Genomic DNA, 46780 nt, shown 5'->3' on the forward strand with positions numbered 1-46780 from the left:
CCGCTCGTTGTTCATATCCCGCGTATTCTCCCGGCGCTCTGTGGTGCCCCGGCGAGTTCAGCTCAGGGCTTGTTCGAGGTCGGCCAGCAGATCGCTGATGTCCTCGATTCCTACTGACAGCCTTACCAGATCGGCCGGAACCTCGAGATCCGACCCCTCCGTCGAGGCATGGGTCATGGCGGCCGGATGTTCGATCAGCGACTCCACCCCACCCAGCGATTCGGCGAGGGTGAACACCTTCGTCCGCGAGCACAGATCCCGGGCCGCCTCGACGCCGCCGGCCAGCCGCACCGAGATCATCCCGCCGAAGCGGCGCATCTGCTTGTCGGCGACGGCGTGACCGGGATGCTCGGGCAGACCCGGATAGATCACATGACTGATGGCGGGGCTGCGGGACAGGAATTCGGCCAGGGTCTCGGCATTGTCGCAGTGCCGATCCATCCGCAGCGCCAGCGTTTTGGTGCCGCGCAGGGTGAGGAACGCGTCGAAGGGCCCCGGCACCGCGCCGGCGCCGTTCTGCAGGAAGGCGAAGGCGGCATCGAGTTCGGCATCGTCGGTGATGAGCGCGCCGCCGATGACATCGGAGTGCCCACCGAGATATTTCGTCGTCGAATGCAGCACGACATCGGCGCCGAGCAGCAGCGGCTGCTGGAGGTACGGGGTGGCGAAGGTGTTGTCGACGACCAGTTTGGCGCCCGAAGTGTGCGCGATATCGGCCAGTGCCGGAATATCACCGATATTGAGCAGCGGATTGGTGGGCGATTCCACCCAGATGAGTTTGGTGTTCGGCCGGAGCGCGGCGCGCATCGCGTCGATATCGGTGACCGCGGCCGGGGAATGTTCGATACCCCACTGGGTGAACACCTTGTCGATCAACCGGAAAGTGCCGCCGTAGGCGTCATCGGGAATGACGATATGGTCGCCGGGCCGCAGCATGGCGCGCAGCGCACAGTCGGTGGCGGCCATCCCGGAGGCGAATGCCCGGCCGTAGCGGCCGACCTCGAGGGCCGCCAGATTGGCCTCCAGCGCCGTGCGGGTGGGGTTGCCGGTGCGGGCGTATTCGTAGCCGTCCCGCAGTCCACCCACCCCGTCCTGGGCGAAGGTGGAACTGGCATAGATGGGCACGTTCACCGCGCCGGTCCGGGGATCGGGATCGTAACCGGCGTGCACAGCCCTGGTGGTGAATCCCAGTTCGCTCATAGCACCACCCTAAACGGCCGGTGCCGTACGGGCGCACGCCGGTGGGCCTTCGCGTGAAGCATTTCACGCACTGATCCGAGCCGTATGCGCGGCGGCCGATCCGACTACCCTGGGCCCATGTCGACCGTCGCCGAACTGTTCGCCACAGATTCACTGCTGACCGGGGAGGAGCGGGAGATCCGCGATACCGTCGCGGCCTTCACCGAGCGCCATATCCGGCCGAATATCGCCCAGTGGTTCGAGGCGGGAGAATTCCCGGTTCGCGAGATCGCACCGGAACTCGGAAAACTGGGCGTACTCGGGATGCATCTCGAAGGTTACGGTTGCGCCGGTCTTCCGGCCACCAGTTACGGACTGGCCTGCCAGGAATTGGAGGCGGCCGATTCGGGGCTCCGCTCGCTGGTTTCGGTACAGGGTTCGCTGGCGATGACGGCGGTGCACAGATTCGGTTCCGAGGAACAGAAGCAGCAGTGGCTACCGGAGCTGGCGACGGGTCGGAAGCTGGGTTGTTTCGGTCTCACCGAACCGGATTTCGGTTCCGATCCCGGCGGTATGCGTACCCGCGCCCGGCGTGACGGCGGCGATTGGGTGCTCAATGGATCGAAGATGTGGATCACCAACGGGTCGGTGGCCGATATCGCCGTGGTGTGGGCCCGGGCCGAGACCGACGGGAAGAACGTGGTGCGCGGTTTCCTGGTACCCACGGATACTCCCGGGTTCACGGCCCGGGAAATGAAGGGAAAGCTCTCACTACGCGCCTCGATCACGGCCGAACTGGATATCGACGAGGTACGGCTCCCCGCCGATGCGGTCCTGCCCGGCGCGTCCGGCCTGTCGGGTCCGCTGTCCTGCCTAACCGAGGCCCGGTTCGGCATAATCTTCGGCGCTCTCGGCGCCGCCCGTGACTGCCTGAGCACAACCATCGAGTATTCGCGCAGCCGTGCGGTTTTCGAGAAGCCACTGGCCGCCTATCAACTCACCCAGGCCAAATTGGCCGATATGGCACTGGAATTGGGTAAGGGTCAGCTGCTGGCACTGCATCTGGGCAGGCTCAAGGATCGCGGCGAACTGACCCCGGAACAGGTGAGCGCCGGCAAACTCAACAGCTCCCGCGAAGCCATCGCGATCGCCCGGGAATGCCGCACCATATTGGGCGCCAACGGAATCACGCTCGACTATCCGGTGCTGCGGCACGCGAACAACCTCGAATCGGTCCTCACCTACGAGGGCACCGCGGAGGTCCACCAACTGGTGCTGGGTAAGGCGCTCACCGACGTGTCCGCTTTCCGCTGAGTTCGCGAGACCTGCGGAGCCACCGGCCATTTCGCGGGCATCCATATTCCGTTCGCGGCGAATACACTGCCTCACAACATCTCCCGCGCCCGGCGGAGGACATTGTTACCAACCGTCATCGCCGAGCCATCTCCGTGTCACCCATGAGCCGGACCGGCGGCGCACCCTGGTATTCGCACCCGGAGCGGATCCGAATACGCCCGGTGTGAAGTACACGGAGGTGCGTTATGAACTCGCAGCCGCCCGGACCGGGCAATCGGCGACCGTCCACCACGACCAAATCCGCTCTCGGCGTCAAAGCCGTCCGGAATTCGCGCGACCGCCCTCCCGCCGGCCGATTACCCGATCAGCGCGAGCTGGTGGCCGCGTTCGCCGGGGGCAGCGAGCGCGAACCCGGGCGACCACTGCTCACCTGGGCGCACACCCTCGCCGATCTGCATCGGCGCCGCCACGGAGACCCGTTGGCGACTGCCGGGATAGATTGCCGACGTGCCGAGCTCGTCGCGCTGATCGACCGCTGGATCGAGGCCGAACCGACCGGGCGCCGGGCCCGGCGTCCACGAGCCGATTCCCTCGGCGCCACTATCGATCGGATGGCCGCCGCGCACGTACACGCCGATCACCTGCTGCACAGCGCCGAATGCGTCTCCGACGATCGGGTGCACGCGGCGTGGTACCGGCTCGCGCTGCTGGCCGACGAATGGACCGATCTGGTGACCGGCGCCGAGCAGGTCCGGCGCCGGGCGTAATTCGATCACCCACCGTACCTGCGATAATGCGCGAAATATCACAATATGATAAATGACTGCGCGTTGTTACCATCGAGTTATGTTCGCCCTGGGTCCCCGTTTGTTCGAAGTCTCCGCCCGCCGTTACCTGGAGGGCATCCACCGGACCCACGGGGCACCGGCGTTCGCCGCGGCCGCCGCACTACCGGGGCTGTCCGCGGAGCTCGATCAGCACGCGGCCGCCGTACGCGACATTCTCGATCTCGGTGTGGACACGGCGGGCCGGGTCTCTCCGACGGTGCTGGTGGCCGGCTACATGCGCGGCCTACTCGAGGACCGGACCACGCCGATCACCGAACCCGCGGAATGGGCCACCGCCGAATGGCTGCATCTGCGGCTTGCCGGGGCCTGCCTGCAGGCCGGCCTTCCGGCCCACTGAACGACTTCCGCTGTGGACCGGATCCCGGTCCACAGCGGAAGTGGGTCGATGAAGGACGCTCAGCGCAGGTGGCGTGGTTCGCCGCCGCCGTAGGGCGGCCGCCCGCCGTCTCCGTAGGGAGGCTGCTGCCCGCCATCGCCATAAGGCGGCTGTCCGCCGTCCCCATAGGGAGAATGCCCACCACCGTACGGTGACTGCGGACCACCGTAGGGCGACTGGCCGCCACGGTAGGGGTTTCCGAACTGGCGGTACTCACCGATGGACATCTGCTGTCCGTAACCACCGGTCTCACCGGGCTCGTCCCGGTAACCGCCTCCGCGAGCGGGCTGCGGCTGATCCCACTGCTCCGGATCACGACCGCCCGGCACCTGTCCGTGCTCCGCCTGCTGCGCGCCCGTCCGCTCCCGCGATGCGTCCTCGCGGCCGCGCTGATAGGCCTCGGCGTGACCACGCATCGCCGGCATCTCCTCCTCGAACCCGGTCAGCCAGGACTCCCAGCGCTGCTGCATCGGCCGCACCAGACCGCCGCCGACACCGACGACCAGGATGCCGCCCAGCGTCGCCAGGACCGCGATGAGGACAGGTGTGGTGACCGTGGTGGCCACCCCGATCTGGTTCAGCGCGGCGACGATGCCGATACCCCAGATGAAGACAGCCGCGATCCGGCCGATCATCGGGCCGTAGCTCAGTCCGCCGAGCGCATTGCGCACCAGATCACTGACCGCGTGCGCGATGGCACCCGCGACCACGATGATCAGAATGGCCACGGCCGCCCGCGGCAGCCAGGCGACGATCCCGTTGATCAGGTTGCTGACCGGATTGGGCCCGAAGACCCCGAAGCCCATCTGCAGCGCGATCAGCAGAATCGCGTAGAAGGCCAGCTTCCCCAGGAGATCGGACGCGTCGTATTTACTGCGCGACAGCATCCGCTGGATTCCGCCCCGCTCGACGAGCCGATCGAAACCTACTCGCTCGAGGATCTTGTCGACGATCTTCTCGACCACTTTGGCGATGACCCAGCCGATGAGCAGGATGACCAGGAAGCCGAGGAGCTTGGGTACGAATGTCGCGATCGAACTCCACGCATCAGAGAAACCCTGCTGGAAATCGATTGCCAAACTTGAGGTTTGCACAAGCCCTTCCCTTCGCTCTCCGATCGGACGCAGCGTTTGCCACGAACGGCACTACGCCACGTTATACCCCGGTGGAGCTGGTTGAACCTGTGATTGCGGAATAATTGCTAATGCGCCGTGCGACCGGTGCTCACAAATCCCAGCAAATCGTGCCGAGTGATCACCCCGACCGGCTTGCCGTCCTCGACGACCATCAGCGCGTCGGTATCCGACAGCGCCTTGGTGGCCGCGGAGATCGGTTCGCCCGATCCGATCAGCGGAAACGATTCGCTCATATGCTGAGCCACCGAATCGGTGAGATTCGCGCGGCCGGAGAACACCGCCGAGAGCAGATCCCGCTCCGAGACGCTGCCGGCGACCTCACCGGCCATCACGGGGGGTTCGGCGCCGACGACCGGCATCTGCGATACGCCGTATTCGCGCAGGATCTCGATGGCGTCGCGCAGTGTCTCCGAGGGGTGGGTGTGCACCAGATCGGGCAGTTCACCGGATTTACCGCGCAGCACATCGCCGACCAGAGTTTCCGCGGTCGAGCCGTCGAGCGGAGTGCGCAGGAATCCGTAGGAGCTCATCCAGCGGTCGTTGAAGATCTTGGACAGATACCCGCGCCCGCCGTCCGGCAGCAGCACCACCACCACGGCCTCCGGGTCGCGCCGGGCCACCTCGAGCGCCGCCACCACGGCCATTCCGCACGAACCGCCGACCAGCAGGCCCTCCTCGCGGGCCAGGCGGCGGGTCATATCGAAGGAATCCGCGTCGGAGACGGCGATGATCTCGTCGGGGATCGCCGGGTCGTAGGCCGAGGGCCAGAAGTCCTCGCCGACCCCCTCGACCAGATACGGCCGGCCGGTCCCGCCCGAATACACCGAACCCTCGGGATCGGCGCCGATGATCTTCACCTTTCCGCCGGAGACCTCCTTGAGGTAGCGACCGACACCGGTGATGGTGCCGCCGGTGCCGACACCGCCGACGAAATGGGTCACTGTGCCGTCGGTATCGCGCCAGATCTCGGGGCCGGTGGTCTCGTAGTGACTGTCCGGACCACCGGGATTGGAGTACTGGTCCGGTTTCCAGGCGCCGTCGATCTCCTCGACCAGGCGGTCGGAGACGCTGTAATAGCTGTCGGGGTGCTCCGGGGGCACCGCGGTGGGGCAGACCACCACTTCGGCGCCGTAGGCACGCAGCACATTGCGCTTGTCCTCGCTGACCTTGTCCGGGCAGACGAAGACACAGTGGTAGCCACGCTGCTGCGCCACCAGTGCCAGGCCGACACCGGTATTACCCGAGGTCGGCTCCACGATCGTCCCACCGGGACGCAACTGCCCGGACTTCTCCGCGGCCTCGATCATCTTCACCGCGATCCGGTCCTTGGAGCTGCCACCCGGGTTCAGGTATTCGATCTTGGCGGCCACCAGCCCGGCGCCCGAGGGGACCACCGAGTTCAACCGGACCAGCGGGGTGTTGCCGATGAGGTCCACGACGTGATCCGCGATGCGCATACCCCCATCGTTGCAGAAGCGTTGCCGGAGGCTTCGGTGTGGTCCGCCACGAGTACCGCACCACACCGCCGAATCCGGCGAAGTCGTTAGCGAGCCTTTAGTATCTGGGACCTATGAGGCTGCCGAAGCTCGCACGCGCCACCGTGCTCCTGGCCGGATCCGCCTTCGCGCTGGTCGCCGGACCGGCAGCAACGGCCGGTGCCGCCACCGCCACATTCCCGGATGTACCGACACTCGCCTACGGCGGTTTGTGCGGGACCAGTATCCGCACCTGGGCCGATACGAGTCCGCAATGGCCGGGCCGTGCGGTACTCAATGTCCGCGCCAACCCGGTTACCGGGATCGGGCCCGGTGAATACCCGTTGGCACCGCTGTGCGAGGTGCTCACCACGGTGGCCTGGCGCAATCTCGACACCGGAGCCACCGGCACCTACGTCAACAATGTGGTGACCGGTATCTACGGCAGCATCCAGTACTCGCTGTTCCAGGACACCGGACCCGGCCGGGTGGACGTCGTCGTCACCACCAACCACGCGAGTATCCCCGCGTACGGCAGTTTCGTCGTCCCGGCCTGACCCCGGAGCAAGACACCGCGCGCGGTCGCACGAGATCACTCCCGCTCGTAAACTCGCTGCACATGGGCGAAACTCGAATCGGATGGCGCACGGCCACGATGGCCGGCGCCGCCACGGTTCTGGTCGGTTCCGGGGCGGGAACCGCGTCATGGGCGGCCTATCGGCTGCTCACCACCCAGGCGGGAACCGCGCGCGGAATGATCGGCCGCGATACCTCCAAACCCCCGGAAGCCGACGGTATCTACACACCCCACGGATTCGAACGCTGGCGCACCGGTGAACACGCCGACCTGCACCTGATGATCTTCGGGGACTCCACTGCCGCCGGTCTCGGCTGCCGCCGCGCGGCCGAAGTACCCGGTGTGCGGATCGCGCACGGCCTGGCCGATGCCACCGGGCAGCGGATCCGATTGAGCACCAAAGCCATCTCCGGTGCCACCTCCAAGGGGCTGGCCGGGCAGGTGGACGCGATGTTCGTAGCGGGCGGACCGCCGGACGCGGCCGTCGTATTGGTCGGCGCCAACGATGTCACCAAGAAACATTCGATCGCGCGATCCGCCGAGCGCCTCGGCTCGGCGGTCAGCCGGTTGCACGGGGCGGGCAGCATCGTTGTAGTCGGCACCTGCCCGGATCTGGGCAGCGTCACCGCCATCCCGGAACCCTTGCGCTCGGTGGTGCACCGGTGGAGTATCCGGCTGGCTCGGGCACAGACGGCGGCCACCAGGGCAGCCGGTGGCCGCACCGTCGCGATGGGCGACCTGATGAGCAAGGATTTCCGGGCGTCCCCGGAGCAGCTGTTCTCGGCCGACGGTTTCCATCCCTCGGCCGAGGGCTACGCCTTGGCCGCCACCCATCTGCTGCCCGAACTGACCAGAGCGCTCGCTGAACGGGATATGGCCGCGGTGGATATTTCCTCGTAGCCGGGCGCGACGTAGATTCGAAGGGATCGTACCCGTGAGTAGTGTTCGGCCCGGCCGTTTCGGCCGAGCACGCTCCCCCGACAAAGGAGTCCTCATGCCAGAGGCCGTCATCGTTTCCGTTGCTCGCTCCCCCATCGGCCGGGCCAACAAGGGGTCGCTGGTGAGCATGCGGCCCGACGACCTCGCCGCGCAGATGGTGCGCGCCGCACTGGACAAGGTCCCCGCCCTGTCGCCCGCCGATATCGACGATCTGATGCTCGGCTGCGGCCAGCCCGCCGGCGAATCCGGTTTCAACATGGCCAAGGTCGTCGCCACCCAGCTGGGTTACGACTACATGCCCGGCACCACCGTGAACCGCTACTGTTCCTCCTCGCTACAGACCACCCGGATGGCGTTCCACGCCATCAAGGCCGGCGAGGGTCACGCCTTCATCTCCGCCGGTGTGGAAACCGTCTCCAGGTTCCCGAAGGGCACCGCCGACGGCTGGCCCGACACCCACAACCCGCTGTTCGGCACCGCCGAGGAACGCACCGCCACCTCCGCGCAGGGCGGGGTGAGCTGGCGCGACCCGCGCGAAAACGACACCATCCCCGACGTCTACATCGCCATGGGCCAGACCGCGGAGAACGTCGCCTCGTTCACCGGGATCTCCCGTGAGGACCAGGACCACTGGGGCGTGCGGTCGCAGAACCGTGCCGAAGAAGCCATCAAGGCCGGCTTCTTCGAACGCGAGATCACCCCGGTCACCCTGCCCGACGGCACCGTCGTCTCCACCGACGACGGCCCCCGCCCCGGCACCAGCTACGAGAAGATCTCCCAGCTCAAGCCGGTCTTCCGCCCCGACGGCACGGTTACCGCCGGTAACGCCTGCCCGCTCAACGACGGCGCCGCGGCACTGGTGGTCATGAGTGACACCAAGGCCAAGGAACTGGGCCTGACCCCGCTGGCCCGGATCGTATCCACCGGTGTCTCCGGTCTCTCCCCCGAGATCATGGGCCTGGGCCCGATCGAAGCGGTGCGCAAAGCGCTGAAGCTGGCCGATAAGACCATCGGCGATATCGACCTCTACGAGATCAACGAGGCTTTCGCGGTGCAGGTGCTGGGCTCGGCCCGGGAACTGGGTATGGACGAGGACAAGCTGAACGTCTCCGGTGGCGCCATCGCCCTCGGTCACCCGTTCGGTATGACCGGCGCCCGCATCACCGCCACGCTCATCAACAACCTGCAAACCCACGACAAGCAGTTCGGTCTGGAGACCATGTGCGTCGGTGGTGGCCAGGGCATGGCGATGATCATCGAGCGCTTGAGCTGATCGCGTCACCAGCGGCGGAAACGACCCCTGCGCAGGCATCCGATGCCCGCGCAGGGGTCGTTTTCTCGGGTGCGGCAGGCTTCGGGGTTCGCCGCACATCGCACCCGGCTCGGTCCACTTCGAACGAGACTCGCTCAGCCCGCAGTTCCGCGAGGCACAATCCATTCCATCGGCTGTCCGGTGAGATCGCCGATGAGGTCGAAATCGCGGTCGTAGTGCAACACTATGAGCTCGGCGAGTTCGGCGGTCGCGGCGATGATGAGGTCCGGCAGCGGTCGACGGTGTTGCCCGCGCTGAGCGAGACGGCGTTGAACATCGAGGGCTCGTTTCATGGCGGCGCCATCGGTCGCAGCCCAAGGCAACGCTCGAAGTGCCGTGTCGAGACGTGAGTAGTCGCTGCTGTTACGCGCCGAGTAGAGCAGTTCGAGGGCGACCATTTCGCAGACTGCCAGGCGCCCCGCAGCCATTTCACGGTCCAAGCGCTGAGCTGCCTCTTCTGAGTTGTACCGCTGGGCATGGGCGGATTTATCGGCCAAGTAGACCGGTGTGCTCACTCCCAGGCTCCGCGCATGGTCTCCGGATCGAGATCGAGCTGCAGGGTCCGGAACGTTTCGACGGCCTGAGCACGCCGACGCTCGTCGAGCACGTGTGCCAAGGCACGGTTCACCGTCTCCGTCTTGCCGTGGGTGCCCAGGATCCGCGCGACCTCTTCCCAGTTTTCATCTAGATCAATAGTGGTGCGCATCTACCCGACCTCCGATGTGATGCGAAATATGCCACCATATGATATCAACCGGCTAGCCTTCTCTGCATCGCCGAGCATTCGACATAGACAGCCACACAACGGACAACAGCCCCGTAGGAAGCGTCTTCGACCGGAACTCGCTGTCTATTTCTCGTTCTGCCGACGAACCATCTCGGTGATCCAGATGGGCGCGAACGGGGATGTGCAGCCCGGGGAGGTCGGGTAGTCCTCGAGCACCCTCAGCCGTTCACCGATATCGATCGCCCGGGCGCGGTACTCGGGATGCTCGATCCCGATCTGGGCCAGGCAGGTGTTCATCGACCACTGCAGGCGATCCGGCGCGCCCTTCATCTCCGTTTCGACGGTGTCGAGCAGTCCGGCGAGGTCGAGACCGTCGGGCTTCTTGGTCACACGTTCGGCGGTCAACCCCCAGCCTGCACTCGCCACCACAGGATCCGGATCGCCGAACCAGGCCAGGCGCAGTTCTTCGGCGTGCGGGTTCTTCTTCACCACGTAGTTCACGAGCCAGTCGTGCACCTTCGGTGTCCGCGCCTCGCGCAGCATGGCGTCCAGCTCGTCGCGCTCGAAGGCTTTCGGACGGCAGATCAGGAGCGCCAGTAGCCGCGCCGCCGTGTCTCCGGTCGCCCATAGCCCGCGCGCGAGTTCCTGCTGCGTCTTCAGCCGTTTCGCGACCGCCCGCAATTTCGTGAGGTTCACACCGTGATCGTCGCCGTGCCGCTCGTTCACCGCGCGGATCTTCGGGTCCTCGAGATCGGCCAATTCGGCCATCACCTCGGCCACGGTCGCGCCTGTCGTCGTCTCGGTCACCACAGCCTCCTGCCCGTCACGTGCGAACTTCAGCGTAGGACAGGACGGCATGCGCGGCCCGGACAACGCACCGAGCCGCACGGCCCGGCCGGCGCGTCCGCAGCTGCGATAGCCGGGCAGTCCCAGGACCAACCCCGGACGAGATCGGACAACGAGACGCGCCCGGTGCGTCAGAGCCCGCATCCGAGGACCCCGGTCGCGGTCACCAGATCGGCGAATCGGGTAACCATCCGCCACGCCCTTGCTTCCCGCGCCTCCCGGGCGCTCAGGTACGGGATCACGATCGCCGCCGCGTCGAAGTCCAACACGTGTTGTACGGCGATCCGCGCCGCGAGCTCCGGCCCGGTGTCGGTGTACACCGTGTACACCACCCGAAGGCCGTGGGCCCGGGACAACCGCTCGATCTGCCCGCTGTCGCAGTCCGGCCGGCAGAGCACGATCGCCCGCCTGCCGACGGTCACCGGCGCGCCTCGGCGGCATACTCCGCCGCCGCCGCGTAGCGCGGGCAGCGATGCGCGGCGTGGACGTCCATCACCTGATGTGCGTGCGCGTACCCGCGGATCGGCTCCCGCGAGCGGCAATGGACGGTGGAATGTTCGGCGGGTAACGCTCGAAGCCTGTCGGCGAGCCTGCGCAGCACCGCCGGATCGTCGGTGACCCAATTCTTGCCCGCCTGCCACAGCCGGACCGTGGCGGCCATGGCGAGATTGTGCGGGGGCGCGGGTGGGCAGGGACGGTGACTCCTCACGCATGGGCACCTCTTCGGTGTTGTTGTAAGTGGGCTTGATTCGCCATAAAGGCTCGTAGCGCCCAATCCCCCGAAGGGACAAAACCTTTGGCACCATGGGAACGAGGGCCGATGCAGGATGTGATAGCTATGAGCACCGAGCAGAAGAACGACGGCGTGGGAGCTCGCGTAGCCGAGGAACGCAAACTCGCCGGCTGGACTCAGGCCCGCCTGGCTTCCACGGCGAACGTCTCGACATCACTGGTCAAAGCCGTGGAACAGGGGCGAGCACCCGCCTCGCCCGCCTTCATCTCCGCCTGCGGGCGCGCGCTGAAGGTCGGCGTCACCGCGCTGCTCGAGCAGCCCTACCCGCGAACTACTCGCGACGAACAGCTGGTCCACGCCGGAATACCGGACATTCGCCGGGAACTCGCGGTGTACCGCATCCCTCCCGAAGATATTCCGCCTCGGACACTGCACGAACTGACCGGGGACGTAGCTCGCGCGTCCAAGATGCGGCATATGGTGAACCTGGGGGAGCTGGGCGAACTCCTCCCGTCCCTGTTACACGATCTGCGGGTGGCCTGGTATTCCAGCAGCGGCACGGACCAGGAGCGGATATTCGGTCTGCTGGCAGAGACCTACGCGGCGACATCGCAGGCGGTGTACAAACTCGGCTACATCGACCTGGCCTCACTGGCGGTGGACCGCTACGAATGGGCGGCGGCCCGGTCCGGCGACAAACTCGCGGTGCTGGCGGGCGACTATCAGCGAGCCGGCGAAATGATCGGCGTGGCCGATTGGGCGGGCGCCGAGCGGTTTTTGGAAGAGAGCCGCAAGACAATCGAGCCGAAAATCGGCAAGGGCGATCCCGCCACGCTGGCGATGTGGGGCAACCTGCATCTGAAGTCGGGTCTCGCCGCCGCGCGGGCCGGGCGGCGCGACACCGCGGATGCGCATCTCGCCGAGGCGACGGAAACCGCCGCGCGGATCGGTGCGGATCGAGACGACTACCGGCTGTGCTTCGGCCCGACCAACGTGCAGATCTGGTCGGTGGGTCTGGCGGTCGAGATGCTGGACGGTACCGAAGCTGTGAAGCGGTCGGTAAGAGTGAAACTTTCTGCGGGTACCCCGCGGGAGCGAGCCGGCCATCACTACATCGACCTGGCGCGGGGGTTCCTACTACACGGAGATCGGGACGGGGCGCTCTCGGCCTTGCAGTCCGCACGGCGAATCGCACCGACACAGACCCGATATCACCCGATGGTGCACGAGACGGTGCGCGCCCTGGCGCGGCAGGATGCCCGCTCGACGGAGACGGTGCGCGGATTCGCGGCATGGTGCGGAATGGGCCGGAGGTAGGCCGATAATGGCTTTTCGATACCGGCTCGCGAGCCGGTCGCCGACGACCTGCCGGAAAGTGTTCTGCGGCCATCCTGCACGAACACGAGTGAGCTGAGTCCGATGTCGACCGATGAACTATCGATAGGAACCCGCATCCGAAGAGCTCGCGAGTCGGCTCGTATCTCCCGCGCCGATCTGGCTCGTCTACTGGGCCGCTCCGCCGAATGGCTCGGGGCTGTCGAAACCGAACGACTGGAACCGCCCAGGCTATCGATCCTGCTACGGATTGCCCGTGCTCTCGAGCTGAATGACCTCGCCGAACTGACCGGCGACGGACATGCTGTACCAGTGGCGGTGTTCGCCGGCGAACAGCACAGTGCCCTGTCCGATGTCCAGGCAGCGCTGACCGAGTACCGCCTGACCCCTCCTACATCTCCCGCGAACATCCGCCACTTGGAGGAACGACTGAGGCAGGCGTGGGTCGTTCGGCATTCCAGTTCCGACCATCGAACCCGGCTCGGCGCACTGCTGCCCGGTCTGATCAAAGATGCCCAGGGCGCCGCGCGGGCCGGCGGGGACAGCCACCGACAGGCCCGTCGCGTACTGGCCGGGGTGTATCAGCTGGCGGATTTCTATGTGGCGTATCAACCCGCTACGGAACTGGTTTGGATGGTGGCCGACCGCGCTCTGTCCGAGGGCTACGCGGCGGACGACCCCTACGTGATCGCTTGTGGAGCATGGGCGATGACCCAGGCATTGCGAGACTCGGGGCGCTGGGAAGAGGCCATTGCGCTGGCTCGGGATGCCGCCGAGCAGTTGGCACCGTACCTGGATCGCAACGGAACGCCCGACGATTGGCGTGGAATTCACGGCGCGCTGTACGCGGAGGTCGCCTACGTGCACGCTCGTCGCGGTCGCCACGGTGATGCCTGGGCGAACTGGGAGAAGGCCGACCGGACGGCGCAGTCGCTCGGCCCGAGGTATCGCCATGTGCAGACGTCCTTCTCGGTGCCGGTGATGGCCGCACACGCGACAACCCTGGGCGTGGAGTTGCGCAGGGCGGGCGAGGCGGTGCAGGCCGCGCGTTCGTTCGACGCCGATCTGATCGCCTCCGTGCCCCGTAGAAGCAGGCATTTCATCGAGGTGGCGCGAGCTCATCACCAGCGTGACGAGTCGGTCGCCGCGCTGGCTCTCCTGGACAAATCGGCACGCACTGCGATCGAAACGATCCGCTACAACGGGTACGCGCGCCAGATTCTGCATTCGCTGATGGAGAAGCCACCGTCGGGCATGCGCGCCGACGTGAACGATCTGTGCGAGAGGGTGGGGCTGATCGCTGCGGCATGAGTCGTGCAGACGACCATCGGCCACAACTGACCACCCGTAGAGCCCGTTGGGCGGACCAGACCCTTCCACGGCAGGCCGGGCAATATCGTTGATCGCCCGTACCGGTTCGCACACGACAGCTACTCGCCGTGTCGCACCCGGACGACACACGTAGCCAGGACCGGGATGCGTAGCCGAGTCGCGGTTAGCGTGGGACGTCGGCCGGGCGTAGCCGAACACCCCTTCGGTCGGGAGGTCAGTGGTGTCTGTCGTGGTCCGGGGAATCGGATGGATCGTGCTGTATATCGCGGTGGCGGTGGTGCCGCTGGTGTTCGCCGTGATCGGACCCGTCGAGGGCGGGCGGGGGTTCTGGGTGGAATTCTCGGTCGCTCTGGGCTTCGTGGGGATGTCGATGCTCGGCGCCCAGTTCGCGCTGGTCGCCCGATTCCGGGCCGTCGCGGCGCCTTTCGGCGAGGATGCCCTGGTGCAGTTCCATCGCCAGGTCTCCTATGTGGCGCTGGCGTTCGTTCTCGCCCACCCGATCCTGCTCCAGATCGGTGGCGTCGACATCGTGGCACTGATGAATCTCGCCGAGGCCCCGTGGCGGGCCCGTTGCGCGGTCGCGTCCACGGTGCTGCTGCTGATCGTGGTGACGACCTCGGTATGGCGGCGACGGCTGCGGATCCGGTACGAGGTGTGGCAGGTGGTCCACGGTGTGCTGTCGGTGGCCGTGGTGGGGCTGGCGTTGGCGCATATGCTGCTGGTCGGCTACTACCTCGACACGACCTGGAAGGTCTGGTTGTGGACGGTGATGACGCTGGCGTTGGTCGGGCTGCTGGTGTGGGTGCGGGTCGTCGCACCGATCCGCCGGCTGCGGCGGCCGTGGCGCGTCGAACAGAACACCGCCGAACACGGCGATGCCCGAACCCTCACGCTCATCCCGGCCGGACACGACGGTCTGCGTTTCGCGCCGGGACAGTTCGGGTGGCTGACCGTCGACCGGTCCCCTTTCGCGATCACCGCGCACCCGTTCTCGTTCTCCTCCAGCGCCGAGAACCACGACCGAGTCCAGATCACCATCAAAGCGCTCGGTGATTTCACCTCCACCATCGGCGATATCACCCCCGGCACCCGCGCTTTCCTCGACGGCCCGAGCGGAGTGTTCACCCCCGACCGCCACGAAGGCCCGGGGTTCGTCCTGATAGCCGGCGGCGTCGGAATCACCCCCATGATCTCGATCCTGCGCACCATGGCCGACCGTGGTGATCGTCGCCCGTTCCTGCTGTTCTACGCGTTCCGCACCGTGGGCGAGCAAACCTTCGACGACGAGATCGCCGGGGCGGCCCGGCGCCTGGACCTGACCGTGGTGCCGGTGCCGCAGTACCCGCCGCCGGAGTGGGACGGTGAAAGCGGGTTCGTCGACCGCGCACTGCTCGAGCGCCACCTTCCCGAGCGCTACCTGCACCGGCAGTACTTCGTCTGCGGACCCGCGCCCATGGTCACCGCGGTGGAGGATGCGCTCGCCGCAGTGAACGTACCGGCCGACCGCGTCCACACCGAACGCTTCGACTTCGTCTGACCCGGAGGCCCGGATATGCGACATACCTACACCACCCGCGCGGTATGGGCGATCACCTTCATCCTGCTCGCCGCCTGCACCTGGTTCGCGCTGGCCCTGGCCTGAGTCGCACAGCCGGACCAGAGTGACCGTGCGGCCGAGGGCACAACCCCAGGCCGCCTTCGTCCGAAGTCGGCTCCCGCCGCCGCGCGGGCCGGGCGGCGCGACACTGCGGATGCGCAGCTGCGGGCACCCGCGAGAGCGAGCCGGCCATCGCTACAAGGGTTGGGCTCGTCGCGACGGCATGCGGCTGTTCGTCGGCGACCAGCGGCGGACAGCCGAGTTGACAGTCGGTGAATTCAGCACATCGGGACCGGCGAAACAGCAGGTCACATAGACGCGAAAACGCATATCGCTAGCGTGATCCGGGCGGATCGAGGACCATTGAACAGGTGATCTGCCCGCACTGCGCGAAGAGCCTGCTGCGCCGCGAGCGCACCGGCCGGCGGTGTACGAAGTGCCGGCGGGAGTTCGCGCTCGAGCCGAAGGAGAGTCCGGCGCGGATGCACGATCTGCGGATGCGCCGGCTGGCCGAAAAGCTCGGCGACGGCCGCGGTCTGCACTACACCCCGACCCAGCTGTGGTATGCGGCCGCGCGCCGGGATGTGCCGAGTGTGGACCGCAACCACAGTGCCGCGCTGGGCGCGGCGTGCGGGATCATCGTGCTGGGCGGGTTCATCTGTGTGGTCAGTGGTTTCGTCCCGGTACTGCCGGGGATCGGCACGGGGGTGCTTCTCCTGATCGTGGTCCCCTTGCTGCTGTCCTTCGCGAAACCGTGGTTCCGGCGGCGGACGACGGTGCGGATGCCGGTGACGTCCAGAGAATTCCGTAGCGGGGTGCTCGACCGCTGGGCGCAGGTCTACGGTGGGCCACCATCCGGGATGGTGGCCGAGGACATCCCGCTCCCACCGGTGCGGCAGCCACGGCTGGCCCTGCTGTGCGGGGACCGCGCGGTGCTCGCCTGCCTCGCCGCCAACAACGCCGTCGGCGTATGGGATATGGCACTGGGTGATCGAGCGGACCGGCTACCACCGGATGTGCCGGTGCTCGTCTTGCACGATGCGGGTCTGCGTGGCGTGGGTTTCGGAGCGCGGGCCCGGGAGACGCTGGGGCCCCGCGCCGTCCTGATCGGATTATCCGCGAAAGCGGCACTCGCTGCCCGCTCGGCGGTGCGGTTACGGGAACGTCCGGACCCCGGGGCACCGCCGCTGCCCGGGTGGGCCGCGGGGTCCGCCGCCGAACTGGACTGGCTGGCCGACGGCTGGTGGGCACCGGTCGCGGCGCTGCCGCCCGCGGCACTGCTGGGCGTGGTACAGCGCGGTGTCGAACGGGTGTGGGAGGCAGTCGACCCGGATCGGCTGCGCGCCCAGGAGATAGGTTTCCTGACATGGCCGAACAGTTGATACCGGCCCGGTGGACACAGCGGGTGCTCGATCGGCTGATCCCGGTCGCGGCGGGCCGGGCCGCCGCGCCGGGCGGGATCCGATTCACCGAACGCCAGCTGTACTACGAACTCTGCCGAGTGCTCGCACCGGCGCCACGTCTCCCGCGCCGGGTCGCGTTCACCGTCCCCGCGCCGTTGCCCTTCGCTGCCTTCCGAGCAGCCCTCGCCCGGTACGGCGAGGTCCCCGGCCTGCTCGCACCGGAGCCGCCGCGGAGGGCGCCACCGGGAACGCACACTCCCGAACCCGACCTGTTCGATTACGGCCTGCCACGATTGCTCGTCTGCGAATCACACACGGTCGCGCAGATGCTGCGCGCCAACGGTTTACCGCTGGAGTCGGCGACACCGGTGGTCAGCATCGCCGAACTGCCGTTGCGGCCGGCCGTGGTGGCGATGCTCACGCGCGGCGCGGGATCGGTCTACGTGCTGCACGAAACGAGCGCCGCGGGCCTCGCTCTTCCCAACCGGTTACCGGAGCTCGCCGAGATCCCCGACGGTCTGCGGGTAGTGCCGCTCGGCTTACGGCCCCGGCAGGCCATGGGACTGCATCTGTTCCACACCGCCCCCACGGTTCCCGGCCAACCGGAGCTGCTGTCCGGGATGCTCTCGGCTTCGGATCCGGCCGCACCCGATGGGACCACCTCGCCCGCGGCTCCGGCATCGGCCGTCCGGGAGCAACCCGAGCGCACCGCCGGCCCGGCGCTCGGTGACCGAGGGCCTGCGCATCCGCACCGGTATCCACCGGAAAGCGAACCGTACTCTCGCCCCGGGTTTCTCGACGACCGGGAACGCACCTGGCTGCGCCGCGGCCGGATCGTCGAACTGGACGCCGTCGCTCCCGCTGTCCTGTTGCGATCCGCGCATCGCCTGGTCCGCGGTGTCCGTACTCCGCCACCGCCGCTGGCGGAATTGCGCCGGGCCCGCGGCAGCGGGTTCCTGACCTGGCCCGCCGCCTGAGTACCCACCGCACGAGAGGAGAACGCAGTGTCCCGATACCAGCAGCTCGCCTACACCGATGAGCTGCTCGCCGACGACACCGTGCACCGGCGTTATGCCGACGGCAGGCTGGAATGGCGGCGGCGCGGGCCGGGCGCGACGGTCACCTGGCGCGACAATCGCGGGAATTCGGGGGTCGACGAGCCGCTGGGCCGAGAAATCGTCAAGCGTACGGACCGCGACGGCTCTGTCCGCTACGGCCGCGAATCCGGATACGGACGCACCCTGTGGAGCGACGGTGTATTGACGGTCAACCGTTCGTCCTTCGGCGGCAGGGTGGGTGGGATCCTCGCCGCCGTCGCCGGTGGCGCAGTGCTCGGCGCGCTGGTGATGCCACCACTGTCGATGACGTTCGAAAAGGAAGAGGAGCTGCGCGAGCAGTCGGCGCAGTCCAATAGCGGTGGCGTGGAAGCCGGCGGCGATTACGACGACTGGGACGACGGATACGGTGACGACGACGATTTCGGGTGAGCGCTGAATGTCCAGATGGTGTGCGTTCCTCACCGGCGACGATCCGTCCACCCATCTGCGGGCCGTCGGCGGTGAGCCGGTCGCGACCCGCGGCGGGCACGCCCTCGGCCTGCTCGACGGGCCGGGCACCGCGCACGGTCCCTTCCGCGCCGGTACGTTGAGCGCTGTCGGCGAGGTCACGCTGTTCAACCGCGACCGGCTCCGCGCTCGCCTCGGCACGGACGCCCCGCCCCCGGGCCGGACCGACGGTGAACTGCTCCTGCGCTGCTACGCCCGTTTCGGGACAGCCGGCCTCGCCGCCGCCGAGGGCATGTTCGCCCTCGCCATCGCCGACGGGCCCGATCTGGTACTCGTGCGTGACCATCTGGGAGCTCGCACCCTCTTCCACGCCCGCTCGGCGGCCGGCTGGGCCGCCGCGACCTCGTTGCGCGCCCTGAGCCGCTGGCCCGCACTGCGCACCGGCCTGCACCTGCCCGCGGTGCGCTCCTTCCTCACCTTCGCCTATCTGCCCGGTCGCGAAACTCTGCTGCGCGATATCCACGAGGTGCTGCCGGGCCGCTGTCTGCGGCTCCGCCCGGACGGCACCTCCACTGAGCACACGTTCTGGGAACCCCGTGAAACCGGGGACCAGCGGTCCGTGGACGAGCACGTCTTGGCGCTGCGCGCCCTGCTCGAAGACGCTGTGACCCGCAGACTTCCGGTCGGCGAACCCGTCGGGGTTCTGCTGTCCGGCGGGATCGACAGCAGTCTCGTCACCGCGCTCGCCGCGAAATCGCACGACCACCCCGTACGCACCTACTCGATCAGTTTCGGCGCCACCGCCCCCGACGAACTCGGCTATTCGGGGCTCGTCGCGGCGCACTGCGGTACCGAGCACCGGGTGCTCACGGTCCCGGGGACGACGATCGCGGCCCGGCTGGCGGATACGGTGGGCCTGCTCGACTGCCCCGTCGGTGATCCGCTCACCGTCCCCAACCTGATGCTCGCCGAGGCCGTCGCCGCCGACGGTATCCGCGTCGCGCTCAACGGCGAGGGCGGCGATCCCGTCTTCGGCGGACCCAAGAACCTGGCGATGCTGATCTTCGAACTGTCCCGCGACGACCCCGATCCCGATGCCCGCGCCCGCGCGTACCTGGACAGCTATCGCAAATGCTACGGCGACCTGCCCACACTGCTGACCCGGGACACACTCGCCGCGCTGGAGGACGCGCCTTCCCCTGCCGAACACGTCGCTCCCTACCTGCGCCAGGGCCGGATGACCAGCCTCCTCGACCAACTACTGCACACCAACCTGCGGACCAAGGGCGCCCACCACATCCTGACCAAGGTGGAGCGCCTCACCGCCGCCAGCGGAATCGAAGGCCGCGCACCCCTGTTCGATCGCGCCGTCGTCGATTACTCCTTCGCTGTCCCGCCCACGCTGAAACTCGCGGGCACCAGCGAGAAGTGGATCCTCAAGGAGGCAGTGCGCGATCTGCTGCCACCCACGATCGTCGACCGGCCCAAGAGCGGGATGCGGGTGCCGGTGCAGCAGTGGCTCGACGGTCCACTGCGCGATCTCGGCCACGAGCTGTTGCTCGGCCGCGCCGCTCGCGCCCGCGGACTGTTCCGGCAGGACACCGTGCGTGCCTGGTTGCGTGGCGAGGGCGCGCTACTGCCCCGGCAAGGCGGCAAACTGTGGTTGGTGCTGTCGCTGGAATTATGGCTTCGTTCGTTCGACGTGGGGCCATGACCGTCATCCGCACGTCCGGTACCGAGGAGACAGCCCGATGACCGAGTCGCGCATCAAGAATCACGCCGACGACGAGAACGAGATCCACGATCTCGCCGAATTCCGGGATGCGGGCCACAATGTGGTGACACCGGTGGCGCGGTTCGCGCCCGAGGTGGCCGGAATCGTGGTGGACGCGTTCACGCAGATCGTCCGAACAGCCAAGGCGGCGCGGGCGGCGAATACACCCGACGCCGAGGGCATCGTCCGCGCGCAGACCTTCGAGGAGGGCGATGTCTATCTGCTGGAAACCCCGTTCGAGGGCTTCTTCGCCGATCGCTATCTCATGGATTTCTACGATGCCGCCGAACGGGGGATCTGCTCGCGTATGCACCTGCACACCGGGCTACGGTTCGTCCGCATGATGACCGGACCGGATACACATATCCGGGTCGGCGCGCTGTCGCCCTTCATCGTCACCGATATCCCGGGGGTGACGCCTTTCCGTCCCGCGCTCTTCACCGACGACTTGCCCGACACCCCACCCGGTGTACACCGCACCCGCTACAACCTGATCGTGCCGCCGTGCTCATTCGTCGATATGCAGATTCCACGCGGTGTCAGCCACCAGTTCAATGCTGTCGGCCCGAACGCGGTGATCGATTCGGTGCACCCGGAGGAATCCCTCGAGATCCTGCGCGAAGGTATGGCGGGTTACAAAATGATGGCCCAGACCGTATTCCTGGCCCGGGAGCTGCCGGACGCCGCGACCTGCACCGATCTCGTGCCCGGCGATTCCTGAGCCGGACCCGGACCGCGGCGGATGCCGGATCCCGAGTCGGCGGGGTCCGGCGCTCAGGTTTCGTGCCATCCGGCAGGGATATTTTGCTGTGCCCGGCAGAATCAATGCACGGTTGATCTTTCCTGGTTGCCAGGCGCTTCCGGTGATGGCGCCGTGAGTGCCCGGATCTCGATCAGCGTGACAGCGGGCCCGCACCGGTGCCCCGCGATGGCGCGTCAGTTGGATTCTTGCCGGATTTCAGCGTCGAGATACCATCGATCGGCACCTGGACAGAAGACGGCCCCCACCGAAGTGGGGGCCGTCTTCATACGGTTGCGACGATCACTAGTCGCTCTGGAAGTAGCTCAGCAGGCGGAGGATCTCCACGTAGAGCCAGACCAGGGTGACGGTGAGGCCGAGAGCCACACCCCAGGCCGCCTTCGGCGGAGCCTGGGCGCGGATGAGCTGGTCGGCGGCGTCGAAGTCCAGCAGGAAGCTGAACGCGGCGATGGCGATGACCACCAGGCTGAAGATGATCGCGACCGGGCCACCGTCGCGCAGGCCGAAGCCGCCGTCGGTGAAGAAGCTCGCGACCAGGTTACCGACGACCAGGACCAGGATGCCGATCATGGCGCCGATCAGCATGCGGGTGAACCGCGGAGTGACCCGGATGGCGCCGGTCTTGTAGACCACCAGCATGCCGGCGAACACACCGAAGGTACCGAGAACGGCCTGGCCGATCATGCCCGCACCGCCCGCGCCACCGAAGCTGATATCGGTGAACATGAACGACAGGGCGCCGACGAACACACCTTCGGCGACCGCGTAGGAGAGCACGAGCGCCGGGTTGTCGGCTTTGTTACCGAAGGTGGCGACCAGGACGAGAACCAGGCCGATGAGGCCACCGCCGATGACGAACAGCGGAGCCAGACCGGTGTTGGCGCTGGTCAGCAGGTAGGTGACCAGCGCGGACAGCGCTAGGACGCCCAGCGTGATACCGGTCTTGGTGACCACATCGTCGATGGTCAGCGACCGGGTCGGCGCCTGCGGATAAGGCTGCTGATACTGCTGCGGGTACTGCTGCTGGTTGCCGTACTGATAGCCCAGCTGACCCGCGCCGGCGGCGGCCGAGCCGAAGCTCGCGTAGCCGGTTTCCTGCTTCGGCAGATTCTTGAATACCGGATTGCTTGTGGCGCGCACCGCAAATCCCTTTCTCGGAGTTCGTTGGCCATACCGGGGCACGACCGTCGGCTCGAGCTGTTACTCGATATCCAACTGTCCATCCAACGATCAACCGACCCGGTGGAGTTCCCAGGCGAGACGACAAGACAGACAAACCGGACCTTACCGGTGGTCGGGCCCGAATGGACCACGGACCGGCATACCGGTCGGCCGCCGGATGTCGCGCACGACCTCGCCGGATGCGGATATCGCCTGTTCGCGGGGTGTCGTATCCGACTGCGCAAGACCCGTACCTATCGAGGCGCCGCAGGGACGGCGGACCGCTCCCCCGCTGGTCCCGGATCCGCGCGCTACATCACCGCGACGAGGATCACAATGATGATGAGCAGCCCGATCAGCAGTCCGATGGTGACGGCCACGGTCGGGCTGAGCTGTTTCGAACCACCGTGCGCGGCGGGAACCGCGACCGCGGCAGGCCGTTGCGGCTGCGGCTGAGCACGCCGGGGCAGCGGTCCGGAACGAGGGCTGCGCAGTCCGGCGGCAGAGTTACGGGCCGCCCACGCGGGGATGGTGCCGTCCTCGGTGCGCACCGGAGCGCCGAGGATATTGTCGGCCGCACCGGGCCCGAACGCGGCGGCCAGGATCTCGTCACGCGCCTCGGCCATGGTGGGCCGGCGCTGCGGGGCCGGTTCCATCATGTGCAGCAGCGCCCGGGTGAGTACCCCGCTGCGACCGGGCGGAATGATCTGCGCCATGGCGGCGCGTTCCACGATGGCGCCGGTATCGTCGTCCATCCCGAACGGCGGCTGCCCCTCGATAGCGGTGTAGAGGGTGGCGCCGAGCGAGAACACATCACTGGCCGCGGTGGGCTGGGCGCCACGCGCGACCTCCGGTGGCAGATAGGCGGGCGTACCGGTGATCATCCCGTCCGGTTCGTCGGCGACCTCGGTGATATTTCGGGAGATACCGAAATCGCTGAGCTTCGCCATCCCGACCCCGGGGCCGCGGTCGGCGACGAGGATATTGCCCGGTTTGATATCGCGGTGCACGATCCCGACGTGGTGCGCGGCGGCCAGCGCATCGGCGACCTGGGCGCCGATCTGGGCCACCTCGATCACCGGGAGGGCGCTCACCAGCGAAAGCGCCCGAGCTACATTGCGTGAGGGTAAATGCTCCATCACCAGCCAGGGCTCACCGGCCTCGAGCACCACGTCGTAGACGGCGATGGCGTGCTCATGGGACAGTTTCGCCGCGACCCGGCCCTCGTGCACGATCTGGTCACGGATCCGCCGGGCCTGGGCCTCGTCCATACCCGCGGTGGAGAGCACCTGCTTGATGGCGACTTCGCGGTCGAGCAGCCGGTCCGTGGCCAGCCATACCGCCCCCATACCGCCACCGCCCAGTTTCGACTGCAAGCGGTATCGGCCGGCGACCAGATAGTCGGGGCCGACGATGGGACGGGCGCGATCGATCATGCTGTGAGACTAGCCGAATTCGGTGGTAGCTGGCCGGATTCGGAGCCGGACCACGCGGCACATGATTGCGTTCACCGCGGCGGGTCGCAGCTGTGCCGGACGGTGCTTCCGGGGGCGGGTTCCAGCCGATAAGCTGTCGAATGTATGTTCGAATCAGGAGGTAGCTGGGCGATGCCGGCCACTTCGGTGCGACCGGCCGGCTATCCGGCGTCCGTCGCGGAAGTGGGTGAGAGTATGACGGCACGACCCCCGAAAGCCAGCGGCGCGCAACTGCGTGAACTGGCACAGCTGCGGCGGGCGCGGGCGGCGAGCGGCGGATGCGTACCCGGCCCCGCGGTGGCGCCACGCGGCGAGAACGGCCTGTCCGCGCCGGTGGTCCCCGCGGCGGGCCTGCGCCGGGAGATCCTGCCCGTACCCGCGGCCCTGGCTCCCCTGCTGCCCGAAGGCGGCCTGGTCAAAGGCACCGTGGTGGGCTACACCGGCGCCGGGGCGTTGCTGGCCGGTTTGCTCGCCGCGGTCACCGGACCGGGTGGGCACGCGGCCGCGGTGGGGCTACCCGGGCTGGGTCTGCTCGCGGCCGCGGAGATGGGCGCCCGGCTGGACCGGATCTTTGTGGTCGCCGACGCCGGCCGGGATCCGGTGGAGGTGGCGGCGGTGTTGCTCGACGGGATGGAGCTGGTGGTGCTCGGCCTCGGCGGCGGCACGGTGGCTCCCGCTCGCGCCCGGGTGCTCGCGGCGAAGACCCGCGGAAAGGGCGCCACGCTCATCGTCACCGGCGGTTCCTGGCCGGCCCCGGACCTGAGTCTGGAAGCGAAAGTATCCGGCTACACCGGGCTCGGCGCGGGCAGCGGGCGTATCCGTTCGATCGGCCTCGATATCGAGGTCCGCGCCGAATCCGGTGTGCCGCAGCGGGGCCGGCTGGTCGCCCGTCCACTGGGCGGCCGGGTGGAGTGGGCGGCACCGGATAACGCGGCCGCCGCCGACGGGCTCGCCCCGGAACGACGGGAGCGTTCGGTTGCCTCCTGACCAGCCGGCACCCACAGCGCGTGGAGGCTCCCGGGTACTGGCGGTGTGGTGCCCGGACTGGCCTGCGGTCGCGGCGGCGGCGAGTGCGGGCCTGCCACCGGAACAACCGTTGGCGGTCCTGCACGCCAACCGGGTCGTCACCTGTTCGGCCGCCGCCCGCGAAGCCGGGGTACGACGCGGAATGCGCAAACGAGAAGCGCAGGGCCGCTGCCCGGAACTGGTAGTGGCACAACAGGACCCGGACCGCGACGCCCGGCTGTTCGAACCGGTCGCCTCGACCGTCGATACGCTCGCCTCCGGCGTGGAAGTGCTGCGGCCCGGCCTGCTGGCACTGTCCGCGCGCGGCGTCATCCGCTACTTCGGTTCCGCCGAGGCCGCGGCCCGCCGGTTGCTCGCCGCGCTGGCCACCGCCGGGGTGGAGGCCCGGGTGGGGATCGCCGACGAACTGTCCACCGCGATCATCGCCGCCCGGCACGGAACCCTTGTGGCACCGGGACAGGACGCGCGGTTCCTGGCACCACTGCCGATCAGGGAACTGGCGGCCGAACCCGGCCCGGCCGCCGCGGAACGAGCCGCACTCCTGGACCTGCTGCACCGGCTGGGCCTGCGCCGTATCGCCGATTTCGCCGAGCTGACCCCGGCCCAGGTCACCTCCCGGTTCGGCACGGACGCGATCCGCGCGCACCGAGTGGCCCGCGCACTACCGGAACGCCCGCCGGCACCCCGCCGACCGGCACCGGAGCTGGAGGTACGGCTGCCCTGCGATCCGCCGATCGACCGGGTCGACCGGGCCGCGTTCGCCGGTCGGCTGCTGGCCACCCGGCTGACCGCGACGCTGGCCGCGGCCACCCTGGCCTGCACCCGGCTGGAGATCCGCGCCGAAACCGAAACGGGCGAGCACCTGTCCCGGGTCTGGCGCTGCGCCGAACCACTGACCGCCGACGGTGTAGCCGACCGGGTGCGCTGGCAGCTCGACGGCTGGCTGACCCGCCCCCCGGACGGGCGCCCCACCGGCCCGATCATCCTGCTGCACTTGATACCGGTGGAGCTGGTACCGGCCGCCGCCCTGCAACTGGGTCTGTGGGGTGATACCGGATCGGGTGACGAACGCGCGCTGCGCGCACTGGTCCGGGTCCAGGGCCTGCTCGGTGGAGACGCGGTGCAGGTGGGAGTGCTCAGCGGCGGGCGCGGACCGGCCGAACGGGTCACCATGGTCGCGTTCGGCGACGAACCGGCCCCGCACACCGATCCGGCACCGCCCTGGCCGGGCCGGATCCCCGAACCCGCGCCCGCCGTGATCATGCTCGACCTCCCGCCCGTCACTCTGGAATCCGCCGACGGCACACCCGTGCGGATCACCGAACGCGGTCGTTTCAGCGGACCTCCGGCCCGGTTGCGCTGGGGACGATCCAGTTGGCGGCTCACCGCATGGGCCGGGCCCTGGTTACTGGACGAACTGTGGTGGTCGCCCGGCGCGACGCCCAGCGCCCGCGCACAGGTGGAACTACCCGGTCCGCACAGCCTGCTGCTGCTCGTCCGGGACGATCAGTGGTGTGTGGAAGGGCTCTACGAGTGAACGGCGCGCTCAGTACCCGTCGCAGGAGTCGAACGCGGCGTCCTTATCGGTGTTGAACGTATCGATCTGACCGTTCACCTCTTCGACCGAGGCATTGCGTTCCAGCAGATCGGACAGTGATTTCAGATTGTCGCGGTAGGTGCGCATCGGGGTTGAGACATCGTTGGGCACATCCGGGTTCAGGTTCTCGTCGATCTTCCCGGCGGTATTGCGCAGCGCGGTGATCGCGGCCTGTTTCTTCGGCTCGAGATCCGGAGCCTTGGCGTCACTGGCGTCGATATAGGCGTTGAAGGCGTCCACCGCGGGATTGTTGTTGTCGCGCAGCGCCTCGCACACATCGGTAGCGGCGGCCGCCGCCGCGGCGGCCCGGGAGGAGGAGGCCGCGGCCGACGACGATTTCACCTCGGAGGTGTACAGCTGCAATTCGGACTGGTTCACCTGGGCGGTACCGGTCACGGTGTTCGAGCAGGCAACGAGGAGACCGCCCGCGACCAGCGCGGTCACGGTAGCGGCGAGGCCGGCTCGTTCGAATCGTCGCATAGGTGTTGAACTCCCCTCGGATGCCCACGACCCCGTATTTTCGCACCGGCGCGCCGGACATCTGAGCCACCGGTGCTGTCAACCGTACTGTGTCGGGTTGTTTTTCGACTGCCCAGCCTGGCCATTGATGATCAACCGATACCCTGATGTGCCCGCGCTATCCCGTCGCGATATCGATGACCAGGCGATTCGGCATCGCGGCGGCCGATACCGTGAAGCCCGGTTCGTCGGCGGCGACCCCGATGAACGACTGCGTGACCCCCTCGAAAACTGTGGTCCGGTACACCCCGGCGATCCCCGGTACCGCCGGATCGGTGGCGGGGTCCGGGCCGGCGTAGGGAGTCACCTTGCTGTCGAAGGGATAGGCCGATCCGGTGATCCGCACCTCGAGCACCGAATCGCCCGCCACCTCCAGTTCCCGGCCACTGCCGTCCTGGAGGGCTCGCCCCGTGTACCACACACTCCAGCCCGGAGTGCCTTCTCCGCCGAGCTCGTACTCCACCCGATCGAACCCCGGATGCCGGCTCAGCCGGATATCGGTCACGGTCAGCAGCGCGCCTGGCGAGGCTTCGGCCTGTTTGGGCACCGTATCGTCCGGTGCGGGCACCGCCTCGCCCGGCAACGGAATCGGTGGCACCGGCAACGCCGGGGTGTCCACCTCCGATGTCGGCACCGCCGGCACCAGCTGCGGGGAGCTGACCGGTGGCGCGGACCCGGAGTCGGCACATCCCGCGAGGCAACCCAGCATCGCCACCACTACCAGAACCCGTCCGGTACGCATGGGGGCGATGCTAACCGCCGTGGCCGCTGTCCTGCGGGAACATGCTCACTCCCGGTGTGCCACGTGCGGTACGTGCTCCGCTGGTGGGCCGGATGCGGACCCGGCGACCGGTGTGCCCGGGTGGATACCGGCGGCCGGGGCCGGACCGGAGAGCCCCGCCGCCACCGGGGCCCGGTATATCCGATGGGGCGGCCGACGGGCCGCGGCAACGATCTAGCACACTTGTTGTGTGCGAGATGTGGAGGACCTACTGGAAAGGTTGCGCCGCTATCCGGATGTGGAGGCCGCCAACCTGTACGCCGTCGATGCCGCCGACCGCCTGATTCTCGACGTGGCAGCGGTTGCACTCACCGAGGCCGCCGCCGCCCGGGAAACGGTCGCCGTGATCGGCGACGGTTACGGGGCCCTCACCCTCGGCGCGGCCGCCACACATGATCTGCACGGGATACGGGTCCATCAGGACCTGCTCACCGGCGAACTCGCCCTGGCCGCCAACGCCCGCGCCCTCGGCCTGGCCGACCGCTACACGGCGCACTCGCTGGGCGAGAGCCTGCTCGGCGGCGCGACGGTCGTACTGCTGCGACTGCCGCGGGTCCTGGCCGGGCTGGCCGAAATCGCCGAGGCCATCGCCCGCTACGCCCATCCCGCGGTCCGTGTCTTCGCCGGCGGCCGCGATAAGTACCTCACCAAGGCCATGAACGATGTTCTGGCCGAATCGTTCTCCGAGGTGCGGGCCAGCCGCGGCCGGCAGAAATCACGCACCCTGCTGGTCCGCGGCCCGAAACCGGTGGGCATTTCCCGGTTTCCGCTGCACGAACATATCGGCGAGATCGATATCGATGTGGTTGCCCACGGTGCCGCGTTCTCCGGTACCCGCCTGGATATCGGCACCCGGTTCCTGCTGGACCATCTGCGCGCCATGAAACCCGATGCCCGAGACGCCGTCGACCTCGGCTGCGGCACCGGAATACTGGCCGTGGCCCTCGCCCGCTCCCGGCCCGGACTCACCGTGGTGGGCACCGATCAGTCGGCTGCCGCCGTCGCGTCGGCCACCGCCACCGCCGCCGCCAACCAGGTCACCGACCGGGTCCGGGTGGTCCGCGACGACGCCATGTCCGCCGCCCCCGACAACAGCGCCGACCTGGTCGTATGCAATCCGCCGTTCCACGTCGGTGCCGCCGTGCACACCGGATCGGCCATCAAGATGTTCACCCAGACAGGCCGGGTGCTGCGCCCCGGCGGCGAACTGTGGACCGTGTACAACAACCATCTCAACCATCGCACCATGGTCGAACGGATGGTCGGGCGCACCGAAGTGATGGGCCGCAACCGGAAATTCACCGTCACCCGCTCGGTCCGCGGGCTGCACGACCCCGTCGGCACCTGATACCCGGCAGCGTCAGTCGATACGCCGCCGATGCGCCCAGCGTGTGAGCGCGTTCCGGTTGGACTGCTGGGTTTTACGCAGCACATTCGACGCGTGGGTTTCCACCGTCTTCACCGAGATGAACAGCTTCTCGGCGATCTCCCGATAGGTGTAACCGCGGGCCAGCAGCCGCAACACCTCCAGTTCACGCGGTGTCAGCGAATCCAGTTCCGGGTCCAGCGGCGGCTCGGGGACCGGCGAGCGCCCAGTGAACGAATCCAGCACGAAACCGGCCAGCCGCGGACTGAACACCGCATCGCCGCCGGCCACCCGGCGGATCCCATCGGCCAGCTCGGCACCGGAAATAGTCTTGGTCACATAGCCCCGGGCGCCGGCGCGGATCACCGCGATCACATCCTCGGCGGCGTCGGACACGCTCAACGCCAGACATACCGGCCCACTGTCGATACCGTGCAATACGGCGACCCCGCCCCCATCGGGCATATGCACATCGAGCAGCACCACATCGGGTTTCGCGCTGTTGATCCCCGCCACAGCTTCGGCCACACCACCGGCCTCCCCGACCACCTCCATATCCGTCTCCCGGCTCAACTCCGCCCGCACACCGGACCGGAAGACCGCGTGATCGTCGACCAGAAAAACCCGCACACTCAACCTCGCTGTGTTCATGGCGCGCCTCCGGCGCGCGGGCCGAGGCCCCCGAGGTCCCGTCTTCGAGCCCTCGGGACTCGCGCCCAGCCCGGGTGGGCACGCCTCGGCCGAAGGTGCTCAATGGTCGCATAATCCGGATGACCGACCGCACATCGCACACGCTTCGAGGGCCCGGCGGCGGGACGGGCCTCGACCTTTGTGAGCCTCGTAGGACGAGGCATCGGGTGGGCGACCGGGTCGGACACAGGAACAACGGAAATTATCGCGCGGTACACGATTCCAGTCCCCCACTCGACCACGCCCGGCATCCGGCGACGAGACCGGAACCGACCGGTCCCCGGATGAGGCATCAGCGATGACCGTTCGGGCGCGCCGGATCGGCGACGGCCCGGTGTGTACCGGTGAGACCAGCGGTGACGACCTCGCCGGAGCCCGTCCGACCGAGGGAGGAACCGTCCGGCTCGCCGATCGTGGCGGGCCCGCAAGTCCCCGGGGCAGAATCCGAGGCTTCGTCGCGGCTTCCGTCCGCCGAGCCTTCCGCATCGGAAGTCCCGGAATCGCTGCGCGGCATGATGATGCGCACCTCGGTACCCCGGCCCGACTCGGAGACGATTTCGACCGTTCCGCCGCGCCGCTCCACCCGTGCGCGGATCGAACGCGCGAGACCATGGCGGTCCTCCGGGACCGACTCGGGGTCGAAACCGGTGCCGCGGTCGCGGACGAACACGCTCACCTGGTGCGGTTCGGCCTCGGCGAACAGATCGATATCGGAGACTCCCGCGTGTTTGGCGGCGTTCACCAGGGCTTCCCGGGTGGCGCCCAGGACCGCGGTGAAATGTTCCTTCGGCAGGCCGGAACCGCTGTCCGCGCCGTCCATCGCCACATCGCCCACCGTCACCGGCGTGACCTTCACCCCGTGCTGATCCTCGACTTCACCGGCGATGGTGCGCAGGGCGACAGCCAGACTGGATTCGGCCGGGCCAGAATCGGCGAACAGCCAGCGACGCAGTTCGCGTTCCTGACTACGCGCCAGCCGCAGCACCTCCTGCGAGTCACCGGCCTGGCGCTGGATCAGCGCCAGCGTTTGCAGTACCGAATCGTGCAGGTGAGAGGCTATTTCCTCACGTTCCTCGTTACGGATTCGGGCGGAACGTTCGGCATTGAGCGAATGCATCATCCGCAGGCCCAGCGGGACGGTCAGCAGGCCCACCCCGATCAGAGTGGCGGCCACCGCCAGCAGTGCCGAGCCGAGCGAACCCCAGTCCACCTGGGACAACACCACCACCGCGAGCCCGGTGACCACCAATGTCACCCCGGCGATGATCCGCGACCAGGTCACCACCGACGGTTTCGCCGGAATCCCGACCAGCGACCGCGGACCGTCGGCATCGTATTCCCGCCACACCAGCGCCGCGCCCACCGCGATCACCACGATCGGCGCGATCACCCGGGCAGCCGCGCCACTGAACGCCCACGACACCGCTACCGACAGACCCAAGCCGAGCAGCGCCAAGCCGATCGCCTGCCGGCGTTCGGTGCCCGACGGGCGACCCGAATCCGCACCGTCGGGGGTGAAGATCCACAGCAGGCCGTAGGCGACTATCCCGGCCCCGGCCAGAGCGGACAGCAGGACGAAGACCATCCGCACCTTGAGCACATCGATACCGAGATGGTCGGCGACACCGCCGGCCACCCCACCCACGATCCGGCCGCCGGAACGGCGCACCAGACGTGGGCTGCCGGTACCGGGAACCGCCCCGGACCCGGCAGCGGCCCCCCGCGTGTAGAAGGCAGGTCCGAACGGGCACATACCCTCGATACTGGCACGGGAACAACCCCGGTAGCCATGGGGAAACACCCTGATATCCGTATCGACCGCCCCCATCGTCGGTGCTCAGGAGGTTTTCCGGAGCAACTTCAGGGTTCCCCCCGATGTGCGCGCGGATGTCCCGGGCGGACCATGGGGTCCATGACGAGAACGAGCTTCGGCGATCAGCTACAGCAGATGTGGCAGACACGGCCGGTTCGGCTGCCCCGGCAGGGCCCGATCGCCGGAGTCGCGGCCGGATTCGGCCATCGCTACGGGGTGGATCCGGTGCTGGTAAGGGTGGCGTTCGTGGTGTCCACCATTTTCGGTGGCGCCGGAATCGTGCTCTACCTCGCCGGATGGCTGCTGTTCCCGGAACCCGGGAACCGTGGATCGATGGCGGAGTCGCTCACCCGCAGAGATCAGCAACCACAGAACCAGACCAAGACGATCGTGCTGATCGTGGCCCTGGCGATCGCGGTGAGCACGATGGGCCCGGTGGGTATCGGACTCGGCGGATCCGGTGTCATCGCGCTCGCGCTCATGCTCGCCGCCTGGTGGATGCTGCACCTGCGTTCCCCCGAACCACCGCCATTGCCACCCGGCACCATCGAACCGGAATCGCTGGGCACCCCGGGGACGACCGGATACCCCGGTGCCATGTTCCCGCAGGGCGGAGCCGACCCCTACGCCTCGGCTGCCGATGTCTACACGCCGTACACGAAACTGCCGGACCGCTATATCCCTGACCCGCCGGCCGCCGGGCCGCAGCAGCCCGGGAGTTCCGGCGACAGACCTGCGAATTCCGCCGGTGAACGCCCGCGGCAAGCGCCCCCGCTGCTGACCAAGAGTGATACCGCGGCCCCGGGCGACTCTGCGCACACCGGATCCGAGCAGCCCGCGGGCCGTGCCGGGGAACCGGCCTCTTCCGTGAGCCGGACCGAGGACCCTCCCGACATGCCCACCGATTCGGATTCCTCGGTCCCGCCCGGGGACCGGCCCGCAGGTGGCACCGCTACCGACCCGTCCCGAGCCTCCGGCGCCACAATCGATATGAGCAAGCCCGGCACCGCCCGGTTCGCACAGCGCACGCCGCCGTCCTGGGATCCGCTGGGCGTCGCACCGCTGGCCTGGGACCTTCCCGAACCCGGCCAGGGCCGGACGATGGTCACGCCGGCGGACGAGCAGCGCCCGCGTTCCCGTTTCACCCCGGTCGTCCTCGGACTCGCGGTCCTCGCCGCCGCGGGCGCCGGCGCGGCGGCCGTGGCCGGGGTCGAATGGATGACCCCGGGCCGGATCGCCGCGATCGCGCTGGCGGTCATCGGGCTGGGATTGGTGTTCGGTTCCTTCCGGCGCCGTGGGCACGGCCTGCTACTGGTGACAGCGCCGCTGGCGGCGTTCGTACTGCTGGCCGCGGTGCTCGGACCGGTGGATTTCGAGAATTCGACCATGGGCGACCGCACCTGGGCACCGGCCTCCGCCACTGAGGTACGACCGGAGTACACGGTCACCATGGGATCGGGCACGCTCGATCTGCGCGGTATCGACCTGACCGCGGACAAAACGGTCGACGTGGATGTGCAGATGGGTCAGGCGGTGGTCCTGCTGCCCGAGAACATGAACGTGCGTACCGACTGCACCGTCCGGATGGGTGAGACGAACTGCCCCGACGGACTGACCGGACCCGGCGGTGACGCCCCGGTCCTGAACCTGAATGTGCACGTACGGATGGGCGATGCGGAGGTGCGCCGTGGCTGAACAGCAGACGACCGACCGCCCCGGTCCGCGCGGGGCCTGCGCCCGCGTACGGCGCGGCGGCTTCTCGCCCGGACTGTTCTTCGTCGGGCTGCTGGCGATCGTGCTCAGTGCCTGGGCGCTGGCCGGTCCCGGTCGATGGGATTTCACCACGATGATCCCGATCGGATGGATCGCGGTCGCGGTCGCGATCGGGGTCGGTCTGGTGCTGGTCGTATCGCCCAGGAGACGACGCTAGCCGCCCGCCCGGAGACCCGGAAGAAAGAACCGGCCGGACCTCTCCAGGTCCGGCCGGTTCGCCGTCACTCCCATTCGATGGTGCCCGGCGGCTTACTCGTCACGTCCAGCACCACCCGATTGACCTCGGCGACCTCGTTGGTGATCCGGGTGGAGATACGTTCGAGCACCTCGTAGGGCAACCGGGTCCAGTCCGCGGTCATCGCGTCCTCACTCGATACCGGGCGCAGCACGATCGGATGCCCGTAAGTGCGGCCGTCACCCTGGACACCGACACTGCGCACATCCGCGAGCAGTACCACCGGGCACTGCCAGATCTGCCCGTCCAATCCGGCCGCGGTCAGTTCCTCACGCGCGATGGCATCGGCCTGCCGCAGCGTGATCAATCGGTCCTCGGTGACCTCACCGATGATCCGGATCGCCAACCCCGGCCCGGGGAAAGGCTGGCGGGCCACGATCTCCTCCGGCAGTCCGAGTTCCCGGCCGACCGCCCGGACCTCGTCCTTGAACAGCAGCCGCAGCGGTTCGACGAGTTCGAACTCCAGATCTTCGGGCAGCCCGCCCACATTGTGATGCGATTTGATGTTCGCGGTACCGCTGCCGCCACCGGACTCCACCACATCCGGGTACAGCGTCCCCTGCACCAGGAACTCCACCGTCGGCGCGGCATCGCCCGCCGTCTGCTCACCGACGACCTCGCCCACCGCGTCCTCGAAGGACCGGATGAACTCACGGCCGATGATCTTGCGCTTCTCCTCGGGGTCGGTGACCCCCTTCAGTTCGCCCAGGAACTTGTCCACCGCGTCCACGGTGACCAGCCGAGCACCCGTGGCGGCCACGAAATCCCGCTGCACCTGCTCCCGCTCCCCGGCACGCAACAGCCCGTGGTCGACAAAGACACAGGTCAGCTTGTCGCCGACAGCGCGCTGCACCAGCGCACCCGCCACCGCACTGTCCACCCCACCGGACAGACCGCAGATCGCGTGCTTGTCGCCGATCTGCTCACGAACCTGCTCGATCATGACCTCGGCGATATTGGCGGCCGTCCAGGTCGGCGCGATACCTGCCATCTCGTGCAGGAACCGGCTCAACACCTGCTGCCCGTGCGGCGAATGCAGTACCTCGGGGTGGTACTGCACCCCCGCCAACCGGCGCGCGCGATTCTCGAACGCCGCGACCGGCGCGCCCACCGTGGTACCGGTGACCTCGAACCCCTCCGGTGCGTCGGTGACCGCGTCCCCGTGGCTCATCCACACCGGCTGCACCGCCGGCAGCCCCTCGTGCAGCAGGCCCCCATCGATATCGAGTTCAGTGCGCCCGTACTCGCGCGTCCCGGTATTGGTGACGGTCCCCCCCAGAGCCTGCGCCATGGCCTGGAACCCGTAACAGATCCCGAACACCGGCACATCCAGGTCGAACAACCGCGGATCGAGCGAGGGCGCCCCCTCGGCGTACACACTGGCCGGGCCACCCGACAGGATCACCGCGAGCGGCTGCTTCGCCGCGATCTCGGCGACGTCGGCGGTATGCGGCACCACCTCGGAATAGACCTTCGCCTCCCGGACCCGGCGGGCGATCAACTGCGCGTACTGCGCACCGAAGTCGACAACAAGAACGGACCTCTGGGAATGCGTCACGCGCATGATTCTAGTGATGGCCGGTCAGCCCCTCGGAGGTGGTCACTGTGTTTATGGCGGCGCCTTCGGCGCCGCGGGCGGGGCCCTATTAACCCCGGTTCTTCACTCCTTCGCTCAGTCGCTGCGCTCCTTCGCTACGTCGCTCCAGAACCGGGGCGGGCCCCGCCTACGGATGCCGACCATCCGAAGTGAAGGGGCCCGTATCGAGCAGCCCGGGCAGTTCACCACCTGAAAGTGCTCGATACCCGGTCTCCCGAGGAGCGGCGCGCGCTCCAGAACCAGGGGCGAGCGCCGACCTGAGATATCGACTGCCCGAACGTCGAGACAGGTCCAAGGCATGTGTGAGTCCAGGTGGCGGGTCCACCTGTGACCTGAACATCGAAAGCGGTCGCAACCCGAATGAGTCGAGTTTTACGAGACACCTCGAAGGGTTGAGGCCCGTCCCGCCGTTCAGGCCTCGAAAGCGCATGCGCGAAGCGCGAGTCTCGAGGCCTGAACGGCGGGACTGAGGGGGCCTCAACCCCGCGCGCGCCAGCGCGCCAAAAACACAGCACCTTCACGAGCGAGCCCGCATCCCACCTTTACGAGCAACCCCGCAACTCACCTTCACGAGCGAGCCCGCAACTCACCTTCGCCGGCAGCCGAAAGCGACGCCGAGCTACCGCACGCTGAGCCCGACCTTCTGGAATTCCTTGAGATCGGAGTACCCGGCCTTGGCCATCGATCGGCGAAGGCCACCGACCAGATTCAGCGAACCGAACGGATCGTCGGAGGGCCCGGTGAGGACCTGCTCGAGGCTCGGGCGCACCGTGGCGGGGCGGGCCGCGTGCCCGGAGAGGAGTTCGTCGGCGAAGTCCCAGGGTTCGTCGAGCGATAGCAGCGAGCCGCGCGGTACCGACGGATGGGCGGCCGCGGACGGCCAGTACCAGCCGCGGCCGGGGGCTTCGGCGGCCAGAGCCAGTGGTGAGCCGAGCATGACGGCATCCGCCCCACAGGCGATGGCCTTGGCCAGGTGGCCGGAGGTGTTGATATCGCCGTCGGCGATGACGTGGACGTATCGGCCGCCGGTCTCGTCGAGGTAGTCGCGGCGGGCGGCGGCGGCGTCGGCGATGGCGGTGGCCATCGGTACGCCGATACCGAGGACTTCACCGGTGGTGGTGGCACCCTCCTGTGACCCGTAGCCGACGATCACGCCCGCGGCGCCGGTCCGCATCAAGTGCAGCGCGGTCCGGTGATCGCTCACGCCGCCGGCGACCACCGGTACGTCGAGTTCGGCGATGAAGGTTTTCAGGTTCAGTGGTTCACCCGCGCCGACATGTTCGGCCGAGATTATGGTGCCCTGGACCACCAGCAGGTCGATTCCCGCCTGCAGCAGGCCCGGGGTGAGGTTCTGGGCGTTCTGCGGGCTCACCCGCACCGCGATCGTGACCCCGGCGGCTCGTACCTGTGCCACTGCGGCGGCGAGCAGATCGGGCTGCATCGGGGCCGCGTGCAGTTCCTGGAGGAAGGCGACCGCGCGCTGATAGCTGCCCTTGTCGGCGAGCTCGACCAGCTGTTCGATCTTGCCGGCGACATCCGCGTGCCGCGCCCACAGGCCTTCGCCGTTGATGACCCCCAGTCCGCCCCGCCGGCCTATCTCGACGGCGAACTCCGGGGAGACCAGAGCATCGGTGGGGTGGGTGAGGAACGGAATGTCGAATCGGTAGGCGTCGAGCTGCCACGCCAGTGAGACCTGGCTCGCCGAACGGGTCCGGCGCGACGGAACGATATCGACATCGTCCAGCCCGTAGGTTCGGCGAGCCGTCCGGCCCATCCCGATCTCGACCATATCGCGCACGAAATAACTCCTGTGTTGGTGGCGCGCTTCCGCGCGCGAGTCCGGGCCCCCTCGGCCCCACGTTCTCCGTCCGCGATACCGCACATATGTTTCGGAGGCGGAAACACGGAATGGGCCGCGACCCCTTGCCGACCTCGCGGAACGAGGCACCGATGTCATCGGTTTCACCAGGTGAACCGCGTAATTACACATAAACCTTACACAGTGATTTCGGCGCGCCGACGCGCGCGGGGCCGAGGCCGTCGAGGTTTCGCTGTTCAGCCCTCGGGACTCGTCGGCGGCGCATACGCTTCGAGGCCACGAACAGCGGGCCGGGCCTCGGCCTTTGCAGGCTCGGGCCCCGCGCCGCCGCCCGGAACCCGAGAACATCGCCTGCGCGATGAGATACCGCGCAGGCGAGTGGCTCGCTACCTTCCGGTGTAGTTGGGAGCCTCGACGGTCATGGTGATGTCGTGCGGGTGGCTCTCCTTCAGTCCCGCCGCCGTGATCTGCACGAACTGCGCTTCCTGCAGGCTGGGGATCGACTGGGCGCCGGTATACCCCATGGCCGCGCGCAGGCCGCCGACCAGCTGGTGGATCACCTGGTTGACCGGTCCGCGGAACGGCACCCGGCCTTCGATGCCCTCCGGTACGAGTTTGTCCTCGGCGAGCACATCGTCCTGGAAATAGCGGTCCTTGGAGAAGGATTTCCCCTGACCGCGGCCCTGCATGGCGCCGAGCGATCCCATCCCGCGGTAGCTCTTGAACTGCTTACCGCCGACGAGGATCAATTCGCCCGGGGATTCGGCTGTTCCGGCGAGCAACGAGCCGAGCATCACGGTGGAGGCGCCCGCGGCGATGGCTTTGGCGATATCACCGGAGAACTGGATACCGCCGTCGGCGATAACAGGGACTCCGGCCGGCTTACAGGCCGATACCGCTTCCAGGATGGCGGTGATCTGCGGGGCGCCGACACCGGCGACCACGCGGGTGGTGCAGATGGAGCCGGGGCCCACGCCGACCTTCACCGCGTCCGCGCCCGCCTCGACCAGCGCGGCGGCACCGGCCCGGGTGGCGATATTGCCGCCGATGACCTGGATCCGGTCGCCGACCTCGGCCTTGACCTTGCTCACCATGCTCAGCACCTGACGCTGGTGGCCGTGCGCGGTATCGACCACGAGAACGTCGGCACCGGCATCGGCCAGGGTCATGGCACGCGACCAGGCGTCGTCACCGACACCCACCGCGGCGCCCACCAGCAACCGGCCGTCCCGGTCCTTGGTGGCATGGGGGAACTGATCGGTTTTGACGAAGTCCTTGACGGTGATGAGTCCGCGCAACCGGCCCTCTCCGTCGACGATCGGCAGCTTCTCCACCTTGTGCCGGCGCAGCAGCCCGAGCGCGGCCTCGGCGGTGACACCCTCCTGGGCGGTGATGAGCGGCACCTTGGTCATCACATCGGCGACGCGCCGGTTCTGATCGACCTCGAAACGCATATCGCGGTTGGTGATGATGCCCACCAGGGCACCGACCTCGTCGACCACCGGCAGCCCGGAGATCCGGAAGCGGGCACACATGGCGTCTACTTCGGCGAGCGTGTCGGTGGGGCGGCAGGTCACCGGATCGGTGACCATTCCGGCTTCGGACCGTTTGACGGTTTCCACCTGGCTCGCCTGGTCGGCCACCGAGAGGTTGCGGTGCAGCACGCCCATACCGCCGGCCCGGGCCATGGCGATGGCCATCCGGGCTTCGGTGACGGTATCCATGGCGGAACTGACCAGCGGGGTCCGCAGAGTGATCTCGCTGGTGAGCTGGCTCGATGTCTCGACCGAACTGGGGATCAGGTCCGAGGCGGCGGGAAGCAGCAGTACATCGTCGAAGGTGAGGCCGAGCATGGCGATCTTGTTCGGATCGTCACCACCCGTATGAGGGCGGACTACGGTGCGCTCGCCCGGTACGGGATTACTCATTCGGATCGACCCCTCCTGGACGTCGGCAGAGCTATCGGGGTACGACGATCCGATAGCGAACTGTTACTGGGATTGGACTACGGCACCGGTTGTGTTCGTTGCCGGTGGTGGCCGGGTGATCGGTACTCTTCGGCGCCGTGACACCATGGTATCGGTCGGGCTGGACCGTGGATCAACTGAGGGCTGCACCCGTCGATCGACGGGCGGCGCCGAAACTGGCGGCGCGGACGGCTGGCGCAGACCACCCTGTTCTGCGTACCGTGGGGATGTGCGTGACCATCTACCACCTGGCTTGCCGCCGGATCCGTTCGCCGGAGATCCCGCCGACCCGTCCGCCGCGCTCGATGCCATCGAGCCGGGGGAGCCGCTGGATCCTCACGAGCGCCTTGCGGTCGAGGAGGATCTCGCTGATCTCGCAGTCTACGAGGCGCTACTGGCCCACCGCGGAATCCGCGGGCTGGTGGTGAGCTGCGAGGATTGTCGGCAGGATCACTACCACGACTGGGATATGCTGCGCGCCAATTTGTTACAGCTCCTCGTCGACGGCACGGTCCGCCCGCACGAGCCCGCCTACGACCCGACCCCGGAAGCCTACGTCACCTGGGATTACTGTCGCGGATACGCCGATGCCTCGATGAACGAGGCGTTCCACGGCGACGGGTTCGACGCCTTCGACAGCTGAGTCCGGGGCCGGCCCGTCCGGCACAATCGGCCCGCAGACGTGGCCGATCGATTTTTCATGGCTACGACCGGTTCCACCGGCACACACACCGACTGTGGCCGAACACACGAATGGCCATCCACGTTCCAGGTGGATGGCCATTGGTGTGTCAGCGTTCAGTTGGTGGCGCCCGGCAGGGTGGTCGGGATCTGCTGCGGGATCGACGGCGGCGGAGCGACGGTCGAGGGCACCTGCGGTACGGACGGTTGCGCCGGACCGGGCGTACTGATCGTGGACGGCGGCGCCTGGGTGGGCGGTTCCACCGAGTCCACGCCCGGCCCGTTGGGAGTGGACGTACCCGGAACCTGCGGGACCGTGGTCACGGGCGGGGCGATATCCGGGGCCTGGGTATCCGGAGCCTGGGTGTCGGGCCGGTCGGTGTCGGGGCCCGGCCGATCGGGCGACTGGACGTCCGGCGCACTCGGCTTGTCGCCGCCACCGGGACTACTCGGTCGATCGAACGGCAATTGGCTGTCGGGTCCCGGAGTCGTGGACACCGTGCTGCCGGGACGTTGTGTGCTCCCACCGGGCGACGACGGCTGCACCGGAGCGCCCGGGTCGGGTGAGGGAGCGGATTGCTCCAACTGCGCGGCGACCTCCGGGGGAATCACCTTGCGGACTTCTTCGAACAGCTGATTCCAGCGTTCGACGAGTTCGTTGCGCTTGGTCGGATCGTTCACCTGAGTGGTGTTGGCCGAAGCCTGCTCCAGCCGTTCCCGGGCCTCGTCCGGCTTGCCCTGTTCGAGGAGGGTCTGCGCGGCGGCCAGATCGTCGCCTGCGTACTGCACGACCGTGCTCTGGGCCTGTTCGCTGAATACGACCTCCTTGACCCGCCAGAGCGTGTCGCCGGGTTCGGCCTGATACGAGAACGCGGAGAGTCCGCCGAACACCAGTGCCAGCGCGGCGGCGGTGGTCGCGATCGGCCGGAGCAACCGCAGCCGCCCTTTCGATTGCGCACCGATGCGCGCCTGCCGGGCACCTATCTCCTGGTTGACCGCCGCGACCACGGTATCGAGATCGGGTGCGCCGGGTAGCGGCGGTGCCACGATCTCGGCCCGCCAATCCGCCAGCAATGTCGCCAGCTGGAGTTCCTCGGTGCTCTCGGTTGGGACGGGTCCGCCACGGGAGATCGCGTCGATCAGTTCGTCATCACGACGAACCGCGACGATATCCACCGGTTCGGATCCGGCACCGGAGCCCTCGGCATAGGGATCGGTGTTCCGCGATGCACGCCGCGACCATTTGTCGCCCCGACCGCGCCCGCCATCCCTAGCCATACATTTCACCTGCCCTCGCCACTTGTGCCTTCAATTTTGCGAGCGCCCGGTGCTGGGCGACTCGTATCGCGCCCGCCGTACTGCCCACGGCGGTTGCGGTTTCTTCTGCTGACAGACCCATGACCAGGCGCAGGATCAAGATCTCTCGATGTTTCTCCGGAAGAGTGGCCAGCAGGGTGTTCATCTGCCGGCTGGTTTCCGATTCGAGAGCTCGTTGTTCCGGGCCGTGGTCGGTGGATATGACATCTGGTACTTCGCCCATCGCCTCCGCCTTGTTACGGGAGGCGTTGCGATGGGCGTCGGCAACCTTGTGCGAAGCGATTCCGTATACAAAGGCCATGAACGGCCGACCCTGGTCCTGATACCTGGGTAGCGCGGTCATGACCGCTAGACAGACCTCCTGCGCGACATCGTCCGCGGAGAGTTGTCCACGCTCCGCGGCACCGATCCGCGCGCGGCAATAGCGCATCACCAGCGGGCGGACCATTTCCAATACCTGAGCTAGAGCAGACCGGTCGCCCTGCGCAGCGGCGGCGACGGCGCGGTCCAACTCTTCGCCCGTATGCGTCATCGTCAGCGGAATTCCTGGCGTTACAAGTGGCACGGTCTGTGCTGACCGATGCTTCCGCCGGTCCAGCGGAACGGATCCACAATAGGACACCGGCGGCGGTACGGGTCGAGACGGTAGAACTCGGGTTACCAACCGACATCGCGAAATCGCCCGCCACGCCGGGAGATGACTGCTCGACACGCGGCCGCGTCGCTGGTCGCCATGTCGCGATCACCCGGCGCGGCGGCCAGACCGCCGCGCAGCATGGCGCAGGCCCATCGCAGCGGAACGAGTGCGGTGGAGCGGCACTCCTCATCGATACGGTCGGCCAGCGCGACCGCCCGGTCCAGTTCCCCGGCGGCACTCGCGGCCGCCGCGACCAGCAACCGCGATTTGATCCGGTGCCGTACCGAGCCCCCCTGTTCGGCAAGTGCCAGCGCGGCCTCCGCTTCGACCAGCGCCGGCCGCCCGCAACCCTCCGCCAGTGCGGTTTCCGCACGGACCCAGTGCAACCGGACCCGGGCGCGCAAGCGTTCGGGCCCGCGGGTACCCCGGACACCGGGATCGGCGACTGCTCGCTCGATCAGGGCGGTGCAGCGATCCAGCAGCCGAGTAGCCAGCGAGGTCCGGCCGACCCCCAGTGCGTCCGCCGCGAGACCGATCAGCGCGTCCGCCGCGGCATCGATCCGGTCGGGCCGGCCGCCGTATCCGCCGGCCGGGGCCGTCGCGGCCGCTGCCGCGCCCGGATACGCCCGTTCCGGCACTCCCGGGCCGGTGGATATCCCCGGGAGTACCAACGCGGCGGCCCGGCCGTCGTACGTCGCGGCGCACTCGTGCCAGCCGAGCTGGCGCAGTAGCGACCCCTGCGTCGACGCGGCGAGTGAGAGCAGCACCGGATCGTTGGTCGCGGCGGACAGGCGGCGTAACTCGGTGCGGGCGGCGGCGTAGTGACCCGCACCACCCAGAGCCACAGCTCGCCACCACATTTCGAGGGGATCCACCGTCTCCGGCAACTCGGCAGCGGTTCGGCTCGCTCCCGTGCCGAACGCGTCATCGGCGAAAGGAGAGTAGACGGTTGAAAGGCGGGTGACTGGGGCGATCACCGAAGCACTGTACCGACCGGCGGGGCCGCTGCCGGGCGTACCCGAGGGGCGGCATCACGCCCTCGACGGTTCAGCAATCTTTCAGCATTAATCGAAACGACCCTGTTTCCATCAGGTTAATCTCCGGCCATCAATCCATGAGCAACCGCGCATCGAATTCGGGGACGTTTCGCTTAATTAACCTGCAAGCCCCTCGGTGGCCATCTGTAATCGTATCGAGATCGGGACACCTTAACCCACCTGCGCGATCCATGGTGCGGAATTCGGTCCGGACCGATCGAGAATCCCCGAGCAGGTCGCGCCCACCTGCGAATTCGTCGACCAGCAGGTACACGGCGACGGGCCCACGAACAGGGCAACCTCACAGTATCACCGGGCGATTAGCGAAAGTAAACAGCCAACGAGGTTAAATTCAGTGCGCAAAGCCGCCGATAAATCAAAGCGTCAAACTGTTGACGGAATTTCCTCGGGACCCTTAACGTAACTCATCGCCACGTACGGCGCCGGGCGAAAACGCAACGGACGCCGACGGCAGCGGTGCACGACGGCCGACGCATGTGGCCCCGCGCGCTCACACGAACGCCGGGCACCCCAGAGAAGCCGTACCCCATCACTCGCTCGACAATGCCGACGAGCTCGCGTCAACGAGGAGTTCCCCCATGCCCATGCCCACCCACCTTCCCGGACCGAACGCCGATATCTGGGACTGGCAGATGCGCGGCTCCTGCCGGGGTGTGGACTCGGCGGTGTTCTTCCATCCCGACGGTGAGCGTGGAAGAGCCCGGGCCGCGCGCGAGCTGCGCGCCAAAGAGATCTGCAGGTCGTGCCCCGTGCTGATGCAATGCCGTTCGCACGCCCTGAAGGTCAGCGAGCCCTACGGCATCTGGGGCGGGATGTCGGAAACCGAGCGGGAGATGCACGCGCGCCGCAATCGCCGCCGGATGGCGGTCTGACAGGCACAGGTGGGCCGAGTCCGCCCGCATACAGCGCACGGCCGGAGCGAATGCGGGCGGTACGTGTGGCGGGCCGGAACCGCGCGCCACGCCCGGCGGGCGCGACACCACGTGTTCTCCGGGGCCACATACGCTCTCGGTTATAGCTTGCGGTTATTGTTATGACCGATGACACAGGAGAGTATCGAGCTCTCAGCGCTCTTGCAGCGCTGCGGCCACTCGGATGCCGAGGCTTTCGCCGAACTCTATGACCGGACCCGCACCCGGGTCTTCGGTCTGGTGTTGCGGGTCCTACAGGATTCCGGGTTCGCCGAGGAGACCACACAAGAGGTCTACCTGCAGACTTGGCGCACAGCGGCAAGTTTCGATCCGGCGCGCGGATCGGCGGTGACCTGGCTGATGACCCTCGCCCATCGCCGTGCCGTCGACCGGGTACGTGCTGAACAGGCACACACCCAGCGTGAGATCGCCTACGGTGCCCGGATACTCGGGCACGAATACGACGAGGTCATCGAAGAGGTCGAGCGCAAGCTCGAGCATCAGGCCGTGGTCGTCGGTCTACGCACCCTGACCGAGACCCAGCGCGAGGCGATATCGCTCGCCTATTACGACGGCCGGACCTACGCCGAGGTGGCCCGCCATCTCGATATCGGGCTACCGACCGTCAAATCCCGCATCAGAGACGGGCTGACCCGGCTCAAGAAGAGTATGGGGGTCCCGGCCTCGCTCGGCGGGCCGATACGAGAACGGGCCGTTCACATTCCACAGCGGATGTGAACGGCCCGTTCCAGTTCGGCGGCCGGGTCCCGCCGCCAGGACGGCGGGAACCGGTGAACCGGACGGCGATCAGTGGGCGTGACCGTGCCCGTGGTCGTCTTCGGTTTCGGCCGGCTTCTCCACCACGGCACTTTCGGTGGTGAGCACCATCCGCGCCACCGAGGCCGCGTTGATCACGGCCGACCGGGTCACCTTGACCGGGTCCACCACGCCGTCGGCGAGCAGATCACCGTAGGTGAGGGTGGCGGCGTTGAAGCCGTCCTTGCCGTCGCCGACCTTGCTGACGACAACGGCACCGTCGACGCCGGCGTTGGTGGCGATCCAGTACAGCGGCGCCCGCAGCGCGCCACGCAGTACCTCGGCGCCGATGGCCTCGTCACCGGACAGCCCGGCGATCAGGCCGTCGAGCTTGGTGCCCGCCTGGACCAGCGCGGTGCCGCCACCCGGGACGATGCCCTCCTCGACAGCGGCCTTGGCAGCGCTGACCGCGTCCTCGACCCGGTACTTGCGCTCCTTGAGCGCGGTTTCGGTGGCCGCGCCGACCTGGATCACCGCGACACCGCCGGCCAGTTTGGCCAGCCGCTCTTCCAGCTTCTCCCGGTCCCAGTCGGAATCGGTGGCCTCGATCTCGCGGCGCAGCTGGGCGCTGCGGGCCGCGATATCGTCGCCGCTGCCCCCGCCGTCGATGATCGTGGTGGTGTCCTTGGTGACCACCACACGCCGGGCCGAACCCAGCACCTCCAGGCCGGAGTCGCGCAGATTGATGCCGAGATCCGGGTTGACGACCGTGCCCGCGGTGACCACGGCCAGATCGTCGAGGAATGCCTTGCGGCGATCACCGAAGAACGGTGCCTTGACCGCGACGGCCTTGAGGGTCTTGCGGATCGAGTTGACGACCAGGGTGGACAGCGCCTCACCCTCGACGTCCTCGGCGATGATCAGCACCGGCTTACCGGATTCGGCGATCTTCTCCAGCAGCGGCAGCAGGTCCGGCAGCGAACTGATCTTCTCGCGGTGCAGCAGGATCTGGGTATCCTCCAGCACGGCTTCCTGACTGTCACCGTCGGTGATGAAGTACGGCGACAGATAGCCCTTGTCGAACTGCACACCCTCGGTGACGACGAGCTCGGTCTGCAGGGTCGAGGATTCCTCGACGGTGACCACGCCGTCCTTGCCGACCGTGGTCAGCGCCTTACCGACCATCTCGCCGATGATCTCGTCCCGCGAGGAGACGGTGGCGACCTGGGCGATGGCCTTTTCACCGCTGACCGGGGTGGCCGCGGCCAGCAGGGCCTCCGATACCGCGTCGGCGGCCTTGGCCAGGCCCGAGCCGATCGCGATCGGGTTGGCGCCCGCGGCAATGTTCTTCAGTCCGCCGCGCACCAGCGCCTGGGCCAGCACGGTGGCGGTGGTGGTGCCGTCGCCGGCGACATCGTTGGTCTTGGTCGCGACGCTCTTGACCAGCTGGGCGCCGAGATTCTCGAACGGGTCCTCGAGATCGATATCACGCGCGATGGTGACACCGTCGTTGGTGACGGTGGGGCCGCCGAACGATTTGGCCAGCACCACATGCCGGCCACGCGGGCCGAGTGTGACCTTGACCGCATCGGCGAGCTTGTCGACACCGCGTTCCAGCGCCCGGCGAGCCTGCTCGTCGAACTGGATCAGCTTTGCCATATGTCTTCGCTCCTGTATCTGGTGCGCTTCGAGTTGTGTGGCACAAAGCACTCCGCCCCGGGTCAGAGTTCGACACCGGGGCGGAACGCATGCGCGGCAGTCGAATTACTTGCCGACGACAGCCAGCACGTCGCGCGCGGACAGGATCAGGTATTCCTCACCCTGGTACTTGATCTCGGTACCGCCGTACTTGCTGTAGATGACGGTGTCGCCCTCCTGGACATCCAGCGGGATGCGCTTCTCACCTTCGTCGTCCCACCGGCCGGGGCCGACGGCGACAACGGTGCCCTCCTGCGGCTTCTCCTTGGCCGTATCGGGAATGACCAGGCCGGAGGCGGTCGTCGTCTCGGCCTCGTTGGCCTGGACGAGGATCTTGTCCTCGAGCGGCTTGATGTTCACGCTCGCCACGTTGAGCCCTCCACTTTCAGGGGATAACGGTCGTCCGGAACTGTTGTCCCGGACCATCGATTCGGTCACGATGCTGACCCTGCGCAAAGCCCCGTCGTCGCGGGTGCCGGGACCGTCTGCCCAGTAGTCAAGCCTGGCACCGGGCAACAATCGGTGCCGACTAGCACTCTATACATGCGAGTGCCAGCGCTCAAGGCCGGGCGCTGCCAATTTTGCGCCGGATCCGATCGAATCGATCTTGCTGTCACCAAGACGCCATCGGCCTTGCTCCCTGGTCGCCGGGTTAGGAGCGCGCCCGCCGGGTAGACCAAGAGAAAGAGGGCTTCCCAATGAAGATGTCAAGCCCGGGAGATGAGTCCCGGTGATGAGATCAGGCTGCGGCAG

Annotated in this window: 44 protein-coding genes; 22 read left to right on the top strand and 22 right to left on the bottom strand. The window is 67.8% G+C overall.

Annotation, left to right across the window (positions count from 1 at the left end):
- Positions 1-57: 57 nt before the first annotated feature.
- Complete coding sequence (locus tag IEY68_RS25325; protein WP_058854687.1) at positions 58-1200, bottom strand: cystathionine gamma-synthase; 1143 nt, start codon at positions 1198-1200, stop codon at positions 58-60.
- A 117-nt stretch (positions 1201-1317) separates the two neighbouring features.
- Between IEY68_RS25325 and IEY68_RS25330 the strand changes: the two genes are divergently transcribed.
- The 3 genes from IEY68_RS25330 to IEY68_RS25340 all read left to right on the top strand — a co-directional run bounded on the left by IEY68_RS25330 (position 1318) and on the right by IEY68_RS25340 (position 3660).
- The gene (locus tag IEY68_RS25330; protein WP_058854688.1) at positions 1318-2493 is read left to right on the top strand and encodes an acyl-CoA dehydrogenase family protein; all 1176 of its coding nucleotides are present in this window, start codon (positions 1318-1320) and stop codon (positions 2491-2493) included.
- A 227-nt stretch (positions 2494-2720) separates the two neighbouring features.
- Complete coding sequence (locus IEY68_RS25335; protein ID WP_189094497.1) at positions 2721-3242, top strand: DUF4254 domain-containing protein; 522 nt, start codon at positions 2721-2723, stop codon at positions 3240-3242.
- 79 nt (positions 3243-3321) lie between these two features.
- Positions 3322-3660 carry a DUF6401 family natural product biosynthesis protein gene (locus IEY68_RS25340; protein WP_058854689.1) on the top strand — a complete coding sequence of 113 codons (339 nt, stop codon included), beginning with the start codon at positions 3322-3324 and terminating at the stop codon, positions 3658-3660.
- Between the two features lie 59 nt (positions 3661-3719).
- On the opposite strand, the gene IEY68_RS25345 is transcribed toward IEY68_RS25340, so the two are convergent.
- Both IEY68_RS25345 and IEY68_RS25350 read right to left on the bottom strand, forming a co-directional pair.
- On the bottom strand, positions 3720-4778 hold the full coding sequence (locus IEY68_RS25345) for a mechanosensitive ion channel family protein (RefSeq protein ID WP_229718968.1): 1059 nt from the start codon (positions 4776-4778) through the stop codon (positions 3720-3722).
- 122 nt (positions 4779-4900) lie between these two features.
- Positions 4901-6292 carry a cystathionine beta-synthase gene (locus tag IEY68_RS25350; protein WP_058854691.1) on the bottom strand — a complete coding sequence of 464 codons (1392 nt, stop codon included), beginning with the start codon at positions 6290-6292 and terminating at the stop codon, positions 4901-4903.
- Between the two features lie 113 nt (positions 6293-6405).
- Here IEY68_RS25350 and IEY68_RS25355 point away from each other — a divergent pair, with 113 nt between their 5' ends.
- From IEY68_RS25355 to IEY68_RS25365, 3 genes are all read left to right on the top strand, one after another.
- A complete protein-coding gene (locus tag IEY68_RS25355) occupies positions 6406-6867 on the top strand; it encodes a hypothetical protein (RefSeq protein ID WP_058854692.1) in 462 nt (153 codons plus the stop codon).
- 62 nt (positions 6868-6929) lie between these two features.
- On the top strand, positions 6930-7787 hold the full coding sequence (locus IEY68_RS25360; RefSeq protein ID WP_058854693.1) for an SGNH/GDSL hydrolase family protein: 858 nt from the start codon (positions 6930-6932) through the stop codon (positions 7785-7787).
- A gap of 94 nt (positions 7788-7881) precedes the next feature.
- The gene (locus IEY68_RS25365; RefSeq protein WP_058854694.1) at positions 7882-9099 is read left to right on the top strand and encodes an acetyl-CoA C-acetyltransferase; all 1218 of its coding nucleotides are present in this window, start codon (positions 7882-7884) and stop codon (positions 9097-9099) included.
- 134 nt (positions 9100-9233) lie between these two features.
- Here IEY68_RS25365 and IEY68_RS25370 read toward each other — a convergent pair whose 3' ends face one another.
- From IEY68_RS25370 to IEY68_RS25390, 5 genes are all read right to left on the bottom strand, one after another.
- Positions 9234-9653, bottom strand: a complete 420-nt coding sequence (locus IEY68_RS25370) for a PIN domain nuclease (protein WP_058854695.1) — start codon at positions 9651-9653, stop codon at positions 9234-9236.
- Positions 9650-9844: a type II toxin-antitoxin system VapB family antitoxin gene (locus IEY68_RS25375; protein WP_058854696.1), complete on the bottom strand. Its 195-nt coding sequence runs from the start codon at positions 9842-9844 to the stop codon at positions 9650-9652. The genes IEY68_RS25370 and IEY68_RS25375 overlap by 4 nt, the downstream gene beginning before the upstream one ends.
- Positions 9845-9988: 144 nt before the next feature.
- A complete protein-coding gene (locus tag IEY68_RS25380) occupies positions 9989-10633 on the bottom strand; it encodes a DNA alkylation repair protein (RefSeq protein WP_058854744.1) in 645 nt (214 codons plus the stop codon).
- Positions 10634-10842: 209 nt separating this feature from the next.
- Positions 10843-11133, bottom strand: a complete 291-nt coding sequence (locus tag IEY68_RS25385; RefSeq protein WP_058854697.1) for a hypothetical protein — start codon at positions 11131-11133, stop codon at positions 10843-10845.
- Positions 11130-11372 carry a hypothetical protein gene (locus tag IEY68_RS25390; RefSeq protein ID WP_058854698.1) on the bottom strand — a complete coding sequence of 81 codons (243 nt, stop codon included), beginning with the start codon at positions 11370-11372 and terminating at the stop codon, positions 11130-11132. Before IEY68_RS25390 ends, IEY68_RS25385 begins: the two co-directional genes overlap by 4 nt.
- A gap of 177 nt (positions 11373-11549) precedes the next feature.
- On the opposite strand from IEY68_RS25390, the gene IEY68_RS25395 reads away from it, so the two are divergent.
- The 8 genes from IEY68_RS25395 (at position 11550) to IEY68_RS25430 (ending at position 21111) form a co-directional block, all read left to right on the top strand.
- A complete protein-coding gene (locus IEY68_RS25395) occupies positions 11550-12761 on the top strand; it encodes a helix-turn-helix domain-containing protein (protein WP_058854699.1) in 1212 nt (403 codons plus the stop codon).
- A 102-nt stretch (positions 12762-12863) separates the two neighbouring features.
- The gene (locus tag IEY68_RS25400) at positions 12864-14090 is read left to right on the top strand and encodes a helix-turn-helix domain-containing protein (RefSeq protein ID WP_058854700.1); all 1227 of its coding nucleotides are present in this window, start codon (positions 12864-12866) and stop codon (positions 14088-14090) included.
- A 241-nt stretch (positions 14091-14331) separates the two neighbouring features.
- The gene (locus IEY68_RS25405) at positions 14332-15648 is read left to right on the top strand and encodes a ferredoxin reductase family protein (RefSeq protein ID WP_199804932.1); all 1317 of its coding nucleotides are present in this window, start codon (positions 14332-14334) and stop codon (positions 15646-15648) included.
- A 431-nt stretch (positions 15649-16079) separates the two neighbouring features.
- Positions 16080-17090 (top strand): hypothetical protein, encoded by a 1011-nt coding sequence (locus tag IEY68_RS25410; RefSeq protein WP_058854702.1) that lies wholly within the window; start codon positions 16080-16082, stop codon positions 17088-17090.
- Positions 17075-18088 (top strand): hypothetical protein, encoded by a 1014-nt coding sequence (locus IEY68_RS25415; protein WP_058854703.1) that lies wholly within the window; start codon positions 17075-17077, stop codon positions 18086-18088. The genes IEY68_RS25410 and IEY68_RS25415 overlap by 16 nt, the downstream gene beginning before the upstream one ends.
- 27 nt (positions 18089-18115) lie before the next feature.
- Complete coding sequence (locus IEY68_RS25420) at positions 18116-18598, top strand: hypothetical protein (RefSeq protein ID WP_058854704.1); 483 nt, start codon at positions 18116-18118, stop codon at positions 18596-18598.
- Between the two features lie 7 nt (positions 18599-18605).
- Positions 18606-20330, top strand: a complete 1725-nt coding sequence (locus IEY68_RS25425) for an asparagine synthetase B family protein (RefSeq protein ID WP_058854705.1) — start codon at positions 18606-18608, stop codon at positions 20328-20330.
- A 37-nt stretch (positions 20331-20367) separates the two neighbouring features.
- The gene (locus tag IEY68_RS25430) at positions 20368-21111 is read left to right on the top strand and encodes a hypothetical protein (RefSeq protein WP_058854706.1); all 744 of its coding nucleotides are present in this window, start codon (positions 20368-20370) and stop codon (positions 21109-21111) included.
- Positions 21112-21435: 324 nt separating this feature from the next.
- On the opposite strand, the gene IEY68_RS25435 is transcribed toward IEY68_RS25430, so the two are convergent.
- Positions 21436-22290 carry a Bax inhibitor-1/YccA family protein gene (locus IEY68_RS25435; protein ID WP_058854707.1) on the bottom strand — a complete coding sequence of 285 codons (855 nt, stop codon included), beginning with the start codon at positions 22288-22290 and terminating at the stop codon, positions 21436-21438.
- 332 nt (positions 22291-22622) lie between these two features.
- On the bottom strand, positions 22623-23747 hold the full coding sequence (locus IEY68_RS25440) for a serine/threonine-protein kinase (RefSeq protein ID WP_058854708.1): 1125 nt from the start codon (positions 23745-23747) through the stop codon (positions 22623-22625).
- Positions 23748-23981: 234 nt separating this feature from the next.
- On the opposite strand from IEY68_RS25440, the gene imuA' reads away from it, so the two are divergent.
- Together imuA' and IEY68_RS25450 are read left to right on the top strand one after the other, a co-directional pair.
- The gene (gene imuA' / locus IEY68_RS25445) at positions 23982-24773 is read left to right on the top strand and encodes a DnaE2-dependent mutagenesis accessory factor ImuA' (RefSeq protein WP_058854745.1); all 792 of its coding nucleotides are present in this window, start codon (positions 23982-23984) and stop codon (positions 24771-24773) included.
- Complete coding sequence (locus tag IEY68_RS25450) at positions 24763-26349, top strand: DNA polymerase Y family protein (protein ID WP_058854709.1); 1587 nt, start codon at positions 24763-24765, stop codon at positions 26347-26349. Before imuA' ends, IEY68_RS25450 begins: the two co-directional genes overlap by 11 nt.
- Positions 26350-26358: 9 nt before the next feature.
- Here the strand turns inward: IEY68_RS25450 and IEY68_RS25455 are convergent, their stop codons facing one another.
- Together IEY68_RS25455 and IEY68_RS25460 are read right to left on the bottom strand one after the other, a co-directional pair.
- A complete protein-coding gene (locus IEY68_RS25455; protein WP_058854710.1) occupies positions 26359-26889 on the bottom strand; it encodes an Rv2240c family protein in 531 nt (176 codons plus the stop codon).
- Positions 26890-27046: 157 nt separating this feature from the next.
- A complete protein-coding gene (locus IEY68_RS25460; protein ID WP_058854711.1) occupies positions 27047-27670 on the bottom strand; it encodes an AMIN-like domain-containing (lipo)protein in 624 nt (207 codons plus the stop codon).
- 229 nt (positions 27671-27899) lie between these two features.
- Between IEY68_RS25460 and IEY68_RS25465 the strand changes: the two genes are divergently transcribed.
- The gene (locus tag IEY68_RS25465; protein WP_058854712.1) at positions 27900-29057 is read left to right on the top strand and encodes a class I SAM-dependent methyltransferase; all 1158 of its coding nucleotides are present in this window, start codon (positions 27900-27902) and stop codon (positions 29055-29057) included.
- Between the two features lie 12 nt (positions 29058-29069).
- On the opposite strand, the gene IEY68_RS25470 is transcribed toward IEY68_RS25465, so the two are convergent.
- Together IEY68_RS25470 and IEY68_RS25475 are read right to left on the bottom strand one after the other, a co-directional pair.
- The gene (locus tag IEY68_RS25470; RefSeq protein ID WP_058854713.1) at positions 29070-29726 is read right to left on the bottom strand and encodes a response regulator; all 657 of its coding nucleotides are present in this window, start codon (positions 29724-29726) and stop codon (positions 29070-29072) included.
- 331 nt (positions 29727-30057) lie between these two features.
- Positions 30058-31518: an ATP-binding protein gene (locus IEY68_RS25475; RefSeq protein ID WP_082681324.1), complete on the bottom strand. Its 1461-nt coding sequence runs from the start codon at positions 31516-31518 to the stop codon at positions 30058-30060.
- 159 nt (positions 31519-31677) lie between these two features.
- Between IEY68_RS25475 and IEY68_RS25480 the strand changes: the two genes are divergently transcribed.
- Both IEY68_RS25480 and IEY68_RS25485 read left to right on the top strand, forming a co-directional pair.
- Entirely contained in the window at positions 31678-33273 is a 1596-nt protein-coding gene (locus IEY68_RS25480; RefSeq protein ID WP_063916370.1) for a PspC domain-containing protein, read from the top strand.
- Positions 33266-33508: a hypothetical protein gene (locus IEY68_RS25485; RefSeq protein ID WP_058854715.1), complete on the top strand. Its 243-nt coding sequence runs from the start codon at positions 33266-33268 to the stop codon at positions 33506-33508. The genes IEY68_RS25480 and IEY68_RS25485 overlap by 8 nt, the downstream gene beginning before the upstream one ends.
- Positions 33509-33572: 64 nt before the next feature.
- Here the strand turns inward: IEY68_RS25485 and guaA are convergent, their stop codons facing one another.
- The 3 genes from guaA to guaB form a co-directional block, all read right to left on the bottom strand.
- On the bottom strand, positions 33573-35150 hold the full coding sequence (guaA, locus tag IEY68_RS25490; RefSeq protein WP_058854716.1) for a glutamine-hydrolyzing GMP synthase: 1578 nt from the start codon (positions 35148-35150) through the stop codon (positions 33573-33575).
- 652 nt (positions 35151-35802) lie between these two features.
- Positions 35803-36981, bottom strand: a complete 1179-nt coding sequence (locus tag IEY68_RS25495; RefSeq protein WP_058854718.1) for a GuaB3 family IMP dehydrogenase-related protein — start codon at positions 36979-36981, stop codon at positions 35803-35805.
- A gap of 407 nt (positions 36982-37388) precedes the next feature.
- Positions 37389-38930, bottom strand: coding sequence for an IMP dehydrogenase (gene guaB / locus IEY68_RS25500; RefSeq protein ID WP_082681320.1), 1542 nt, complete (start codon positions 38928-38930; stop codon positions 37389-37391).
- 268 nt (positions 38931-39198) lie between these two features.
- Between guaB and IEY68_RS25505 the strand changes: the two genes are divergently transcribed.
- On the top strand, positions 39199-39612 hold the full coding sequence (locus IEY68_RS25505) for a DUF5319 domain-containing protein (protein ID WP_030522220.1): 414 nt from the start codon (positions 39199-39201) through the stop codon (positions 39610-39612).
- A 155-nt stretch (positions 39613-39767) separates the two neighbouring features.
- On the opposite strand, the gene IEY68_RS25510 is transcribed toward IEY68_RS25505, so the two are convergent.
- The 3 genes from IEY68_RS25510 to IEY68_RS25520 form a co-directional block, all read right to left on the bottom strand.
- A complete protein-coding gene (locus IEY68_RS25510; protein ID WP_058854719.1) occupies positions 39768-40928 on the bottom strand; it encodes an anti-sigma-D factor RsdA in 1161 nt (386 codons plus the stop codon).
- On the bottom strand, positions 40921-41499 hold the full coding sequence (locus IEY68_RS25515; RefSeq protein WP_058854720.1) for a sigma-70 family RNA polymerase sigma factor: 579 nt from the start codon (positions 41497-41499) through the stop codon (positions 40921-40923). Before IEY68_RS25515 ends, IEY68_RS25510 begins: the two co-directional genes overlap by 8 nt.
- 125 nt (positions 41500-41624) lie before the next feature.
- Complete coding sequence (locus tag IEY68_RS25520; protein WP_058854721.1) at positions 41625-42581, bottom strand: hypothetical protein; 957 nt, start codon at positions 42579-42581, stop codon at positions 41625-41627.
- A 659-nt stretch (positions 42582-43240) separates the two neighbouring features.
- On the opposite strand from IEY68_RS25520, the gene IEY68_RS25525 reads away from it, so the two are divergent.
- Both IEY68_RS25525 and sigK read left to right on the top strand, forming a co-directional pair.
- Positions 43241-43534 (top strand): WhiB family transcriptional regulator, encoded by a 294-nt coding sequence (locus IEY68_RS25525; protein WP_058854722.1) that lies wholly within the window; start codon positions 43241-43243, stop codon positions 43532-43534.
- Between the two features lie 168 nt (positions 43535-43702).
- Entirely contained in the window at positions 43703-44311 is a 609-nt protein-coding gene (sigK, locus tag IEY68_RS25530) for an ECF RNA polymerase sigma factor SigK (protein WP_058854723.1), read from the top strand.
- Positions 44312-44380: 69 nt separating this feature from the next.
- Here sigK and groL read toward each other — a convergent pair whose 3' ends face one another.
- Entirely contained in the window at positions 44381-45988 is a 1608-nt protein-coding gene (gene groL / locus IEY68_RS25535) for a chaperonin GroEL (RefSeq protein ID WP_058854724.1), read from the bottom strand.
- A gap of 105 nt (positions 45989-46093) precedes the next feature.
- Positions 46094-46396, bottom strand: a complete 303-nt coding sequence (gene groES / locus IEY68_RS25540; protein ID WP_030522227.1) for a co-chaperone GroES — start codon at positions 46394-46396, stop codon at positions 46094-46096.
- Positions 46397-46780: the final 384 nt, after the last annotated feature.

Source organism: Nocardia jinanensis (genome assembly GCF_014645735.1).
In the GTDB taxonomy this organism is placed as follows: Bacteria; Actinomycetota; Actinomycetes; order Mycobacteriales; family Mycobacteriaceae; genus Nocardia; species Nocardia jinanensis.

What these genes read in the sequence shown, in the direction of transcription:
- IEY68_RS25325 (WP_058854687.1), bottom strand. Translation starts at nt 1,200, where the DNA reads ATGAGCGAACTGGGATTCACCACCAGGGCTGTGCACGCCGGTTACGAT.
- IEY68_RS25330 (WP_058854688.1), top strand. Translation starts at nt 1,318, where the DNA reads ATGTCGACCGTCGCCGAACTGTTCGCCACAGATTCACTGCTGACCGGG.
- IEY68_RS25335 (WP_189094497.1), top strand. Translation starts at nt 2,721, where the DNA reads ATGAACTCGCAGCCGCCCGGACCGGGCAATCGGCGACCGTCCACCACG.
- IEY68_RS25340 (WP_058854689.1), top strand. Translation starts at nt 3,322, where the DNA reads ATGTTCGCCCTGGGTCCCCGTTTGTTCGAAGTCTCCGCCCGCCGTTAC.
- IEY68_RS25350 (WP_058854691.1), bottom strand. Translation starts at nt 6,292, where the DNA reads ATGCGCATCGCGGATCACGTCGTGGACCTCATCGGCAACACCCCGCTG.
- IEY68_RS25355 (WP_058854692.1), top strand. Translation starts at nt 6,406, where the DNA reads ATGAGGCTGCCGAAGCTCGCACGCGCCACCGTGCTCCTGGCCGGATCC.
- IEY68_RS25360 (WP_058854693.1), top strand. Translation starts at nt 6,930, where the DNA reads ATGGGCGAAACTCGAATCGGATGGCGCACGGCCACGATGGCCGGCGCC.
- IEY68_RS25365 (WP_058854694.1), top strand. Translation starts at nt 7,882, where the DNA reads ATGCCAGAGGCCGTCATCGTTTCCGTTGCTCGCTCCCCCATCGGCCGG.
- IEY68_RS25375 (WP_058854696.1), bottom strand. Translation starts at nt 9,844, where the DNA reads ATGCGCACCACTATTGATCTAGATGAAAACTGGGAAGAGGTCGCGCGG.
- IEY68_RS25380 (WP_058854744.1), bottom strand. Translation starts at nt 10,633, where the DNA reads ATGGCCGAATTGGCCGATCTCGAGGACCCGAAGATCCGCGCGGTGAAC.
- IEY68_RS25390 (WP_058854698.1), bottom strand. Translation starts at nt 11,372, where the DNA reads ATGGCCGCCACGGTCCGGCTGTGGCAGGCGGGCAAGAATTGGGTCACC.
- IEY68_RS25395 (WP_058854699.1), top strand. Translation starts at nt 11,550, where the DNA reads ATGAGCACCGAGCAGAAGAACGACGGCGTGGGAGCTCGCGTAGCCGAG.
- IEY68_RS25400 (WP_058854700.1), top strand. Translation starts at nt 12,864, where the DNA reads ATGTCGACCGATGAACTATCGATAGGAACCCGCATCCGAAGAGCTCGC.
- IEY68_RS25415 (WP_058854703.1), top strand. Translation starts at nt 17,075, where the DNA reads ATGGCCGAACAGTTGATACCGGCCCGGTGGACACAGCGGGTGCTCGAT.
- IEY68_RS25425 (WP_058854705.1), top strand. Translation starts at nt 18,606, where the DNA reads ATGTCCAGATGGTGTGCGTTCCTCACCGGCGACGATCCGTCCACCCAT.
- IEY68_RS25430 (WP_058854706.1), top strand. Translation starts at nt 20,368, where the DNA reads ATGACCGAGTCGCGCATCAAGAATCACGCCGACGACGAGAACGAGATC.
- IEY68_RS25440 (WP_058854708.1), bottom strand. Translation starts at nt 23,747, where the DNA reads ATGATCGATCGCGCCCGTCCCATCGTCGGCCCCGACTATCTGGTCGCC.
- imuA' (WP_058854745.1), top strand. Translation starts at nt 23,982, where the DNA reads ATGACGGCACGACCCCCGAAAGCCAGCGGCGCGCAACTGCGTGAACTG.
- IEY68_RS25455 (WP_058854710.1), bottom strand. Translation starts at nt 26,889, where the DNA reads ATGCGACGATTCGAACGAGCCGGCCTCGCCGCTACCGTGACCGCGCTG.
- IEY68_RS25460 (WP_058854711.1), bottom strand. Translation starts at nt 27,670, where the DNA reads ATGCGTACCGGACGGGTTCTGGTAGTGGTGGCGATGCTGGGTTGCCTC.
- IEY68_RS25470 (WP_058854713.1), bottom strand. Translation starts at nt 29,726, where the DNA reads ATGAACACAGCGAGGTTGAGTGTGCGGGTTTTTCTGGTCGACGATCAC.
- IEY68_RS25475 (WP_082681324.1), bottom strand. Translation starts at nt 31,518, where the DNA reads ATGTGCCCGTTCGGACCTGCCTTCTACACGCGGGGGGCCGCTGCCGGG.
- IEY68_RS25480 (WP_063916370.1), top strand. Translation starts at nt 31,678, where the DNA reads ATGACGAGAACGAGCTTCGGCGATCAGCTACAGCAGATGTGGCAGACA.
- guaA (WP_058854716.1), bottom strand. Translation starts at nt 35,150, where the DNA reads ATGCGCGTGACGCATTCCCAGAGGTCCGTTCTTGTTGTCGACTTCGGT.
- guaB (WP_082681320.1), bottom strand. Translation starts at nt 38,930, where the DNA reads ATGAGTAATCCCGTACCGGGCGAGCGCACCGTAGTCCGCCCTCATACG.
- IEY68_RS25510 (WP_058854719.1), bottom strand. Translation starts at nt 40,928, where the DNA reads ATGGCTAGGGATGGCGGGCGCGGTCGGGGCGACAAATGGTCGCGGCGT.
- IEY68_RS25515 (WP_058854720.1), bottom strand. Translation starts at nt 41,499, where the DNA reads ATGACGCATACGGGCGAAGAGTTGGACCGCGCCGTCGCCGCCGCTGCG.
- IEY68_RS25525 (WP_058854722.1), top strand. Translation starts at nt 43,241, where the DNA reads ATGCCCATGCCCACCCACCTTCCCGGACCGAACGCCGATATCTGGGAC.
- sigK (WP_058854723.1), top strand. Translation starts at nt 43,703, where the DNA reads ATGACACAGGAGAGTATCGAGCTCTCAGCGCTCTTGCAGCGCTGCGGC.
- groL (WP_058854724.1), bottom strand. Translation starts at nt 45,988, where the DNA reads ATGGCAAAGCTGATCCAGTTCGACGAGCAGGCTCGCCGGGCGCTGGAA.